Raw genomic sequence first — 49,427 nt, 5'->3', positions numbered from 1 at the left:
TTTCCTTTCATCTGCTGTTTGATGTAGCGGGCGATATCCGTGGTGGCCGCGATATTCCCGTCCAGTTCCTCGCGGACGTTCTTTCCCTCAAAGTTGAAGAGGTGCGAGGCATCGATGGCAAACGAGGTGTACCCGGCTTTCACCTGTGCATCGATCAACTCCCTGGTCCCGGCGATCTCGGCGGCATCGCCTTTCTTGATGGAAATATGGTCGGCGTGCAGCGCCCAGATGTCGCAGCCCGTCGCTGCTGCCGCTGCCCGCATCTTATCGCCAAAAACCTGCGGAGTCATGCCGGTGTAGCCCCCCTTAAGATCGGACTCGGACCGTGCGAGTTCCATGAAGACCGCCGAGTCGGTATCTTTTGCAGCCTTGAATATCCCCTCGGCAACCGTGGCGATACGGACGTTGGCCGCCATGACGATGGCTTTCTTTCCTGCTATCCCTGACAGGATCGTCGAGCCGGGGATCGGGCCATAACTGTGTGTATTCATACTGGTGCTCCCTTGTACTTATCCTTCCTTCATACAGGTTTCAATCTTTGCGATCTCCTTTCTGCCACCGATGTAGAGGGGCGTGACCTGGCCAATGGTTTTCGGTTTGATCTCCCGGTAATCTTTATGCCCGTCACTCACCGCACCGCCGGCTTCGCAGACGATCATGCCCATGGGGTTTGCCTCGTAGAGAAGGCGCAGTTTGCCTGCCTCTTTTCCCTTGGAGCCGGGATAGGTAAAAACCCCGCCCTTGTGGAGGATCTGGTGGACGTCGGCGACAAAACAGCCGGAAAACCGGAGTTTATACCCGTCGCCTTCAAGGCATTCGATCCAGCGGGCGTGGGGGGCGAGATAGTCCTTGCGCAGGGCGCCGGGGGAGTGGATCTTCCCTTCCGGGATCTTCAGGTTCTCATGGCGCAGGGCAAACTCCCCGTTCTCGCACCGGACAAACTCGTGCACACCGTGCCCGGTGGTAAAGACAAGAAGCGTCGTGGGGCCGAACAGGATGTAGAGGGCGGCGATCATCTTTTTTCCCTTTTCAAGGACATGGCCAGGGTAGATGCCGATGATGGAGCCCACGCAGAGGTTGACATCGAGAAGCGAAGAGCCGTCAAGCGGGTCGATGACCACGCCGAAATCGTTCTGTGCGCCGCTGATCTCGATCACCTGGTCCTGCTCCTCGGTTGCGATGTACCGGACAAGGCGCGACTCCTGGAGCGCATGGATAAACACCTCGTCGGCGTACTTGTCAAGGGGCTTCTGGTCTTCCCCGAACATGTTCCGGGTGCCGCAGGCCCCGGTGTTCATGCAGGTGGAAAAAAAACCCTTCTTTACCACGCCTGCCTGTTTGCTTAAGAAGAGGATAAGCCCGGCAAGTTTCTGCTCTGTCCCCTCTTTTGCGAGAAATTCAGAAAGCATCATGGTATGAATCCTGATGCTGCCATACACAACTCCATCTCTGATCACCGGGAGGGGTTATGCGACCGGCGGCATCCGTGGTTAGTCCTTTGATCCTGATCTTTATCAGGATTATTGTCCGGCAGTAACAGGGTTTCTGCCATAATACGCAGTATGGATTAAAAAACCCCAAAACAGCATTGTATACCGGGAGATAATCATACAAAAGGCAGTGTGTTTGTTCAAGGGTGACGGGTTCCACCATCCATAGTCATAAAAAAAGGGAATTTTTGTTCGTGCCGGGGTTTGAGTTGCACCTGGAACCTGTCCCCTTATTGCAAGGCAGGTACCGGAGCGTTTTAGCTCTATCATTCCCTCAGGCTCCCCCCGATTCTTAATCGATGAATATTTTTCCCCGTGGTTCTTTCGCGATCTTTTTCAGACGGACTTCCAGCACGCCGTCCCTGAACGTTGCAGATGATCCAGCATCAGTCACCGGTTTTGGGAGGGGGACTACCCGTGTCATCGACCTGGACATACGCTCACGCGGGCAATACCTCTCGTTCTCATCTGTTATCACCTCCTTTTGTTCGCAGGTGATTTCCAGCGCATGAGGATTGATCAGCTCGAGAAAAATGTCTTTTTTCGTGATACCGGCACTCATATCTGCGGTAATTACCACTTCGTCATCGTTCTCAAAAACATCCACACGGAGAGTTGTCGGTTGCAGAGGCAGCATCTTTCTCGCAGACCCTCCAAAAGCGGGTAATAACGCCGCAGGGGTGGTCCCGTATATCTGCCGGTTCAACACCTCCAGGTATTTCCTCATGTCTTCAAGTTCATCAAAGACAGACCGGTAATACCATTTTACCATGTGTTTTTCCCCACACCGGATTGGGAATCAACAGTATCTGAATCCCGTCCTGATCCTTTTTGCCGATCAAAACCTGCTGCCGGTTCTTTCTCTCTGGTTCCCCGTTTGGTCCGCGCCCCTGAAAAACAGGTGCGCCGGGACGAACGCGGGTAATGAACCTCAAGGTCAGCGGTCCCGATCATGGTTCATCCCGCCGGCCCGCCCACGAACGCTTCCTTCATCAGGTCCTCCTGCTTTTTTGTCAGGTCTGCAGGAATCTTCACGATAACCTTTACCATAAGATCCCCCCTGTTGTCGGAGTTTAATAACGGCATCCCCTGCCCCCGGAGCCGGAAGAGGGTGTGGCTCTGCGTGCCGCGGTGAATTTTTAAGGCCGCACTCCCGGTAATCGTCGGAACGGTGATCTCTCCCCCAAAAAGTGCGGTGGCGAGGCCGACAACTGCGGTGGAAGTCAGGTCCGCGCCCTGCCGCTCGAAGACCTCGTGTTTTTTTATGTGAACGACAACGTAGAGGTCGCCGGGAGGCCCCCGGTTCTCTCCCGGTTCTCCTTCCCCGGCAATGCGCAAAAACTGCCCGTCCTCTACGCCCCGCGGGATCGTCACCTCGATCCGCCGCGTTTTCTGGAGCGTCCCTGCCCCGTGGCAGGTCCTGCAGGGTTTTTCAATGATCTTGCCGCTCCCGCCGCACTCCGGGCACTGTGCGATGCTCATCATCTGGCGGTTACCCACTTTCTGCGGGGTCCTGATCTCGCCGGTTCCCCGGCAGGCAGGGCAGTCCCGGAAATAACCGGGCTCTGCACCCGTTCCATGGCAGGTACCGCATACGAAATCATGCGGGACCGCCACCGTATTTTTCGTGCCATAGAATGCATCGGCGAGCGTTACTTCAATGTCATAGCGGAGATCTGCCCCTGACCGTTGCCGTGCCGTCCGGGATCCCCCGGAAAAAGCATTGAAAATATCCCCGAGACCATAGTCCCGGAAGAGGTCATCGTAACTGGGTGGGCGGTACCCGGATGTGTCCCCGGGCCCGAACTCGATATGACCCCCCTGGTCGTACTGGGCTTTCTTCTGGGGGTCGCTTAATACCTGGTACGCCTCGTTGATCTCCTTGAATTTTTCTTCCGCGTCCTTGCTCCCTTTATTCAGGTCCGGGTGGTATTTTCGTGCGAGGTGCCTGAATGCCTTTTTCAGATCGTCTGCTGAAGCATCCCGTTTTACGCCAAGGACCTCGTAATAGTCGCGCGTCGCCATGAGTCGGGGAAAAATTATTTTTCATCCTTTACTTTGAAGTCGGCGTCAACGACATTCTCGCCGCCAGGTCCGCCGGCATTTTGCGAAGGTTGTCCGGTGTCCTGCGAAGCGGCCTGCTGTTGTGCCTGCCGCTGGGCGGCCTCCTGGTACGCGGCGGTACCTGCTTCGCCGAGGACTTTCTGGAGTTTTTCTGTTTCGGTCTTAATACGGGAAGTATCCTTACCCTCCAGTGCTGCCTTGACCGCGGTGATCGCGGCATTCAGCCGTTCAACCATGTCCGGGTTCAGTTTACCCTCAAGATCGGTTTTGGTTTTTTCCGCCGTGTAGACAAGAGAATCCGCGATGTTATGGGCCTCGACTTCTTCCTTTCTCTGCCGGTCCTGCTCTTCGAACTGTTTTGCCTCGTCGACCATCTTCCGTACATCGGTTTCTGCCAGTTTTGTCGAAGCGGTGATGGTCATCTTCTGCACTTTTCCGGAGCCGAGATCCTTTGCAGATACATTGAGGATACCCGATGCGTCGATATCAAAGGTGACCTCGACCTGCGGGATCCCCCGGGGCGCCGGGGGCAGGCCGACAAGGTTGAACTGGCCGAGGCTCACGTTATCGGATGCCATGGGACGCTCACCCTGGAGAACATGGATCGTGACCTCGGTCTGCATATCCGCCGCAGTTGAGAATATCTGGCTCTTCTTTGTCGGGATCGTGGTATTCCGGTCGATGAGGGCGGTGCGTACCCCCCCGAGGGTCTCAAGGCCGAGTGTTAAGGGGGTTACGTCCAAGAGCACCATGTCGCTGATCTCGCCGCCAAGGATCCCGCCCTGGATCGCCGCACCCATGGCCACGCATTCCATCGGGTCGATGCCCCGTTCCATCTTCTTTCCCACATTGTCCTCGATAAATTTCTGGACAACCGGCATCCGGGTGGGTCCCCCGACAAGGATCACTTTCTGGATATCGTTCTTGGTCAGTTTTGCATCCCTGAGTGCCTGCTCGAACGGGTTAATACACCTCCTGATGATCGGGTCGATCAGCTGCTCGAGTTTTGACCGCGACAGTTTGATGTTGAGATGCTTTGGACCTGACTGGGTTGCCGATACATAGGGAAGGTTGATCTCCGTCTCCATGACCGTCGAAAGTTCGATCTTGGCTTTTTCAGCGGCTTCTTTTACCCGGTTGATGGCCATCCTGTCATTCCTGAGATCGATGCCTTCCTGTTTTTTGAACTCGTCTGCGATCCATTCGTAGATGGCATTGTCCATGTCCGTACCGCCCAGCTGGGTATCGCCTGAGGTCGCAAGAACGGTAAACGTGCCCCCGCCGAATTCCATGATGGTGACATCGAGCGTGCCCCCGCCGAGATCAAAGACCAGGATCTTGAACTCGCCGCCCTTATCGAGGCCATAGGCCATGGACGCCGCGGTCGGTTCGTTCACCAGCCTGACCACGTCGAGGCCGGCGATCTTTCCTGCATCCTTCGTCGCAGTCCGCTGGTTGTCGTTGAAATAGGCAGGGACGGTGATGACGGCCTTGGTGATCTTTTCTCCCAGGAACGCTTCGGCATCGCGTTTGATTTTCTGGAGTATGAACGCTGAGATCTGCTGGGGGGTGTACTCCTTCCCGTAGATCTTATAGACGTGGTTTGTCCCCATCTTTCTCTTTGCCGCGGTAACGGTACCCTCCGGGTTGCTCACGGCCTGCCGCCGCGCCGGCTCCCCGACGAGGAGCTGGCCATCCGGGGTAAATGCCACATAGGAGGGAAACATTTTGCCGGCAACCGTTGCTCCTTCCGCGGACGGGACGATAGTCGGTTTACCGCCGACCATGACGGACGCTTCGCTATTCGATGTACCAAGGTCAATTCCGATAATTTTCTCATTAGCCATTGTTCTCACCAACGTTCTCTGTTACATGTTCTGCGATCTTTACCTTCGAGGGCCTGATGACTTTGGATTTCAACTGGTAGCCTTTCCCGAAATCTTCCAGGATCGTATTCTGCTCTTGTGGACATTTCTCTGTACATAATACCTCGTGAAAACGGGGATCGAATTTTTTTCCCACGCAGTCTATCGGTTGCAATCCGTAGTCGGACAGGATTTTTGCAAATTTTTTATAGATCATTTCCATTCCTTCCCGGTTCTTCTCCTGCTCTAAGGATGGCAGGGCCAGTTCGAAATCGTCCAGGATAACGAGGAGGTCGTGGATCAGTCTCTCGTTTGCAAGGGTGGTGATCGTGTCCTTTTCCTTTGCACTCCACTTGCGGAAATTGTCGAAATCTGCCTGGAGGTATTTCAGCTGATTGAGACGTTCCTCAGCGAGCCGGGTCTGTTCTGCGAGTTCTTTTTTCAACTCTTCGATGTCTTCCATTGTCGTACCCCCTCACCCTGATTTTTTTTAGCAGACCGGAGGTTCGGGATCAGGCATTCCCGAACACCAGTTTTCCTCCTTTCTCATCGACAACGATCTCCTTGTCCTTCTGGACTTTCCCCTCAAGGATCATTTTTGACAATTCATTCAGCAGGTTTTTCTGGATCACCCGTTTGATCGGGCGTGCACCGAACTGAGGGTCAAAGCCCAGGGTGGCGATAAACCGGATGGCTTTTTTTGTTGCCCTGATCCGGATTTCGCTTTTTGAAAGCATTTTCTGGATGCCCTCAATTTGAATCTCGACAATTTCCCGGATCTCATCCTCGGTGAGCGGTTTGAACATGATAACCTCATCGATCCGGTTATAGAATTCAGGAGGTATTTCATTCTTGACCTTTTCGATTACCTCTTGACGAGTGATTTCGAATACTTCTTCTGGACTTTTCTCGCCAAGATCCTGTACTTGCTGATGCGTTCCCGTTCGCAATAGGAATTCGGATTTCTCTTTCCGGTTCTTACCACCGGCATTCTCCAGATTTCGCTGGATAATATCAGAGCCGATATTCGAGGTCATGATCACGATAGTATTTTTGAAATCCACCGTGCGGCCCTTGTTGTCGGTCAGGCGACCGTCGTCAAGCACTTGTAGCAGGATGTTGAATACATCCTTGTGGGCTTTCTCGATCTCGTCCAGCAGGACCACGGAATAGGGCTTTCTCCGGACCGCTTCGGTCAGCTGCCCGCTCTCTTCGTACCCCACATAGCCCGGCGGTGCGCCGATCAGCCGTGAAACGGTATGCCGTTCCTGGTATTCCGACATATCGATCCGCACCATGCTGTTCTCGTTGTTGAACAGGAATTCGGCGAGCGCCTTTGCGAGTTCCGTCTTCCCGACACCGGTCGTCCCGAGGAAGACAAACGAGCCGATCGGACGTTTTGTGTCCTGCAGCCCGGCACGGCTCCGGCGGATTGCATCGGACACTGCCCCGATTGCCTCATTCTGGCCGACGACACGCTTGTGGAGTTCGGCTTCGAGGCTGAGCAGTTTTTCCCTCTCGCTCTGCAGCATCCTGCTCACGGGGATCCCGGTCCAGCGCGAAACCACTTCGGCAATTGCCTCTGCATCCACCTCCTCGTTCACCATTGCGGAATCCTTTTGCAGCACTTTTAGTTTTTCCTTCAGGCCATCGATAATCTTATTGATCTCCGGGATACGGCCATAGTCGATCTCTCCCACCTTTCCGAGGTCACCGCTGCGGATCGCACCTTCCCTCTCGAAATTCAGGTTTTCGATCTCATCCTTACGTGACTGTATCTGGTCTGCAAGATCTTTTTCCGACTGCCACTTTGCATTCAGCCGGTTTCGTTCCTCGGTCAGGTTCGCGATCTCTTCATTGAGGATCTGCAACTTTTCCCGGTCTTTTTCCCGTTTGATGCCTTCCGTCTCAATTTTCAGCTGCTGGATCTTGCGTTCGATCGTTTCCAGTTCTTCCGGTTTCGAGTTTCTTTCGAGGCGAAGTTTTGATGCAGCCTCGTCGATTAAGTCGATCGCCTTGTCGGGGAGGAACCGGTCGGAGATATAACGCTGCGAAAGTTCAACGGCGGCAATGATCGCCTCATCCTTTATTTGTACATGGTGATGGATTTCGTATTTCCCTTTAATGCCGCGAAGGATGGAGATGGCATCCTGTGAATCCGGTTCATTGACCATCACCGGCTGGAACCGCCGTTCGAGCGCTTTGTCCTTCTCGAAATACTTCTGGTATTCCTTCAAGGTCGTTGCGCCGATGACATGGAGTTCTCCCCGTGAAAGCGCGGGCTTGAGGATATTGGCCGCGTCCATGGCGCCCTCGCCACCGCCGGCCCCGACCAGGGTGTGAATCTCGTCGATGAAAAGGATGATCTCCCCTTCAGCGGATATCACTTCCTTAACCACGCTTTTCAACCGTTCCTCGAATTCTCCCTTGAACTTGGCCCCGGCGATTAGGGCTCCCATATCGAGGGAAAAGATCTGCTTGGACTTCAGGTTATCCGGTACATCCCCGTCAATGATCCGGTGGGCAAGACCTTCGGCAATGGCGGTTTTTCCCACGCCGGGCTCCCCGATGAGGATCGGGTTGTTCTTCGTTCTCCGTGAAAGGATCTGCAGCACCCTGCGGATCTCTTCGTCACGCCCGATCACCGGATCGAGTTTTCCCTTACGGGCAAGATCATTCAGGTTCCGGGCATATTTTTCGAGGGCGTTATAGGTCTCTTCGGCGTTCTGGCTGTTCACGGTCTCACCTTTCCGCAACTGGCTGATGGCAGTCTTTAAGTCTTTTTCCGTTACCCCGTTCTCCTTGAGGAGCCGTGAGGTGCTGTTCCCCACCGAAAGAATCCCAAGGAGGATCTGTTCGAGCGAGACAAATTCATCCCCGGACTCCTGGGAAAGAGCGGTGGCTTTCTGCAGGGCTTTTGTGGCATCACTGGAGAGGTTCTGATCCCCGCCGGTTACCTCGGGATACGCATCGATGATCTGGTCGAGTGCTGAAGTGAAACCATCGAGGTCCACATTCAGTTTCCTGAGGAGGTACGGGATGACGTTCTCGTCAACCAGGAGCATTCCTTTGAGGAGGTGCGACGTCTCGATAGCCGGGTTCTTTTTTGCCGTTGCTAATTCGATTGCCTTCGAAACGGCTTCCTGCGATTTGATGGTGAAATTGTTGAAATTCATGGTGCTGGTTGTTTTTTTCGTTGTTCGTGATCCGCTACCGGTAATTCGTAATAGCGCTTCTTCCTGTCAAATAGTTTGGCAATGAGGAAGCTGGTCCTGTAAACACCGGGGGTGAGCCCGAGCCCGTCAGGCGAAGCGGGCACCCTCGCCGGACAGGTTCACCTTGTCTATCACCTGCCAGGGCGGGATCGCAATGTTTCGCCCACCCTCCTCGTTGCTCATTGCTTTCCTGACGGTCAGTTTTACGCCTTTGAAATCTGTCATAATCGTGAATCTCCTTTGGAAGATTAACCATTAGTTAGTCTTGTCTAGTATATAAAAGGTCTGTTGGGGGGTTCTGTCAAGTCTGCGGGGGGTAAGGCATTACCCAAAGTGCTGTCAAAAGTCGGGGGTATAAACGGCTGAGGTACTATATACCTCTAAAAATAGATCCAAGAGTTAGTGATAAGAATGGCTAAAAATATTATGGGCGGTTTAATCGTTATCTTTGGACTTGTTGTATTATTGGCGGTGTTCCTTATACATTATCCCATAACTCCGTTTAGTTCTACTGCAAATAGCGGTCAATCAACTAATGCCCCAATTCAAACCTTCGCAACACCGCTCCAAAATATTACGGATATAACAGCATCTACTGAATCTGATAATAATTCGGGATATCTCATTATCGGCGCAATGTTGGCATTTATCGTTCTCATAGCCGCCCTAATTGGGTATAGTGTATATCGAGAGCGAGAAAATCAAGGCGGACGTCAATAAAGACCGAAAAATCGAGAGCCGGAAAAAAAGCCGATACAATAAGATACAATCCCCATTAAAAAATACAAAATGCAAAATTCCTTAAAAAGCCTTTTTTGGTATGCTATACACTCTTCAGCGCTTTTTGTAGGACATGGACAAAGAAAAATATGTTTAAATCTTTTAGCGAATGGCAACATGTCAAATCTTTAACTTAATTAAGCCTCTTTTTGCCAGATCTGTGATATTTGGGTTGGTTATGTTAGATTCAACCCAACGCAATGCCAAGTTTCGGATCACTTCCCCCTCAGAACTACCGAAATATGGCATAAACTGTTGGAACAACTCTTTATGGGTTTCTTCTAACCGAATTGAAACAACAGCATCTTTCATTACATATGTTTACTTATGTAAACAATTTATAACTTTCTGTGGGAAATTAGAGTTCTGTTAACTCGAAGAGGTGCGATAGGGGGGTAGTTATCAGAGGAGAATATCTAATTCTTTATGGTCTAAAACAAATAGAACGATTATCATGGATAATATTGACAAAGATATCGAATTAGCACGAATCGGAAAAAGGAGAGAGCCATTACATGATATTATCCTTCATAAGAAAAAGGCAGAAACCAATCTGCCCCCGCTTCCATTAAAACCAAAAAAAAGACCGTCGCAACCATAAGAAGTAAAACCCGTTTTCGATGACGGTCTGTGTTCAATGAGGGTTAGTATAACCGGCAAAGTAACAAGATGCAATAAGAATCCGACAAAGATTTGTCCTGACTGCGGCAAGAGAGTTTGTTACGATCACGAGAATTTTCATAATTGTACTAAAGGTAGGTTCGAGCAATTGCAAAAATAGAGGGTTATTTCGCCTGCGCTGCATTCTGGATCAATGTCATCCACTTGTTTTCCCCGTTAACCACAATCCCGCAGGCTTCCGCCGGGGTCTTACCCTGTAATCCTTCGTGCGGTTTAATGAAGTTATGATAGACCTGCATACCCTTTAAGATCGGCGTGCTCTTCTTTTTCAGGCCGCGCATGGTCTTTTCCCTGTCGCGGATCTCGCCGTTGATTCTTTCCATCTTGTTGTTGTTCTCATTCCACGCATTCCCCGTAAGTTTGATCGCGTTGATGTGTCGGGATTGGGGTTTTGTATTGCTGTAATACTCTTTGTTAAAGGCGGTGCGGTAAGATGGCAGGCCATCCGTAACCAGAACCGCCGGTACTTTGTCCATAAGTTGTTTGCCTTCGTGGAGTAATCCCGCCGCGTCGTGCATGTGCTTTGAATCCGCGACTTCCTGCGCGATCCAGTACCGGGTTTCGTCGTCAATCAGGGCAAAGAGATATTTTAGGTTGCCCTTGACTTTGATCCAGACTTCATCCGCTCTCCACACATCTCCGACATTCGGGCCGATCTTGTCAACGTACCCCTTCATCAGATTTGTGTACTTTTCGATCCAGTTTGCTATTGTCTGGTGGCTGACTTCCGCGCCGAGAAGTTTTAACGAGCGCTGTGTGTTCCGCAGGGATTCCCCGGAGAAGTAAAGCTGCATCGCTGCCGTGATTGCCTTCGGATTGTGTTTCATCTTTTCAAAGCCGATGTTGACGCTGAACTGCTTGCCGCAGTCAAGGCAGATGTACCGCTGAATGTCGGTGTTCTTGTTGTGCCTAATCCCAAACTTCTGAATGTTTGCCGTTCCGCAGGCGGGGCAGTTTGTCAGGACGACCGGATCAAGGGTTACGTTTGCCTTGACCTCTTCACGGAGAGCATATGAGAGTTTAACGGCGATGATGTGTTTGCATTCTACTCCACGGTTTACGTGGTCAGGGCAAGTGCATTTCCATCCAAGATCAGTTTTCTGTACCTGATACGAGCCGTGACCGGACTGCGACATGACACGGTACAGGCCGTTACTGTATCTCCAGATTTGGCCTTTCTTTTCAGTGATCGCCTTTCCGCGTTCCTCGCGGGTTGTGTTCAGTGGTGCAAAGGTTTGGGGCATTTTGTTCACCTTCCTATTTACTCTCTATTTACATATAGAACGGCGAACTATTTAAACCTATTTACATATACAAAGGCAATAGACTATAAATAGAATGGCGGCAGATGCATAACTATGCCAAGAAATGTACGGGCGGATGAATCTGTATTACATCCCGCGACGGCTCAAACCACGTCGTTACGTGTTACTGTTCCTGCGTTTGTTGTCGCCAAACTCGATCTTAAAAAAGGGCATCGGTTCCGATGGTGTATTGAGAGTGAAGGATTGAGGATTGAAGTGATAAAAGAAGACACTATCTAAAACTACCTCATTTATTAATTTAAAACTCCGTATATCCATTTTGATATGGATGGTATTATTGATGATTTGGGATATGGTATTCTCAAACCGATAAAAGATGCATGTGCCTCAATAGTATCAACCATCCTGATATCAACATTTACAGATTTTGCTTATAAATATACAAACCAAGTTTTCGGGCTTTCGTTCAATATGGTAACGTTCACTTTTCTTTTTGTTTTTATATCGTTTTTTGATGACATAATAGGGATAATTGTTTATGATTTTAAAAAGTTATATGAGCCATTCGATGAAGGATTACGATTATTTGGTATACTAATAGGGATGTTCGTTTTTAATGCACCGTTAACCCTCCTTTATTCTGCTGGAGGGGGATCTCTGGGAGTGGCGATAATCTCATGGATTATCTCTTTCGTTGTATTGGTAATCTCCGCCATAGTTCGTTATAGATCTAAGATGGGATGGTGAAATAAAATATAAGAATTGAAATGCCTTGAATTATCAGAAGAGGGAGAATCCCTTGAAATAAAAAATTGTAATATTTTCTTTTAATTACGTTGTTTTTTTTATGCCTAATATAAACACCAACAGCAACAAGCGCGGTTATAAAATCAGCATACCCAAAAATTAAAAGTATAGTTGTCCATCCTTCTACTGTTAAGATCATCTCAACCCCCCCATCAGGTGAGATGGGTGTGATCCCCCGACTTTTGACAGCCTATTTCTCATTTACATACCCCCCCGCAGACTTGACAGAACCTGTTGGGGGGTTCTGTTAACTTGGTGTGGGGTGAAAGCAAGTGTTAACCAGAGTGGGATTGTAGAATATCAATCGTAAATTATATTGGCAGATAAAGGAAAAAAGGTCGATTATGTATGATCCGACTGATGATATAGAAAAGGCAAAAGTCGGGAAAAAAAGAGAGTCGTTGCATGAGGTTATAATCCACAAGAAAAAAGCCGAGACAAATTTACCACCGTTAAAATCTGTTCGGAAAGGATCGCCAAAAAAGAAAAATATTCCGGGCGGTAGGTATTGCAACTATCCGGGGTGTTATTTTTGCAATCAATGCGGTATGAGATTCTGTCAAAAACATCGTCTTGGTGAGAATCACAACTGTACCCCAAATAACATGAAAAAGTGAGGATATACAACCACAATCCCGCACGCCTCAGTCGGGGTCTTGCCGTCAAGTGTTTCGTGTGGCCGTACATAGTTATGATAGATTTGCATCCCCGGCAGAACCTTTGTATTTTTCTTCTTTAATCATCTCCCCGTTTTTTCCTGTTTGTTATGCTGCGATAGAGACATTCTCGACAGTTATGTGATATGTATCGTGCGTTAACGTATACTCGGGTATCAGGAACGTAAATCCCGAAATGCCATAGGGAGAAACCATCACCGTGTCGTAGGCCGTGGCATTTGGTGTATCTGGAAGGGCGAAAGTACCATACAGGTCCACTCTCATAAGGACCTGCAAGGGATACCCTGAAGTTGACTGAATCACGCCTTGTATCGTTATGTTCCCTTTCGTGATCTTTTGACCGGCACTATCCCAGGAAAGCGGAAAAATCTGAACACCGGCACTTTCGATGTATATCGACGAGGTGGCAGGAGCAGGAAGTGGTTTTAACGTCGGTGTGGCAACCGGTTTTGACACGGGCACCACCGCAGGAGCCGTTGTTGGCAGTTGTGCCTGCGGGGTAACATTCCCTGTAACCGGGAGCGGTGCAGGGGTCGTGGGAAGAGCACCCGGGGAAACTGTTGGCTGCACCGTGGTATTTTCCGGGGGCTTTGGGCCAACGCACCCGGCCGCAAGGAGGACAAAGATGATGAGTATCCCCGGAAGGAGCTGGATTTTCTTCATATCAATCATATCCCTAGAGTTCCTTTATGAGGAAACCGATTTTGGCAGGGGCACGGTTCTGGTGCATTGCCGGGACTTTTTTAAGTAAATGTACCAGGAGCGGTGCGTGGCGGGATTTTTGAAAAATGGGATTATTTAGCCGGGGCCGCCATTTCCGGTTTCTTTTTCATTGCCAGTACAATTGCCAGTATAATTGTCAGGATACCGGCAATTATAAGACTGACACCGGTTATATAGAGCGTCATCATGCTCGTAATCCCGCCAATAAGCAGGAAGAGCCCGACCAAAAACCACAATGCAACCATTACCATTTTACTCATTTTCATACCTCCAACTAAACGTGTGGCAGCCCGGAACTTTCACGAGGGAGAAGTTCAAAGGATAAGCTACCAGACACGCATATGGGTAATTCTCCTGATAAAGATATGTTCGATTTTCTCTATTTGAAAAGTCGTGTAAAAGAAAACAACCGACGAGGGGCCCTGATGCGGTGAGTCCTCAATCCTGTTTTCTGAAACCCCGGTTTTCACTTTTCGGTGCGAACTCCCTCATATAAGATCAGTGGGCGGGACCCCCTCATGCACGATCCAGTGACCCCCCGGGGGGTCCCATCACTGCCAACAAAAAAGTGCCGCCCCATTCTTTTTTTTAAGGGGGTAACCCCCATCGCCTCGTCTGGATCGTTCGGCGTGAGATGCCGGATTTTTGTCACATGTACATGTGATAATTGGATATCCATGCGATTATTGCATGCACATGTGACAACTGCATTTCGCGCTTTTGATCCAAACGAACCGGGGGTGGGGGTACCCCTCCCGAAACAAGGACCACAAAATCATAAGAAATCTATATGAATGATCGGACGCACTACAGATGGTGGGAGGGTTCGTGCGCCTCAGGGCCCCTCTCGGGGCACGGCGGGGCAAGGAAGTTTTTAGTATTTTTTTAGTCACTGATCCGCCGCGGGGGCGTCCCTTCGGGGGCGGCGGAACTCCTCATTCATAGGGGTATGGGGGCATCAGCCCCCATTAACCTGTCCAAAACAGTAAAAAGTATAAAAAATTACGCTGCCGGGTTCTTCCGGATAAAGGCTTCAAGCGCCTGCCTGAGTTCGGCAGTGCGCTTCTGGATCGTATCGAAGGATTTTCTCTGCCAGTAGACCAGATCCCTCAGATCATCGGCCTTTTTCACAATTTTACCGTCGACTGCATATTTCCCTTTCAGGTACTCTGCCTGGTTGACAAGGTTGACGGCCTGGTACAGGATATCGCGCTTTCCTTTTGCATACAGGAGATCCCAGGACTTCTGCTCGAATCGCTCGAAATCCGTACCGTCGAGAGTACCTTTGACCTTCTCAAGCGCGGTGTCGAAATGCCGCCGGGTGATTTTTATCGTGTACTCCGGCGTTGTGCTGCATTCACCCGTGGTTTCGTCCCGGGTCAGTTCGTCGATAACGAGCGCCTTTACCTCGCGCACCAGCGCCTCAAGATCTGCCCCGACAAAGAACCGGGTTTTTGCAGCCAGTTCATCGAGGTGTACCTCTGGATCGAGAAGACCTTCCAGATCCTTGAGATAGGTGGCAAGGATCGCCTTCCGTGCCGCTTCGTCAGGCGGGGAGATGTAGAGGTGTTTTTCCAGCCGGCCGGGGCGGAGCAGGGCCGGATCGAGCAGGTCGGGACGGTTGGTCGCCCCGATGACAAACACCTCCTTGAGTTCCTCGACACCGTCCAGTTCGGTTAAAAACTGGGAAAGGACACTCTCCGTGACATGCGTGGAATCATTGACCGTCCCCCTTTTGGGGAAGAGCGCATCGATTTCGTCAAAGAATATGATGCAGGGCGCAGACTGCCGCGCCTTACGGAACGCCTCCCGCACATGCTTCTCGGAATCGCCCACCCCTTTTGAGAGTAGCTCGGGGCCTTTTACCGAGATAAAATTGAGATGGCGCTTGCTTGCGATCCCTTTTGCGAGCAGGGTCTTTCCGGTCCCCGGCGGGCCGAAGAGCAGGATGCCTTTGGGGGGTTTGTAATGTAACTGTTCGAAGATCCGGGGAAAACGCAGCCTCCCCTCGATAATCTTGATAAGGGTGTCCCTGGTCTCGTCAAGGCCCGCGATATCTTCCCACGACACATCCGGGACCTCGATAAGAACCTCCCGCAGGGCACTGGGCTGGACAATTTTTCGTGCAGCGTCAAAATCGGTTTTCGTGAGCTTGAGCTGGTCGATGACTTCGTTGGGGATCTCCTTGTCGATATCGATGAGGGGGATGATCTTCCGGATCGCGTTCATCGCGGCTTCTTTTACGAGGAGCGCGATATCCGCGCCGACAAACCCGAAGGTGGTCTCGGCAAGGGCGGCGATATCCACGTCCTTTGCAAGGGGGACACCCCGGGTATGCACCTGGAAAATTTCAAGCCGGCCTTTCTTGTCGGGAATGCCGATCTCGATCTCCCGGTCGAACCGCCCGCCGCGCCGGAGGGCCGGGTCGATGGAGTTGGGGAGGTTGGTGGCCGCGATCACGATAACCTGCCCCCGGCCGGCAAGGCCGTCCATGAGGGCGAGGAGCTGCGCGACGATTCGGCGTTCAACCTCGCCCTGCACATCTTCGCGTTTCGGGGCGATGGCATCGATCTCGTCAATGAAGACGATGGAGGGCGCGTTCTCTTCCGCATCGTGGAACTTGTCGCGCAGGGCCTTCTCGCTGTCCCCGTAAAACTTGCTCATGATCTCGGGGCCCGAGAGGGTGCTGAAATGGGCGTCGACCTCGTTTGCCACTGCTTTTGCTATCAGGGTCTTTCCCGTGCCCGGCGGGCCGTAGAACAGGACGCCTTTGGGGGGCTTGATCCCCAGTTTCTCGAAGATCTCCGGATGGCGCAGCGGGAGCTCGATCATCTCCCTTACGAGCTGGAGCTCGCGTTCGAGCCCGCCGATATCCTCGTACTGGATCGTGGAGATCTCCCGCTTTCCCTCCTCCGGGTTGAAGGGTTCGTCTTTGAGTTCGATCTCGGTGTCGTCGGAAACGATCGCGATGGCCCGGGGGGAGACCCGGACGATCACAAAGGTCACGGAGTTGCCGATGATATCGACCCGCAGCGTCTGGCCCTCGACCACCGACCGGCCCCGCAGGACCCTGGAGAGATACTGTTCTCCGCCGACCAGCCGTGTCTGCTGGACCGGCTGGACCACGATCTTTGTGGCATATACCGCCTCGGACTTGCGGATCTTCACCTTCTCATCGATGCCGGCATTTGCGTTCGCCCGGATGCTCCCGTCGATTCGCAGGATGGCAAACCCGATATCCTCGGCAAAACCCGGCCAGACAATTGCTGCCGCGTGCCGCTTTCCCACGATCTCGATAACGTCTCCGGAGACGAGGTTCAGTTTCTTCATCGCATCGACACTGAGCCGGGCTATGCCACGACTTGCATCGTTGTGCGCCGCCTCTTTGACTGTTACCTCAAAAAAATCCGTCTCTGCCATCGCGGCCCCGCAGTGCTTCCCACCCCTCTGGTTTGGCGTGGTGACCTATAAAAATACCAGTCTGGGCAGCAGGAGCCGGAAGGACAGGTCTGACCAGCTACCGCAACAACGACTAATTTTTCTAAAAACAACTTTACTTGTTTACATAACAAGCCAGATTTCACCCGTAAATGCAAAACCGAGCCTTTATTTTGTTCTTTTGCGGTACTGTTAAGGTATGAGTATTGTTGCTGATGCCAAGCGTGGCATCGTCACGGATGAGATGAAACTGGTTGCGGCACAGGAAGGAGTCACCGAGGACTTTGTCCGGCGCAGCGTTGCCGAAGGCCACATCGTGATCCCGGTCTCGCCCTACCGCAAGGTGAAGATCTGCGGTATCGGCGAGGGCCTCCGCACCAAGGTAAACGCCTCGATCGGGACCTCCACGGATATCGTCAATATTCCCGAGGAGATTGAGAAAGCACGGCAGGCCGAGCTTGCAGGCGCCGACACCCTCATGGAACTCTCGACCGGCGGGGACTTTACCGAGATCAGGAAACAGGTGATTGCCAATACCGCCCTCTCCGTAGGGAGCGTCCCGCTGTACCAGGCCTTCATCGAGGCGGTGAAAAAGGACGGCGCAGTCATCCACATGAAGGAGGACGACCTCTTCCGGATCACGGCCGAGCAGGCAAAACTCGGCACGAACTTCATGGCGATTCACACCGGCATCAACCGGGAGACCGTAAAGAGGCTCCGCAACCAGGGCCGGCATGCAGGACTTGTCTCAAGAGGCGGGGCATTCATGACCGCATGGATGCTCCATAACGAGAAGGAGAACCCGCTCTACTCCGAGTTCGATTATCTCCTGGAGATCATGAAGGAGCACGAGGTCACGCTCTCGATGGGAAACGGGATGAGAGCGGGAGCCATCCACGACGCAACCGACCGGGCCGGTATCCAGGAGCTGCTCATCAATGCGGAACTCGCGGACAAGGCGCACGCGCAGGACGTGCAGGTGATCGTCGAAGGGCCGGGCCATGTGCCAATTGACGAGATCGCAACAAACGTCCAGTTGATGAAGCGCGTCACCAACAACAAGCCGTTCTACATGCTCGGGCCGATCGTGACCGACATCGCACCGGGCTACGATGACCGGGTCGCGGCCATCGGTGCAGCGATCTCCTCGTCCCTTGGCGCTGATTTCATCTGCTACGTCACCCCTGCCGAACACCTCGCCCTCCCGACTCCCGCAGAAGTGTACGAGGGTGTCATCAGCTCACGCATCGCCGCCCATGTCGGCGACATGGTAAAACTCAAAAAGACACGGGCGGCAGACCTCGAGATGGGTCACGCCCGCCGCGATCTTGACTGGGACCGCCAGTTTGCCGTTGCCATGAACCCGGCCCGGGCAAAGCAGATCCGGGCGGAACGGATGCCAGCCGATACCGACGGCTGCACCATGTGCGGGGATTACTGCGCCCTCAAGATTGTGAGCCGGTATTTCAAGTTCTGATATACCCTGCAAATCTTTTTTTGATACTGTACCGGGGGGAATTCAGGGAGGGGTGCGTATCAGTCCCTCCTCCACCGGCTCTTTCTTCTTATGACCCGTGATCGCGAAATATTCCGGGTACGAAACGCAGGTGGCTGCCGTTTCCTTTCTTAGGGTGCGACAGACGCCGCCGCCCCCGAAAGGGCGTCCCCGCGGCGGATCGGAGACGTGGACCAAGAAAACCAACGGGCCCGGACAGATTCTTGCCCCGCCGGGCCCCGGAGGGGCCCTGATGCGGGATGCCATCGTAATCTGTCGCGGTATTTTTGCCGTTTTTCATAGTTCTGGCAGAAAGAATCGTTTCATGTACTATTTTCCCCGCATTTTCTCATCAGTACCGGGATCTGTCACTCTCCTGCAAGGATGCACCTGTCCTGCCCCCGGCTTTTTCTTTCTCCCACCAGAGGCGCAGGATTATGCATTCCGGTATCCAATAAACACCTGCACAAGCCGGTCGATACCATCATGAAAAAGACCAAGCAGGAGATCCGGGCGGAAGTAAAGCGGCGCCGGCAGGCACTCACCCCGGAAGAGAGGGAGGAGAAAAGCCGGCGTATCTGCGGTGCGCTCCTCGATCTTCTTGACGGTACCGGCCCGGTCATGGCGTACGTTGCAAAACCCCCGGAGGTGGACACGGCAGCGCTCATTGCCGGCCTCCTTGCCCGGGGCACCCGGGTGATCGTCCCCATCATCGAGCGCGAGACCGTCAGCCTCCGGCTCTCGTATCTCGAAGACCCTTCAGTTCTCGTCGAGAGCACCTTCCATGTCCCGGAACCGACAGGCCACGAGATCCCGGCCCGGCCCGATGAGGTGAAGGCAGCGATCATCCCCCTCCTCGCCTTTGACAGCGAGGGCAACCGGCTCGGCTACGGCGCGGGATACTACGACCGGTTCCTCGCCGCACACCCCGGCATGAAAACGATCGGTGTTGCTTTTGCCTGCCAGGAAATGCCGGACCTGCCCGGGGAATCAACCGATATCCAGATGGATATGATCGTGACCGAATCCGGGATCGTCCGTGTCCCCTCCCCCCCCTTTGAGACCACGCATGCTAAATAATCCTGTCTCACAATGATCCCTAACGGTGATGCTATCAGGCTGAACTATGGCGGTTTTATCCCGCTCTCGACCGTGGACTGGCGGGGCCGGTCGGTCTGTACGGTCTTTTTCAGGGGCTGCCCGCTCCGGTGCTCGTACTGCCAGAATGCCGCAATCCTTGCCGGGAAGGATGAGCGGGACACGGACGAAATTATTGCACTCATCGGAGGCACGAAACTGGCGGCAAGCGGCGTTGTATTTTCCGGGGGAGAGCCCACGATGCAGGAGGACGCGCTCCTTCTTCTCGCCCGGGCATCAAAAGGGCTCGGCCTTGCTGTCGGCCTCCAGACAAACGGCATCTTCCCCGATACGGTCGAAGCACTCGTAAAGGAACGGCTCGTGGATAAGATCGCGATAGATTACAAGACGCAGTGGGAGGGCTTCTCCTGCGTGGGGGACGACCGCGGGCCATCCTGTCCGGATTACCGGAAGAATGTCCGGCGATCGATAGAGATCGCGGCAGAAGCGTTCCGGAAAAAGACGCTGCCCGAATTTGAGATCGTAGTAACCGTATTTTATGAGAATGCAAAATACTTACAGGAGATTTCACGCATGTTTTGCGATATCCCGCTCGTCCTCCAGCAGGGGGAGCACAAGATCCCGATGGTCCCTGGCGGGGTCGCAAACGCTTCTGCCTATCTCGCCCGGAAGCAGGACAGCATCGGGCAGTACACTCCCCTCACGCTTGCAGAGATCCAAAAGATAGCCGACGGGCTGAAACGGGATGTCCGGATCCGGACCCGGGAGATCGGCGAGATAGCGTACGACCGGAGGTATCTCCTGTGAACGTGATCGGCGTTGTCGGGCTTCCTGCAAGCGGTAAGGGAGAATTTTCAAAGATAGCGGAGGGGCTGGGGATCCCGGTGGTTGTCATGGGCGATGTGATACGGCACGCCGTAAAAAAGGCCGGCCTTACCCCGACTGATGAGAACCTCGGTGCGATGGCCAACCGGCTCCGCGCCGAGCAGGGCATGGACGCGATCGCCATTCTCTGTGTCGATACCATACGGGAGCGCAATGCCCCGCTTGTCCTTGTCGATGGCATCCGGGGGGACGCGGAAGTCCGGGTCTTCCGGGAGCATTTCCCGGGTTTCCGGCTTATCGCCATCGAGACCTCGTTTGAAAAACGGCTTCTCCGCCTTCGCGAACGCAGGCGCAGCGACGACGTGGGATCTGCTGAAGGATTAGCGACCAGGGACGAGCGCGAGCTGGGCTGGGGTCTTGGAAACGCCCTGGCACTGGCGGATATCAGGATCAACAACGATGGAAGCCTCGAAGAATTTACCGCCCGCGTCACGGACCTGATAAGGAGCATGGAGCGTGAGGCATGACCCTCCGCCCGTACTTCTCCTCATCGGCAAAAGTCTGGGACGACATCCAGTGGGTATACGGTATCGAAGAGGCAGGATACGCGGGTTGGGAGATCGTAGCGGACGGGAACTACCGGCTGGAAAAACCGGACAATCTTGGAAAGATCAAAGAGGTGATCGCAAGTACCCGCCTCGGGATCACGGTGCATGCTCCCTACGGGGATCTCAATCTCGCCACCCTCAACGATCCTATCTGGCGCGAGTCCATCCGGCAGATCGAAGTCTGCATCGAACAGGCCGGGGATCTCACCGACCGGGTCACGATCCATCCCGGGTACCTCTCCCCCGCAGGAAAACTCCTGCCAAAGAAGGTCTGGGAACTCCAGAAAGAGGCCCTGCGCCGGATCGGGAAGTGTGCGGTCGAGCATGGCGTGCTTGCCTGCCTCGAAAACATGATCAGCCAGAAAGAATTTCTCTGCCGGGACGTCGGGGAGCTCATGGGTATGGCCGGGGGCATCGAAGGAATCGGCCTCACGTTCGATTTCGGACACGCACACACGCTTGCGAAAGTCCCCGAATTTCTTGCACAGGTCTCCTCGGCAAACCACATCCATATCCACGACAACCATGGCATTTCCGACGAACACCTTCCGCTCGGCGCCGGTACCATTGACTGGAAGACCGTGGGGAAAACCATTACCGCCCGGTACAGCGGTGTGATCGTTATCGAGGGGCGTTCGGTTGAGGAGGCAAAAAAGAGCCGGGCTGTCTTTTCGGAGTGTTTTGTATGAGCGGCGAGACGCTCCAGGTGTATTTTCTCGGGACGGCCGGGGCGCTCCCGACGCCGGTGCGCAACCCGCCCTGCATCATGATCCGGCGCGGTACGGATACCCTCCTTTTTGACTGCGGGGAAGGGGCACAGCAGCAGATGATGAGGGCACGGTGCGGGTTTACCGTCGACGCCATCTTCGTAACGCACTGGCACGCGGATCACTTCCTTGGGATCTTCGGCCTTGTCCAGACTATGTCGTTCAACGGGCGCACCGGGCCCCTCTCCATCTACGGCCCCGTATGGGTGCACGAGTTTGTCGAGACCATCAAAAAGATCAGCCGGTTCAACCTGAAATTTACCCTTGATTCTGTCGAGCTCTCGGATGGATCATGGGTGCGTTTTGACGGGTATACGGTGACCGGGTTTTCCGTAAGCCACGGCATGCCGGCACTCGGGTACGTGCTTGAAGAGGATCCGCGCCCGGGCCGGTTCGACCGTGAACGCGCAATTGAGCTTGGCGTGCCACCCGGGCCGCTCTTTGGACGGCTCCAGCGCGGCGAGACGATCCGGGTAACAAAAGACGGCCAGGAACGGGAGGTACAACCTTCGGACGTGATGGGAGCACCGCGCCCGGGCCGGAAAATTGTCTATACCGGGGATACGCGCCCGGTGATCCCGGTGCTCATCTCGTACGGAAAGGAACCGGATCTCCTCATCCACGATGCGACCTATGATGAGAGCGAGGCAAAGCGTGCCGCAGAATTCTACCATGCGACCGCCGCGCAGGCCGGGCAGGCAGCAGCAGCAGTCAATGCCCGGACCCTTGCCCTCACGCATATCAGTTCCCGGTATACGGATACCGCAAACCACGCAAACGAGGCAAAATCTGCGTTTGCCGGGACTGTTCTTGTGCCCGAGGATCTGTTCATGCTTGAAGTCACCTACCGGGACTGACCGGTCGTGTTTTCTGGCTCAAAAAAAACAGGTATGATACGATCTCCCCCGTTTCATATCTGAATTATGAACATTGGATGATGTTGAAAATTGTGGAGGGAGACTGCGATTTTATATATCATTGCGAAGACCACCGCCGCCCCCGAAAGGACGCCCCCGCGGCGGATCAGTAAATTATAACCAGGGATAACATCACCCCCTTGACCCGCCGTGCCCTGGAGGGGGGCTGGTGCAGGGGGCTTTCTCTCACCGGGTTTTGCCGAATTTTATCGTCCTGAAGTGAACCGGATCGGTTTATATGCGGTTCTCTGGAACAAAAACAGGGCCTATATCCGTATCTTCACGAGAAGTATGCGGCTTCTTCCGGAAATTAACCCGATGATCGTACGACCAGACATCGTAAAACATCACGGTTTTTATATGCAACACACCAGTAGTACGTGTGAACAAGGGGGATATTTACACACTGGTTGGCGGTTTCGTGGTCATCCTGCTCATTGCTGTGATTGCAAACCCTGGCGCATTTTCAAAAGTTCAGTTACATCCATTTTCCGGGAGCAACCAGACAGCACAGGTAACCAAAGTACCTGCGACCCCGGTTACCGTTGTGACCACGTCGTCACCCACACCCACGCCCACCCAGGTTCCTGAAGTGAACCAGACCCCCCAGCCCCCGGCGGCACCTTACCGCATCACGTATATGAGCAACCCGTTCACGTACCCGGTCATCCACCTGCCTGATCATATGGAGTCCTTTGGTGCCTCTGATGTCCCACTGGCCGGGCCGAGTGTACCGTTCGCGTATATTGAGGAATCGCGGGGAGGTATCACCAAGGTCTTTTCGGTGCCCTACGGGATATGGGCATTGAATATGAGCGTCACCGCGAACCGGCAGCCTCAGTATGCGATGTTCCGCATGGCGCTCTGCGATGCCAGGACCGGGAACATCCTCGAGGGTGCCGAAATACAGAATCCCGGTACGATGTATAAGGTCGTCCGGGTCTCAAGCACGGGGTTGTATATGATCATCAGCATCAATAATGTCGATTCGTTCCGTATCACGCTGGAGACACCACTACCGGTCTATGAAAAAGGCCGTTCCCCGACCTGACATCCACGATGCAATCCTGTCGGCTGGCTACTGCCACCGTCTTTAATCGATTTTTTCCACGGTTACCCGGACGCGGTCACCGGCTTTGAAAAGATGTCCTTTGGAGATGTCAATGTTGAACCAGAGAGCGCCGGGGTCATCCTGGGTCGGATCCTGCGACATCAGGCAATCCTTCTGTTCATTGATGTCAGCGACAAATTCAATGGATGATTCAAATTCGATTTTTGGCATAATAAAAGAAGGCGGGGATGATTAAAAAATTTACAGGGCACGGGGCGTGACCATCCACGTCGTGCTGTTCGAATAGCTCCACCTGATAATGGACAACTCCTTGCACATATCGGCAAGGATCGCCATGTTTGTTCCTACTTCTTTGGGGGATAGGCCCAGATCTTTTGCAATGTACTTGGACTTGAAGTAGTGTTTGCCTTTGGTTATCCCAGAATGGAGATAGGAAACGATTTTGTGCTGGGTTTCATTGTACTTATCACGTATCTTCTTACCTGTTGACATGTTTCGCCTCAGCATTAGGAATGCATATAGATCAGCACCTATATATAAATAACTGATGATACTGGTAAGATTTATGCTTTTTTTGACGATAGCGGCACAAATCTGACAAGAAACTATTTAAATCGGCTGAATTTCTGGCTGATTTTTATCCGGCTGAAATTTTCATTATTTTCCTGATTCCGGCAATGCGATTGCGTTCGACCGGAAAAAGGTATAGCCCCCCTCTCACTGCTGTACCGGTGCCTCGCCGATCTTTTTGATCAGGGCCTCAAGCACCACGTCCCGCATTCCCTCGACAAACTTGATGCTGCCGACTACCAGGTGCCCGCCGCCGGAAATGCCACCGCCGGGGATCTCGTTGTGCAGGTCACGGACCATGCGGGGGATATTCATATGCACCCCCCGCGAGCGCAGCACGGCAAAGTCCGGGCCAAAACCGATCGTGACAACCGGCTTCCCCACATTCTGTTTACAGAGCCGGTCGTGCACTTCACCTGATGTTTTACCGGGAGGCGGAAAGGTGAACTTGTGGGCGTGGATCTCCACATCGATCAAAAAGAGTCGTGCATCGTTTGAGAGTACCCGGGCGACGACATGGGGCATGCACGCGCTCATCTGGTCCTCGATCATGGTATTCGCACCTTCGACCAGCAGATTCACAAGTTTTGTGTGGCGCTCGTGGTTCCCGACCAGATCGAGTATGTCCTTGACAATCTCCCGCCCATCGTTGAACCGGAGCCAGAACTGTTCGTAGTCAAGAGCGAGCGCGATGTCCTTGCAGGCCTGCTCGGGGTACTGGTCGCGCACGAGGGCGAGATAGAGGGCACGCTCGGGCGCTTCGCTCCGGTCGCCGACACCGGCAACTGCCGGCAGGTGCCTGATGACGGGTTCGACCCGGGGGTTGATGAGCCGGGCCACTTCAGTCCCGAGCATCCCTGCTGTGACACCGAAGTCCCCGCCCACATGGTACGGGTTGACATGCCCGACAAGGTACTTGTCGATAGTCGCATCCGGGTGGTGGTGGTCGATAACAACAAACGGGATATCATAGACGCTTGCGATCTTGTAGGATGGTTCGTCTTCCTCGGTGGAGCCGTTGTCGGTAAGGATCACAAGAGGCAGTTTCTGGCCGAACCGGGCATGGTCCTTGAGTGCGAAGTCCAGGTCCCGGGTGATGTCCTCGATTTCGTAGAACGGTGCCTTTGACGGGGCGCGTTTGAAGAGGTAATAATCGGCGTCAAAATCACCACCGGATTCCCGGATGAGCGAGACGACTGCCTGCTCGATGGCGACCGCTGAGCAGATACCATCTGCATCCGCGTGGTGCCGGAGAATAATCGGCTGCGCGGTAAAAACCGCTTTTCTGATGATCTTTGCAACCTTGCGCATCTCGGGCATCAGGCTGTCGAGAACATCGCTTTTCACCAGCGGCTTTATGTTCTCCGGTTCGGCACGGGCCTCAAGTGCTTTTTCGATCCTCAAACGGACGGTTGTCTCCTCATCTCCGGTGAGAGCGGCAACTGCATCGGCTTCGATCTGGAGCTGGTTGTTGCGCATCATCACCTCGCCGATGACTTTCACGATCATATTGAGCTCGACTTCTGGATAGGCCCGGACACCCGCTTCTACGAATGCAGCGACATTCTGGGTGCCGGATTCATCGACGATGGTAAAAATCGTAGGCCCGCTTGTCTGCTTGATCTGGGCGACTTCCCCTTCGATGGCAACGGTCTTTCCCTGCCTGGTGGCGAGGTCGGCAATCCTGACTGTCGTTGAAGTGCGCTCGACCTGCTGGACCTGGTAGACCTGGATCAGTTGTTCTTCAAGATCGATGTTCCCGTTGGGGCGGATCTGCCTGACCCGCACGAGAACACTGTCTTTTTCCTTGTGATCGGCCTTCATGCTGGTCTTGTGCACCAGTCCCTTGATCCGGTCGTTGAGCTGGACAAACATCCCGAATGTTGCAAAACCCTGAACTTTTCCTTGATAGATTTTCCCTTCTTCGACATCGGACAGGTCACAGCCTGCGGCCAGCCGGTAGACGATGGTATCAGTATCTGTATGCATTTTCTTTTCTCCACACGCAAGCGAAACGGACGATATAGTTAGCGGCTTATTTTTGTATTTCGTATCGTTCAGCGTTGTCAAGCACGCGGCAGTGCTGCGTGTACCATGAATGGTTACCTGAAGGTTATGTTAGTTGTCATCTCTCTTATCCGCTGTTAGTAATTCAGCTACCGGTACGGAAAAATGACACAGGAAGGGCTCCGGGAAACAATGATGGACCGATCCGGTGAATACCTGAATTATATGCATTGGAAAAGACCCGCTGAGGGCAGTGAGGGTTCCCCGAGCCGGGGCCCCTCCAGGGCATGACAACGCAAAAAAAAAGTTTTTGTATCGCTTTACCGTCATCGATCCACCGCGGCGCGGGAATACTTTAGTATCTCCATGATGCATATGGATGGATATGGAAGTTCCCGGCCTGCGGATGTGGATAATTTTTTACCTGATCTCCTTTGTTGTTCTCCTCTGGGCGGCGTTTCTTACCGTAAATGGCACGATGCTCTGGGTGAGCCTGATGCTTGTCATAATCGTCGTCGGTGCCAACTTTGTCACGGTCTATAACCAGATAAAACTCCAGACTTCACGAAAAGCCCTCCAGAGCGAGCTGACAAAAGACATCGGAAAAGATTCTAAAAATGAGGCGGACGATCGCCCGGTGCATTAAACCCAAAAGAAAAATGGTTCAGTCTTTTTTCGTATAGATCTTCTGGATTGAATTAATCGGACTGAAAAGCCCTTCCACCTCACGGCCGAGGTATTCGGTTTTACCCATCACATAGATCCCGCCGGGCACGAGCGCCGAATGGAATGTCCGTGCAAGCTCGTCTTTCTGTTTCTCGGTAAAGTAAATGGTTACATTCCGGCAGCTGATCATATCAAGGAACCGGGATACCGGCTGGCCGCTCATGAGGTCGTGGGGGCGAAAACGGATCAGCTCCTGCAGGTGCGGCTTTACCTGGTAATTCCCATCGGGCAGTTTGGTAAAATGACGGTGGATCTGCGTATCGGTAAGTTTTCCCATCGATTTCTCCGGGTAGATCCCATCTTTTGCTTTTTTCAGCACGACCTCGTCGATATCAGTTGCAAAGATCTGGCCGGAGAGCGTCTTGTCGGCGGCCATTAAGTCCGAGAGGATCATGGCAAGGGAATACGGCTCTTCACCCGTTGAGCAGCCGGCGCACCAGATGCGGATGGTCTTTCTGCCGCGGAAAAGTGCGGGCAATACCTCTTTTCTGATAAGATCGTACACGTCTGCGTCACGGAAAAATTCAGTCACGTTGATGGTGAGCGCATTCCTCAGGTTTTCAAGCTCCGGCGGATGCTCATGGAGGTATTTGAGATACTCTTCATACGTGGTCGTGCTTGTCGAACGCATGCGTGAGAGCAGCCGCCGCTTGATATAGTCTTCCTTGTAATTGGAGCACTGGATCCTGAGGGTCTGCTCGATGAACCGTTTCAGGAGGGAAAAACCGTCGTCTTTTGTCGTCGTCATGGAATGCTTCAACTCCCCGCGGACGGTGACGACAGGGTAAAAACACAGGGAATTACCCCGCACCTTCCCTGTCTGCACGTCCCTAAAGGCCACACCCTCATCAGGTATGGAACTCCTCCATCATCCCACGGCAGCGCTCTGCCATGGTGGATAGTTCTGCAGATGCGCTTGCGATCTCCTCGGTAGATGCACTTGTCTCCTCTGCGAGCGCTGCCATGTCTTCCATACGCTGCTGGTTATCCTCGGTGGTTGCCCTGACCGATTCGATTCCTGACATCAGGCCGGTTGTGGCCTGGGCCTGGCTTTCGGTCGCCCTGGTAATTTCGGTGACACCCTGGGATACCACATTTGCCTCAGCAATAATCAGGCTGAGCGATTCAACGGTCATGTTCACGCTCTCGATACCGCCCTTGATCTCTTCAAATGAGTTCTGGATGGATGAGGCAGTTACCTCACTCTTTGCCTGGATGGATTTTATAAGGGTCTCGATCTGGCTGCTGGCTTTCTTGGATTCCCCGGCAAGGTTTTTCACTTCTCCTGCGACTACGGCAAACCCGCGCCCGTGCTCACCTGCCCGCGCCGCTTCGATGGCAGCGTTTAAGGCCAGCAGGTTGGTCTGGTTTGCGATGTCGGTGATCAGGTTAACGATCTTCGAAATCTGACGCATCTGCTCGTTTAAGGCCGTGATTTCATCGACACTCTGCTGGGAGATCTTCTCAACGGCCTGCATCTTGTCGGTCGCCGTCTTGCCGACACCGGCAGCACGGATACCCTCCTGTGCCGCTTTCTCCGCATGCGTCATGACCTCGTGGGATGTGCTTGCGATCTCCTCGATCGAAGCCGAGATGTCGGATATGACCTCTGATATTTTCCCGACACCGGTAAGCTGGGTCTTTGCATTATCTGTTGCTTTCTGGGAGGAGATGGCCACCTGCTCGGTCGCCTTGGCGATCTCGCCGGTACTACGGATTGTATCCTGTATGGTCGTGTCCAGTTTCCGGATGGCCTCCATCAGTTCGACAATAACGGTCCGGATCGCCACGACCGAAGTGTTGTAATCTTTCTTAAGCCGTACAAGAGGATCCGCATCGTCGATACTGAGCTGGAATGTGAGGTCTCCGCCGGCGATCTTCGAAAGGCCGGTCTGGAGTTCTGCCGCACTCGCGGATAACAGCTCCGCGCTTGCCTTTGCCTCATCCATCATCGCCTGGATCTTCTTTTCCTGTTCGCGCCGTGCGGTTACATCCACGTAGACGCACAGGATAGTGGAGAGATTCTGCTGTGCATCCAGCATGGGGATACCGTATTGATCGAGAATGCGGACACCGGTCGGGAACTCGATAGTAATTTCCCCAAAACTCCGCTTTTTCTCGGCGAGAACTTTTTTGAGCCCTTCACCGGTCTGTGAAAGGATTTTAAACTCGCGGGCGTTCATGCCATGAAGTTTTTCCTTCGAAAGGCCGGTAAGGGCAAGATACGCCTCGTTTGCCATGATGATCTTGAAGGCAGGGTCCATGAGCATGATGGGGATCGGGTTCTGCATGACGATAGTATCGGAGCGCTTTTTTAAGGTTGCGGCCTCTTCCATCTTCTTTGCAAGGTTCTGCTGGCTGGCGCGCTGTTCGGTTACATCGTTATATACCAGGAGAATGTGCTCGATCTCGTTTTTATTATCGAGAAGCGGCATCACGTACTGTTCAAGGATATGGGTACCGCTGGGAAGATTCACCGTAACCTCGCCGAACGCCCGGCGCTTGTTCTGGATCGCGACCTTGGCACCTTCGCCTTTCTGTTCGACGATCTTTATGTCACGCAGGTTCATGCCCACAACCTGATCCTGCGCATATCCGCTCATCTGCGCATAGGCCGCGTTGGCCTGAACGACGGTAAAGGAGCGATCCGCCATCAGGATGGGAATCGGATTCTGCTGGACGATCGTCTCGGACATCCGCCGGGCTGCAAGGGTCTCGTCCATCTCCTTCTTCTCATCGGTGATGTCGTTGTAGACAACAAGGATACTCTCGATCGCGCCCTTCTGGCCGGGAATAGGAATGCCGTACTGCCGGAGCCGGCGGGCCCCTTTCGGGAACTCCACGACGACTTCCCCGGTGGAGCGTGTGCCGGTCTCAAGGACCTGTTTTAACCCCGCCCCGGTCTTTTCGAGTATCTTGAAATCCGCAAGCGACATGGTAAGCAGCCGGCTTTTTTCGATACCGCTGAGCGCGATGTACGCATCGTTTACCACACGGATTTTAAAGCCGGTGTCAACGAGCACGATCGGCATCGGGTTCTGCTGGACAATCGTCTCCGATCTGGCCTTGAGCCTTTCAATCTCCTCGTTCTTTTTGTGTCTGGTGGTAAGATCGTCATAGAGCAGGACAAGAGACGTGACCTCTCCGGCGCTGTCAAGCACCGGGAGGCAGTACTGTTCCAACGTATGCACGCCCGAGGGAAACGTCACGGTGAGTTCCCCGACGGCACGCCGCTTTTTGTCGAGAGCGACTTTGGCACCTTCCCCGGAACGCCCGGTGATGGCAAAATTATTATGGATATTGGTCTTGAGGATTTCACTTTCGGGGATCCCGCTCATCGCAAGAAACGCGGCATTGGCTTCAACAATGTCGAACGAAGGCGTGACAATGAGCATGGGCACCGGGTTGTTCTTCTCCATGAACTCGAGGCGTCGTTCGAGCACGTCTATTTTTTTCTCGTATTCATCTGTGCCTGCTGCCGGCGTTCCCGAAGGCGCCGGGACACCGGACGCCACTGCCTCCATCCGGGCAAGAGCGGTATTCACAGCGTCTACAAGAGTGGAGTACTCGCTCCCGAAATGCGATATTTCAAGAGGCTTTACCGCTTTTTTTGCAGCGGCGCCCTTGAGCGCAAGGGCAATCTCTTCATTCAACTGCCGCACATGCTGCGCGATCTCATCGGGAGAACTCCGTCCTGCCGGAGCCGGTGCTCCAACAAATAATGCTTTCCGTCCCGGTCGTTGTTCTGTCATTCGAATCCCTCGCTTTGTTCCTCGCTCCGGACCTCTTTATTCTGCCTCACGTACGCCACCCGCGCCCGGGTTGCCTTTTGACCAGTTGCCAAGATCCGCAAGCACTTTCTCCATGTCAAGCCAGATGATGAGATCTTTTCTCTTCTTCTCTGCATCATCTCCGGAAATCTTGATAATGCCTTTGACAAACTGGGAGAACTCCGACGAGATCCCGGTGCCGATGTTCTCAATATCCGTCTCGGGCACCTGGCGGACACTGGAGACATCATCGACAATAATCCCGATATTGTTTCCTTTTGCCGCCTCGGGTACAAGGACAATGATCTTCTGGTTCTCCCGCACTTCCTTCCCGGGAAGCCCGAGAAGCGTGTTGAGGTTCATGATGTTGGTGATCTCCCCCCTGAGGTTGATGACGCCGGAGATAAAGGGTGGTGCACGGGGAATGGGAGTGATCGGTATCATCTCCACGATCTCGCGGGCGAGGTTGATATCCAGTGCATACCGCTCCCCGCCAAGCTCAAATTCCACCACCTCAATTGTTGCAGCCATAGCTCACCTCACTCTGAACTTTTCTGTAGCGGCCTTTAATCGTTCTGCCATATGCGAGAGCTCCGCTGAAGCACTTGCGATTTCCTCAGTCGATGCGCTCGTCTCCTCGGCAAGCGCTGCCATGTCTTCCATGCGCTGCCGGGTTTCCCGGGAGAGAGTGTTGGTCTGGTCCATACCCTGCATCACCCGGTTTGTAGCTTCGGCCTGCGCCTCGGTTGCCTTCGTGATCTCGGTTACACCCTGGGCGACGACGTTTGCCTCGGCGATGATCCGGTTGAGCACATCGATAGTCTGGTTCACGCTTTCGATGCCGGTCTGGATCTCCTGGTAGGAATTCCTGATAGCCGCTGCGGTCTTGTCGCTGTTGTTCTGGATAGAGCTAATCAGGGCCTCGATATTGTTGGTGGCGCTCTTTGATTCTCCGGCAAGGCTGCGCACTTCGCCTGCGACAACGGCAAACCCGCGCCCGTGCTCTCCTGCCCGCGCCGCCTCGATCGCCGCGTTTAAGGCGAGCAGGTTGGTCTGGCTGGAGATGTCGGCGATCAGCTTGACAATATTTGAGATCTCTTTCATGCGCTCGTTTAATGCGGTAATCTCAGCGACACTCTCTCCCGAGATCTTCTCCACGGTCTTCATCTTTGCTGTCGCGATCTTGCCGAGGTCTGCGGCCTGGTTACCCTCGCTTGCCGCTTTCTGGGCATGGACCATGAGATCGTGAGTGGTGCTCGCGATCTCCTCGACAGATGCGGAGAGATCCGAAACTTCACTGCTGACTTTTTCGATCTCTGCAAGCTGTTTTTTCGCTCCTTCCGCAGATTCCTGTGTTGAGATCGCCACCTGCTCGGTGGATTTGGAGATTTCCTGCGTGCTCCTGCCAGTTTCGGCAGTGGTGAGATCAAGCTGGCGTGCTGCTGTGGAGATCTCCTCGATTACGGATTTTATCGAGAGTGTTGCCTTGTTGTAGTTTTTCTTTAAGATTACGAGCGGATCGTTTTCCACAATATCCGCGGTGAAGGTGAGGTCCCCCTCAGCCAAACGGGAAAGCCCGATCTCGAGCACACCGGCACTCTCGGAAAGTGCCTGCGCTTTCTTCTGGGAGTCCTCCATGAGAGTTTTAATTTCCTGCTCCTGACGGCGCCGTTCGGTGATATCGTTGTATACGACGAGCAGGCTCTCGACTGCACCGGTTTCATCGAGAAGCGGGATATAATACCAGTCCAGCGTGAGCGTACCTGAGGGGAACTCGATCACCGATTCGCCATGCCCGCGCTGCTTTGAGGTGATCGTCGCTTCGACACTGGCACCTTTATTCTTTTTATACCGGAAATCCTTCATCGAGAGACGTGCGACTTCGTCGCGGGAATACCCGGTCAGTTTCAGGAATGCGCCATTTGCGGATCGCAGGGCCAGGCTGGTATCGATGGTGAACAATGCATACGGGTTTTCCTCGATGATACGATCCGCCCGCAGTTTTACTTTTTCAGCTTCTGCTATTTTATCATGAAGGTCTGTCGTATCCACCCAGAAATAGAAGGCCCCGTCAACCTCACCGGCCGTATCCAGCATCGGCATCGCCTGCAGGGTGAGATACTTCTGGGTGCCGTCAGGCCATTTCACCAGGCATGCACTCACCGCGAGTTTTTTTGTCTCAAAGCAGGCATAGATGTGCTCACCGGAGAGAACGGTGATATCAAAATCGTACAGCCGCTTCCGCATCAGCTCCTCGCGGGTTCCACGCCAGAGCGATTCGTATTTTTTGTTGATATTGACGATCGCACGGTCTTTTTTAAGGATGGCGATGGCAAGCGGGTTGTACTTGATCATCGTATCCGCACGGTGCTTTTTCTCGGCCGTATCTGCGGCCCTTGCAATGAGCCGGTTAACCTGCTGTACCAGCGGACGGATTTCAGTATCTGCACGACTCTCATCGAAGCGGACGGTCAGATCGCCGTCTGCAGCTTTTTTTATAATCTGTTCAATACCTGTTACGTCCATTTCATCACTTCTTCTGCAATTGTCTTATATACGCGCCCGGCGCTGCTCTCCGGAGCGACATGCGAGATCGGCATGCCCCTTTTCTGGGCTTCATAAATCTCAGGAGAATAGGGCACCGTATGTACTTCGGGAAACTTTTTCCCAATCTCGGCAAGCATACCTGCAAGGCGTTCATGCTCCTTTTCATGCTCTTCTTCTGCCTTCTTTTCTTCTGCGGTAGGGACATGCGGCGGGACAAGGAACGACCTGAGCCAGCTCACCAGATCGCTCTTCCTGTTTTCGTCCGGTACCGGGCATTCCATCTCCCCGCCCTCGCCCCAGCGCGAGATGATCGCCATATCCACGCGGAGCGCTTTTCCCAGATCCTGTTTCATATCCTCAAAAATAGTAAAGAGCGGCCCCACTCCGTTGAGGGCAAACGACCCGGAATCGAGCGTGATAATAATATGATCTGCGGCAAAAAGCCCGTTGATCACGAACTGCCCCATGCTCGGGGGCGTGTCGATGAGGATAAAATCGTACGTCTGCCGGAGGGGTAACAGCGCATCGCGCAGCACTTCCGCCCGCGAAGCAATCCCGTACAGATAGGGTTCTGCCCCGACAAGGTCCAGGCTCGCCGGGGCAAGATCGATCCCGGATTCCGTTGACATGACGATTTCGGCCATTTTTACCTGGGGAAAGCCATCCACCCGGCTCATGAATACGTCATACATGTTTTTCTGGGCTGATTCCGGGCTGATACCCAGGCCGGCCGTTGCGTTGGCCTGGGGATCGCAGTCAACGACCAGCACTTTTTTTCCCGCCAGAACGCAGAATCCGGCAATATTCAGGCAGGATGTGGTCTTACCGGTTCCGCCTTTATGGTGGGAGAATGTGATGGTTGTAATAATATCACCTTACTGAATTCTATGAAGTGTTCCTTTATTAGGTTTGCTTTTCCGTAAGCACGGATAAATTTCGGATTTATTGTTTTATCTTCTGCAATAAGGATTTTTTTTGCGTGTTTTCCAACAGGTACTGTACTGGTTGTCCCGGGCGCACGCTTCGGAGGGGAGGAGGGTGTGGTTTTGAATAAATGCAATAAAAATTCCGATCGGTTCAATATACAAAAAATCACCGATGACGCAGGAAGAATAGATGTGCCGTTGACTGCTATCCGGAAGGCTTTTCCTGATATACAAAAAATTTTCTTTTGAAATCCTGGAAGAGAATTGTACGAACGCTCTTTTAGGTCTCCGGCACACCTTCGCCCCCGCCGCGTGGGCATCCCCCGCTTCGCGATAGTGTTGTATTACCTGTACTCATATCCGCATCCCGACACAGGTACTACGGAAACATCGCATACGCCCCCGCCCCCCATGCGGGCAGGGCTGGCGTAAGGGGGGCGATTATTTCTCAAAACTGGATTTCTACAGAGCACAAAAAATTTTCTTTTGAACCAAAAACCAGATTCCCGTACCGGTAGACCGATTCCTGACCGAAAGGACAGTCCGGGTTATCCAGGACAAACAGGGAAACGGCATTTCAATGGTATAGGTTTTTATGGATGCAGTCTGACAACAGAAGTATGACCGGACGTTCATGCCTGCTTATTATTTTTTTGCTGGTCCTGCTCCTCGCAGCAGCAGGCTGTGCTACTCTTTCAGTCGGGAACGTCTCGTACAGCACCGGCAATCTTTCCGTTACGATCGCGGGTTCCGGAACTCCGGTCGATACCGGGGTCCAGGTACGGGTCTACGAACTGGATGAATTCGGGCAGCACGAACTTCTCACCACCGGGATCACCACCACACTTACCGGCACAGAGAACACTGTTGAGATTCCGTTGCACCTCGATCCGGGCAGGTACAAAATCTATGTGTACCTTACGACTGACGGACAGCGCGAGGCCGCCGTAATCCGCGATATTGCTGTGTGACGTCAATGACGCTGTCATATGCCGACCTGATCCCGGCAGCACGCGGCATGGAGCCGGCGGACGTTGTGTTCCGGAATGCAGAGATCTTCGATGCTTTTTCCTGTACATGGGAGAAGAGCGATCTCGCAATAAAATCCGGTATTATTATCGGTATCGGCCGCTCGTACCGTGGCATACGCGAGCGGGATCTTCGCGGGGCGCACCTGGTCCCGGGCCTGATCGACGCCCACGTCCATATCGAAAGTTCGCTGCTTGTCCCGCCGGAATATGCCCGGCTTGTCGCATCCCACGGGACAACAACCGTGATTGCCGATCCCCACGAGATTGCAAATGTCGCCGGTATAAGGGGGATCGAATACATGCTTGCCGGCCGTACCAACGCCCCGGTGGACATCCTGTACATGCTGCCATCCTGCGTCCCGGCAACTCCCTTGGACATTGGCGGTGCGTCACTCGATGCTGAAGCGCTTGCCGCATTTGCAGGGTGCGAAGGTATCATCGGTCTGGGCGAGATGATGAATGTCCCGGGGGTGCTCGCGGGAACCCCGGCAATCCTGCGAAAACTTGCGCTCTCGCATATCCGCGACGGCCATGCACCACTCCTTTCCGGGATGGACCTGAACGCGTATATCCTTGCCGGGCTCCAGAGCGACCACGAATGCACGACGCGGGCAGAGGCAGAAGAAAAACTCCGGCGCGGAATGTATATTTTTATCCGGGAGGGATCGACTGAGAAGAACATCGCGGCGCTCATCCCTATGGTCACACCGGAAAATGTGTCCCGGTGCAGTTTTTCGACCGACGACTGCCATGCCGATCTGCTCGCCCGGGAAGGACACATTGACCGGTGTATCCGGACTGCCGTGAATTGCGGGCTTGAACCGGAACTTGCGATCCGGATGGCGACACTTTCGGCCGCTGAACGTTTCGGGCTTTCTGATCGCGGGGCGCTCGCACCGGGCCGGCGGGCGGATCTCTGCATTATCGATGACCCCGTCTCGTTTACGGTTAAAGAGACGCTTCGTTGCGGAAAACCGGCGGCTGCCTATCCCGCCCCGGCTGCCACGGTTTCCTTTCCTTTAACGATCCGATGCACCACGCCAACCCGGGACCAGATCCGGCTGGACGGGAACGGCCCGGCGCGGGTCATCGGGCTTGTGCCCGGCCAGATCATCACCGACTCGCTTCACTTTACCCTGGACGCGGCCGCACTTCCCGACCGTGAACGGGACCTCCTCAAGGTCGTTGTCTGCAACCGGTACGGCAAACGCCGGATCGGTGCCGGGATCGTGCACGGCTTTGGGTTTAAAGGTGGTGCGATTGCTGCAAGCATCTCCCACGATGCACATAACATTATCGCTACCGGTGCGGAGGATGCAGAGATCCTTGCCGCCATCGATGCGGTGATCCGGGCGCAGGGAGGGATGGCGGCAGTAAACGGGCCGGAAGTGATCGTGCTCCCGCTGGATTGTGCGGGGCTCATGTCCACGCTTCCCGCCCGCGAAGTTGTCGCACGACTGGATGCCCTGCGGGAAGCGACCGGAAAAATGGGGGGCATCGCAGAACCGTTCATGTACCTTTCGTTTTTGGCACTCACCGTGATCCCGGCGCTGCGGATCACGGATCGCGGGCTCTTTGACGGTGTTGCGTTCCGCGACGTGCCGGTGTTTGGGGATGAGGAGAATTCTGACTGATGAAGGGTAATGGGATCATCAGCCCGGACCGCACGGGAAGATGCTTAAACCTGTCCCATTTCACATTACCCCCATGACCCCCAATCCGGGCTCAATTTGAGCCCGGATTACCCCGGGCCCCACCCAAAAGAAGCCCGTATCGGGCTCCGTTTAAGAAAGTCCTCAAATTGGGCTTCTTTTTGGAAACGGACGAATTAAAACGGACTCGATAACGGCCCTTTTTCGGCCGATCGCAGGTCAAATTGACAATTGCACGATCCGGAAAAAAGAGGCCGCCAGAACGCGAATACGGGGCTGTAAAAGGCATTATATGGGGCTCAATTTGGGGTCATTTTGACGAATAGAGGATTATTTGGCCCCTGAATTTCTGAAGAGGGAATCGGACGGTTTTGCGGGCGTTTTTCGGAGGCCTTACAGATAGGACAACGATCCTATCTAGTCCATCCCCATCATCTGTTTCGGGGTGAGCAGCCACTGGAGATCTCCGGACGGCCGTTTGTTAAAGGAATAATTCCGGATTTTTGCAAGACCACCTTTGGCAAGAACAAGAGATGCAGAATCCCCACCGCTAATGATCCGGCCGATCAGCATGGATAATGCCGGCTCGTGCCCGATGATAAGGACTGCAGCATCACCGCCGTACTGTGCAGCGTGATAGCAAATCGTATCCGGATCGCCACCGGGCGAAAGTTCTTCCCAGATTTCGAGCCGGTCTTTCTCGCCAAGCGATCGGGCAACAATTTCCGCAGTCTGACAGGCACGAGTCAGCGGGCTCGTGGCAATGACATCGAACCGGATTTTTTTCGACCGCATCCACCGTGCCACTCTTCGTATCTCGTTTTTGCCCCCGGCCGTAAGCGCCCGGGTACTATCATCGGGACCCTCATAAGACTGTCCCGCCTTGCCGTGCCGGAGAACGAAAAGATCCATAGAGAACCACACCCTTCCATAATGTCAATATCTGTTCTTCATATTAATTCTCTTATTGAAAATCCCTCTCAGCGTATCAAACCAAATACTCGATCCGGTTGCGTTTGGTCTGAAAATTTCAAAACGGTAAAATGCCGATCAACGATCCTGGCTATAACAGCACCTCGCAGGGTATCACTGGCACCCGGACTTATTGGTCAAATGTCAGTTTATCAGAACTCCACTGGCGCAGGTGTTCGATAAGTTCCGTGGGATTCTCCACCACCACGGGGACGATCCCTGCATATATCTTCCCGCTCCGGCCATCGAGAGTGATGTAATCACCCTCAAAAAGTTCGCGACCAGGGAATATGCATGCCCGCCGGGCAGGATCGATCTTCAGTTCCCCGCAGCTGACGATACATACCTTGCCCATCTGTCGTGCGACGACGGCTGCATGGGAGGTTCTCGCCCCTCTTACGGTGAGGATACCCCCTGAGGCCCCGATACCCTGGATATCATCCGGGGTTGCGGTTTCCCGGACCAGGATGACCGGTGAATTTTTGGCAAATTCAATTGCATGTTCCGTGGTGAGTGCTACTTTTCCGGATGCGACACCCATGGAGGCGGAAATCCCTGTGGCCAGCGGAAGTTCAGAGGTCATAACAGTCTGGACGGTAATGGCTCCCGTATCGATATCCCGGAGCCGGCCGAGTGCTTCGTCCTGCGTTATCTTTTTTTCTTGCACAAGATCAACGGCAATCTTCAGGGCAGCGAGAGGGGCCCTCTTCCCGGACCTGCCCTGGAGGATGAACAGTTTCCCCTCCTGGACCGTGAATTCGATATCCTGCATATCATGGTACAGGGATTCAAGCCTCTTTGCCGCATCAGACAGTTCACGCGCAGCAAGAGGGATCCGGGCGGCGAATTCCTCTTGCGATACGACACCCATGAGTCCTGATACGATATCTTCGCCCTGCGCACCGAACTTGAAATCGACCAGAAGTTCGTTTGCCCCGGTCCATGGGTTCCGGGAGAATGCAACACCCGCCCCGGAGAGAGAACCCAGGTTCCCAAAGACCATCGCCTGTACGGTCACGCCGGTGCCGCGTGCACCTGAAATGAGATTCATCTTCCTGAACATCTTCGCACGTGGATTGTTCCACGACTCGAGGATTGCAGTTGCCGCGAGTTCAAGCTGTGAAAAAACATCATCCGGCAATCGCTTCCCGTTGGTCCGCGGGTACAATTGTTCATACTGCTCGGCGATGGTTCTCAGGGCGGCAAAATCGAGACCCGCATCATCCGGTACCTGCTCATTTTTCATGGCACTGCGTTCAATTTTCCGGTATAACTCCGGATCATGGGAGAAGACCACGGTCCCGAAATTTTCAAGGAACCTCCGGTATGAGTCCCAGGCAAATTTCGGGTTCCCGGTCTGTGCGACCAGTCCCCGCAGCGTCTTCCGGTTGAGCCCGATATTGAGAATAGTCTCCATGGCCCCGGGCATACTCACCGGTGCACCGGATCGGGCCGAGACAAGGAGGGGCCTGCGGTCTGCGCCGTACCGTGACCCGGTGGAGCGTTCGATAAATGCAAGTCCCTGGCGGAGCAACTCAGGAACGTCATCGGGAAGAACCTGATCGTTCTGGAAATATTCCTCGCATATATCTACCGAGAGGGCAAATCCCGGCGGGACCGGAATGCCCAGGGCCGACATCCGTGTAAGCACCGATGCCTTATTCCCGAAATCATCCGATGCCGCCTCTGTCTTGATATCAGGTCCGAAAAATACAATCCGGGGTGGTTTATCTGGCATTTGCGAGTCCCTCCTAACGGTTCATGCTTTCAATCATGTTGTCCCGGACGTGGAAGGCGACTTTCAACAGGGTATTGGTGGCCTCCTCCAGTGTCCGTGCAATCTCCAGGTACAACTGGAACTCCTTAAAATCGGCACACTGCTCAAAGATCACCCTTTCCGTCCTTCTCAAGGATTCATCGCTGAGACGTTCGACAGAAAAGACCTCATCAACGGCAGTCAGCAGGTCTTTTAAGTCCTCGCGTTCGCTTGTGCGGTGGAATTCCTGGAAAGCGATCAGGATCTTCAGGTACCCCCGGCATCCCTTCAGGACCAGCTCCGAGAGGTTCCTTAGCTCAAAGAAAATATCTTTCGAGTCGCTGTGATCGGGTATCAGCGTAATAAAGAAACCGGACTCTTCGAGATAATCGGCAATGTCATCTGCGGTTGCGATAAGGTCAATAAAGAATTCAGGGTTCTGGATCCTCTGGGAGATATTCCTCATCCGGTTCACAAGATCGTCTGCTTTATGCTCCCATTCCTTGCTCCGGGATGCGTTGCGGGAGACTGCCGTGGAATCGTGCTGGTCTGAGGCGATCCATAATGATTCAAGAACGATTGACGCGATCTCGATGGTATATGAGGCATGTTCCTCGCAAAGGTCCATCATCCCTTCGTGCGCAGTCCGGAAATACCGGAGCAGCTCGGCGCGGATCTCGTTTGTGAGGAGGAAGCGGGACGTACCTGCCAGAAGCCCTTTCGATGCAGTCCTGATAACAAACTGGAGATATTCCATTGTCTGCTCCCTCCCGAGAATTTCATGCAGCGGCTCGCCATACCGCAGTGGGATACTCGATGCGAGTTCCAGCGCCTCGTAGATCAGCCGTTCACCCCCGAGCTCTAAAAAGGCCATATGCCCGGTCTCCTCATCTGCTGCGCGGGAGAGGATATCGATTGCATCTGCGTTTGGCACAAAATTACGCAGCTTTTTCCTTGCCCGGTTCCAGTCGATCAGAAAAACGATCCTTGAGCCGGCATGAGTAAGGAAATCCCGGGCATCCGTTTCATCGCGGGCAGCAAAGGTTCCGACAGAGAGATGGTATACCGGGGTCTCGAATTTTTTTTCGGGTGTACGGGAGATTGTATCGCTCCATTGTACCGGGAACGATGAAAAGAGGCTCTGGAAGAAATGGAGCCGCGGGAGGTGAATATCCGTATACGTAATGGTAATCGTCTGATCTTTCACTGTCACCACGAGCACGTGCGCATCGGTAAGACCGATATCGTTCTGGATGACCAGTTTGTCCCCGCTCCGGGTTGCGATTGTTGCAAGGCCCAAGTGACCGAATTTGAGGGGGGCCGTGCGGTTGATCCCGGCCATGAAGGCACGCACCATCCCGCGGTCGGGGTCGGTGAGGAGGTACCCGAGTGCACCATCGATATCCTCGTTTGCGAGCTGTGCCTGCAGGGCGTTGATGGCTTTGTGGAGGTCCATTACCAGCTGGTGGAGACTGTCGGTACCATCTCCCCGGTCCGCGATCGTGATGGCGTTGATGAGACTGCCGGGGACTGGTTCTTCCCCGGATGAGGCCAGGGAGGTGCGAAGACGGGCGAAACGGTCTTCAAACGTTTTTGCGCCGGCGGGATCCTGTGAGGCAAGGGGGGCGATCATCTCTTCTACGGCAGTTGATATCTCCTTAAAGACAGAGGCGGCGAGCGGGATTGCATACCCCGTTTGTCCGGCTCTCGTCGCCCCCCCGACAACCGTGTCGAAATCGGGATCGGTAATCCCGACTGACTCACGCTCTGCCCTGAGATTCGAATGGCTTTGGCCCGGGTTATCTGCATGGCTCCTTGCAGCCTGGAGGAGGGTAAAAAAATATTTGATCCTGTCGTTTGCCCTCAGCGCAGCATTGACGAGGGCAGGAAGGAGCAGTTCCTCTTCACCGAGCTCATGAAGGATCTCGCGTTTTTCAGTCATTGATTTACTCCATATACCAATAGATGTTTTTAGAACACAATACAGACCAGATGCCGGATCCGTATTCTTCATCGACTAAAAAGGTTTCCATGAAAAGCATCCGGTGATTTATACCGGTTTCCGGAACCGGGTCTTAACTGCTGATTCAACAGAGCGACATTTTTCACAAAAACCGGTACATATCATGCGGGAATTACGAAAAAAGCACGAGGAGGTCCCAGTCCAAAATAGTGGGAAGCACCCCCTCACTTCCTCACCACATATCCACTTTTCGTAAACACCCGGATCACCAACTCGTCCCACCGGTCGTCGTCCGGCTCCTTTACCGGGTCGATGCACTCTGCAAAAATCCGAAGCACCATCGGATCCTCCGAGCAGAGGTATCGCGAGAACATGATCCGGCCCACCCGCCGGCCCAAGCGGTTGACAATCAGCATCCGCCAGCAGCTGTAGTCCCGGCAGATATCGGGCCGGGTCAGGTGCACCGTGCAGAACGCTTTTTCCGAACCCGGCTGGTGACGGAAGAACGGGCAGGCCTCGGGGAGGCTGGTAAAGATGCTCTTATCGTCAAAGAGCGCGTGCTTTTCAGCATCCACGGTCACGACATTCGACTCGTTCGTGTACCGGTTGAAGACCACGAACTCGTAATTCCCCCGATCTTCAGTGATGCTGTGTACCAGCCCAAGATGGCTGCAGCACTCCCCGCATTGCTGGCAGTCAAAGACCATGCGTAACCGGCCCTTTTCGTACTCCGGAGTGTGCCGTCCGCCATTTTAATAGCACCGGTGCCGGCCAGCCCGTCCGTGCGGGAGACAAACGGGATTTCGGAAAAACCAAAAAGATGCGCAACGTGCACCAGCTACAGGGAAACGGTGCTGTTGTTTTTTGGCGTTTACGGTCGATATCCACTATTTTACCCCGGTTCCCATGTTCAAAACCAGATGCTGACCCGAACACAGCTCTAAAAAGGGAGATTTTTAAAATAAATTTGTTCTGACAAAATATGACGGTGTTCAAAGGGAAGCCGCTTTATTTCACGCGCGGGATAGAATATCTGTTATTGTACCATCATGCGATGGTATCGGGGGCAGTCCGGGTGAGCTGCCCCGATACTATCCCTTCGTAAAAAATCACCGGGGATTCTTTCCTGTCACCACAGGGTTGTCCTTATGGGCCACCCACTCCGTGAACGAACCCTCGAAGATTCGGACGTTGGGGTATCCGAGGTACCACCTGAAGAGAATAAATTCGTTTGTCGCTTCGCGACCGGTACCGCAGGAGCAGATGATGGTCTTTTCCGGAGTAACACCTGCTGCCGCGATCATTGCCTGGATCTGGTCATCCGGTTTTAAAAGTTTCCTGTTCTTGTCATCCATCAGGCTCTTCCACGGAAGATTTACCGCACCCGGGATATGCCCGGGTTTCAGCCATGGGCCCTGCCCCTCGTAAAACGCCGGTGGGCGGGCATCGAGAAGGATCACGCCAGGATCATCCTTGACCTTTTTGAATTCATCATACCCGATAAAGAAGTCCTTTTTCAGCTGGACCGGGAATGCGGACGGTCTTGTCATGCCATATTCGCGGGTCAGCGGCCTTTTTTCGTCTTTCCATTTCTCAAAACCGCCATCCAGGACGTACACCTTCCTGTGACCGTACCGGACGAGGGTATAGGCAACCATCGTCTGCTCCAGCCCGTCTCCGATAAACGTGCCACACGAACTGAGTGGACCGCTGCTCGAATAAACTACAATGGGTTTGTCAGGTTCGAGCCCGAGTGTGCCGAAAAGAATCCGGGCAGCTTCAGGAGGTATCCATCGCGTAGGGATACTCCCCTCATGAATGCGAAATAATCCCTCGTGCCAGTACACAGATCCGGGAATGTGGTCCTGGATGTACTCGTGGATGTTAGGCTGGCAATCGAGGATCATCAGATTTTTATCATTCAGATGGCCGGACAGCCAGTCGGTGGAGACCCACTGCACAGTCCCGTCACCTTTGGCATAAGGGTAGATTTTTTCCATGAATGTCACATCTCCTTCCCCCCATAGGGAGCATGAATAACTGCACTTCACGGTTTACAATATTTATATATTGTGGCAGAAGGTTCTGTCAGGTTGCCGGCAGGCAGCCTATTGCAGAAGTCTCTGTCAAAAATCGGTAGCTACAATTTGCTAAAAAATAAGGATTGGGCAGGTATTATCGGTTTGCTTTGCGGCATATCCGATTATCCCAAAAATTATCAGGTGATGAGTTAATTATTCTGGTTCAAGGGCCCTGATTGAGACCGAAAATTTAGTTCTGCCATCTTTTTTTCGGTTTTCGATGAATCGCAAAAATTCCTCTCTTTCCATTTATCTTTGTTTCATGTTTCAGTTATCTCACTAAAACTACCCCATTGTCTCCTTCATATCGACAATATGTTTTAAATGGCACCCATTTTTCTTCGATCCAAAACTTAGCAACGATCCTCCAGCTCAAAAATCATGGAATTTTTGGCTCCTGTTAATCCTCAAATCCGGGGCCCGTATAGTACTGCCTTTCCTGGAAATCAACCGCAAATACTACGATTGGGGGGGAAATGATTTTACCGGAGCCGATTTTAAAATAAGGTGAATACGGACAAGAAAAAATGATAAAACTCCAACGATACTTTGAAACTTTTTATCCGTCAATTCTTTTCCGGTTTTTTAGGTTAAACTTTGCCGCTTGATTTATCCGAAAAGATGAATAAAAGATGATGTCTCGTGGGCCAAGACACATGAATGCGTGAACAATTTTCTAAAGATATCTGATTTCCTGTTTTAACCCGTCTTTGACTGCTCGCAATCAAAAATCCAATAAATTGGCCAAATCCGGTTCTGGTATTAAAGGGATTATAACTTTGTTAAAAATTTTGAAGAGGTTGTAATATATCGTTTCCCTTTTTATTTCACTCATAACCGGTGAAGATTGTATCTTCTGGAATAATCCGGGAAACTTCACTACACAAAATCGGAATGTTTCCCACAGGATGAAACTGCATTAAAGACCGGCGGACAAACAGGAGGTAATGAGAAAAACCATGTCTCACAGAACTACCTTGCTCATCAACCCGTATACCGGAGAACTAAAGTGTAAAATCTGCGGAAACACCTTTTATTCTTCAGTGAAGCCGATCGTTGGTGAAATCTACTACAACACCGAGTTCAGCTGCCCGAACGGATGCAACGTTAATCCGGCCCTCACGCACGAGTTTAAATAGCGATATCCGCAAAGGGGGGAGCAGGGCAGCCATTATCTGCCCATTCCCTCTGTCCCACGACAGGCATCTGCCAAAGCCTGACATACCTGATCCTTTCCGGATGCGAGTAAGGCTGCTTGTTACAAAGGCCGGACGAAATGCACCAACCAGGGCATCCGTGACATGTTTCGGCATGGACGATTCATCAGCGGTTTGCCTGAAAAGAGATGATTGAATAACTCTCTTGGCAAGGGGAAAGGAGCGCGTGATTGTTGATTGAGATTGAGAAAAGCCCAATCCTTGCGGCATCCCGGCGTTGAACATCTGGATCAGTCCAATGGCCGGGCGGAATAGAGGTATTGTGTTTATCTTCCGTTTAAAAAACACCGGGGATTAAACGTGACCGGGGAAATAATTCAGATCGTAGAAGATGAGGGGCTGATCGCCCTCCATCTAACCGAAATACTGGAAAAGGCGGGATACCGGGTACTCGACCCGGCTTACTCCGGAGAGATGGCACTCCGGGTGCTCGAACTGTTCCCGATTCCCGGTCTCATCCTGATGGATATCGGACTTGGAGGATCACTCGACGGCATTGAGACTGCCCGGCAAATCCAGAAGCGTTTTACCGTCCCCCTGATCTTTATCACCGCCTATACCTCGGAAAACCTGCTTGTGCGAATGCTGGAAGTCGCACCAGAGGGGGTTATTACCAAACCATTCGTCGATACAGATCTCCTCGATCTTGTCGGAAAAGCCCTGAGTCACGCAGCAACGTAAACACGCCCGGGAAACGGCAACGGTGATCCTCCCGTATCAGCTCTTTTTCCTGAACCGCAGGGATCCATTGTGCGTCGATGACTGATATTTCGATTCTGGAGAAAAACTCAAAACCTCTTTCTCTTAATGTTCCTGAGAGTTATGGCAATTATTACCCCGTTTCCCTGCCGCATGATACCTCTCCCGGGGGATACAGGTCCTGAAAAGGGGTTACCATGAACCTGTATTGAGCCGGGATTTTCCCAAAGCGCCGGTTTTGCCAAGTTTAATACCGGTCCGGCACCAACATAATTCCGTTCCATGGATATCCTCTCCATCCTCCTGATCATTGCCGGGCTCTGCCTGTTCGAGACCATAACAAGCATTGACAATGCCATTATCAATGCCGAAGTCCTCTCGACGATGTCAGAGAAGGCCCGGCGCTGGTTCCTTGTCTGGGGCCTCCTGTTTGCCGTTTTTGCGATCCGGGGCGTGCTGCCGTGGCTGATAGTCTGGATATCTGCGCCATCCCTTGGACCGGTCGGGGCGCTCACCGCGACATTCTCAGGCGACCCGGTCGTTCTCGCAGCAATCAGTAAGTCCGCTCCTGTCCTTTTAATCGGAGGAGGCACATTTCTCGTCTTCCTCTTCTTCCACTGGCTTTTTCTGGAGAAGAAAGAGTTCGGGATCCGGGGCGAACGCTACATCTCGACAAAAGGCGTCTGGTTCTTTGCCGTGGTCTCGATCCTCCTTGCCGCCATCGTCTGGCTGGCTCTCGGGAAAAATCCGATGATGGCATTCGGGGCGGTAATAGGGTCGACTGCATTTTTCATCGTCCACGGTTTCCGGCAGAATGCCGAGGAACAGGAGAGAAAGATGCTCTCGGGCGAGCTTTCTGATGTGAGCAAGATATTCTATCTCGAGATCATCGACGCCACGTTCTCTGTCGACGGGGTACTGGGTGCCTTTGCCTTTACGATGGCAGTCCCGCTTATCATTATCGGCAACGGCATCGGGGCATTGATCGTCCGGGAGATCACGGTGAAGAACGTGGACTCGATCAGGAACTACCGGTTCTTAAAGAACGGTGCGATGTACTCGATCTTCTGCCTCGGCATCATCATGATCCTCGATAGTTTCGGCTTTGAGATCCCCGGTTTTGTCTCTCCCGTTATTACCTTCGGCGTCGTCGGGTACTTCCTGTACAAATCCATCCGGGCCGGACAACCGGCAGGTACCGCCTGAGGACGGGAGACACTGCCACCCTTTGCCGGGGATGCCAAACGTTCACTGCGATCCATAGGACCGGATATGATCGGAGGCGCGGCGGTACGGATCGGAGACTGGGCTTTTTTCATCGTACATCCTCATATCTTCCCGGCCGTACTGCTTCCGGTCTTTTCCGACCGGGCAGACCTTGATGCAGCACCCGCACGGGGAAAGAAACCGCCGGTGCAATTCCTCTGAACGCGTAGCGCAGGCAAGCTTGTCGGTAGATTCCTGCGGATAGCCCCCTTCAGGAATGGCGAGCACCGGGCAGACGCGGACGCACCGCCGGCACTGAGTGCAGAGAGGTTCCCCGAGAACCGGGTCTGAGGGGAGTTCGGCAGCAGTCAGGATCGAGGCAAACCTGACCCGTGGGCCGTATTGCGGGGAGAGAAGCATATTGTTGAGACCGAAGTTCCCGAGGCCGGCGCAGTACGCCGCATGCCGGTGCGAGAAGAACGCAACCGGGTTCTCCTTAAGAATACCGATAGACCCGTACCCGTCACGGGGCACCCAGACTGAAGGGTAGCCCTTCTCAGTAAGGAACGTGGCGATACGATAACCGCAGGAGTCCAGGAGGGCATTGACCGTCCGGTAAAGCTCATGGTACCAGATGGATGGTGCAGTATCTACGATCGGCAGGCTGACCGGAAACCCGATCACGATCACGGTTTTTGCCCCGGGAAAAAGGGATGCGGGCCGGAATGCCTCCGGCACCCACGGTTCAAAGGGGGGATCGTTCCAGCGATCTGCCGGGGCAAATCCCACGAGCGGGATATCCATGCCGTTGCATTTCCTGATGATCTGACGCCGGAGGATCGTGCTCATGGATCAACGGTTGCATGGATAAAGATAAGAGGGTTTGTCCGCACGCCGGAGATTATCGATCTCCGGCTCCCACAGTTCAGGAGTATGTTTGTTTTACCCTGAGCACCATCGTGAAGATCCGGGTAAGAGAGGTTTAACGCGAACAGTGAGGGGTCGTGCAGAAAACGCGATCTTCTGCCGGAGGGCGTATCAATGCACTATTCACCAGTCACGGTACAGATCACCGAGCGTTCCCGGCCCGCATTCGCATCCAGTTCGAGAAGGACGATCTGCTGCCATGTCCCGCAGCATAGTTCGCCACCCGCGACAGGGACCGTGAGGGACGGGCCTACGAGTGCCGCTTTGACATGCGAACGCCCGTTGCCGTCCCCCCATTTCGTATTGTGTGCATATTCGGCATCATCGGGCGCGAGCACCGAGAGCGCCCGCACGAGATCCGCGAGCGCCCCTGGCTCATACTCGATCGTGGTAAGCGCAGCGGTCGAATGCTGCACGAAGAGATGGACCTGTCCCTCCCGGACGGTACTCTCGCGGACCGCTGCCACTACCCGGGGTGTCAGGTCGATAATCTCTCCTTCGCGCCGGGTTGACAGGTGAATAATCTTCCGGAACATCGGCATCACAATTCCCCGTTTCCTCTTGTATGCAGATAGTTCTTTTGCGATCCTCCCCCTCAGCGGGTTCACACTGATAATTGATCTCCAATCGAAGATTGGGAGTTTGCAGGTTGCCATCGGCACTTCCATGGTCGCACCGGTTCCATTTTTTACAGGGGGTTAGGGCATGACTCATGGAAAACGGGAGACGCATCAATCGTCCAGTGAGCAGGCACTCACCCGGGTACGGATCCTTAAATGGGAAGTTTATCGGGCAATCCGGGAAGGAAAAAAAGAGAAGTTACGGTGCGGCCGGGACGTCAGGCTCGGGTTCAGAACCCACCCCGACGTCAGACTCCGGGTTCACAATCGCGACACCAACAACCTTATCGTTTTCGTCAAGGCGCATGATCTTGACCCCCTTGGCGCCACGGCCGGTGATCCGGATAGAGTTGACCGATGTCCGGATGACGACTCCCGATGCGGTCATGACAAAGATCTCATCGGTATCCGAGACCGCACGCGAGTGTATCACGACATCCCGTTCGACCTGCATGTTCTTGACACCCATCGTTGCCCTGCCATGACCGCGGAAGTCGTCGAACTCGGTTCTCTTGCCAAACCCGGCATCGGAGATGGTCAGGAGGTGGTCTTTCTCCACGAGCGTCAGCGCGACAATAGTATCGTTACCCCGCAGCCGCATGCCGATAACACCGGAGGCCCCACGCCCGACGACCCTCACGGATTCCTCGTGGAACCGGAGGCCGTACCCGAACCGGGTCGAAAGCACGACTTCTCTGGTGTTGTCGGTCGTGATAACATCGACAAGCTTGTCGTTGTCTTTCAGCCGGATCGCGTTGGTCCCGGTCGAACGAGGGTACGAGAACTCGTCCTGCGGGATCTTGATGACCTGACCGAGCTGGGTTGCAAACAACAGATAACGGTCCTTCCGGAACTCCCGGATCGGGATGACGGTCGTAACGACCTCGTCCTTTAAGTTGAGGAGGTTGACGATCGGCTTGCCCTTCGCGATGCGGGAGCTCTCGGGGATCTGGTAGACCTTGAGCCAGTA

Annotated in this window: 45 protein-coding genes; 15 read left to right on the top strand and 30 right to left on the bottom strand. The window is 53.5% G+C overall.

Translation table 11 applies throughout. The annotated features are described in order from the left end of the window. The 8 genes from ACLQMU_RS10350 to ACLQMU_RS10315 all read right to left on the bottom strand — a co-directional run. A partial coding sequence (locus ACLQMU_RS10350; protein ID WP_443673694.1) for a class II fructose-bisphosphate aldolase occupies window positions 1–491 on the bottom strand: 491 nt, incomplete at its 3' end. A gap of 18 nt (window positions 492–509) precedes the next feature. Next, window positions 510–1,412, bottom strand: a complete 903-nt coding sequence (locus tag ACLQMU_RS10345) for a class 1 fructose-bisphosphatase (RefSeq protein ID WP_422149432.1) — start codon at window positions 1,410–1,412, stop codon at window positions 510–512. Window positions 1,413–1,782: 370 nt separating this feature from the next. Next, on the bottom strand, window positions 1,783–2,262 hold the full coding sequence (locus ACLQMU_RS10340) for an Hsp20/alpha crystallin family protein (protein WP_424039265.1): 480 nt from the start codon (window positions 2,260–2,262) through the stop codon (window positions 1,783–1,785). A 185-nt stretch (window positions 2,263–2,447) separates the two neighbouring features. After that, entirely contained in the window at window positions 2,448–3,515 is a 1,068-nt protein-coding gene (gene dnaJ / locus ACLQMU_RS10335; protein ID WP_424039263.1) for a molecular chaperone DnaJ, read from the bottom strand. Window positions 3,516–3,529: 14 nt separating this feature from the next. Next, complete coding sequence (gene dnaK, locus ACLQMU_RS10330) at window positions 3,530–5,401, bottom strand: molecular chaperone DnaK (RefSeq protein ID WP_424039261.1); 1,872 nt, start codon at window positions 5,399–5,401, stop codon at window positions 3,530–3,532. Then, window positions 5,394–5,882: a nucleotide exchange factor GrpE gene (locus tag ACLQMU_RS10325; RefSeq protein WP_422149428.1), complete on the bottom strand. Its 489-nt coding sequence runs from the start codon at window positions 5,880–5,882 to the stop codon at window positions 5,394–5,396. Before ACLQMU_RS10325 ends, dnaK begins: the two co-directional genes overlap by 8 nt. A 49-nt stretch (window positions 5,883–5,931) precedes the next feature. Continuing rightward, a complete protein-coding gene (locus ACLQMU_RS10320) occupies window positions 5,932–8,595 on the bottom strand; it encodes an ATP-dependent Clp protease ATP-binding subunit (protein WP_424039259.1) in 2,664 nt (887 codons plus the stop codon). Between the two features lie 126 nt (window positions 8,596–8,721). Continuing rightward, complete coding sequence (locus tag ACLQMU_RS10315) at window positions 8,722–8,859, bottom strand: hypothetical protein (protein WP_422148625.1); 138 nt, start codon at window positions 8,857–8,859, stop codon at window positions 8,722–8,724. Between the two features lie 186 nt (window positions 8,860–9,045). Between ACLQMU_RS10315 and ACLQMU_RS10310 the strand changes: the two genes are divergently transcribed. Beyond that, complete coding sequence (locus ACLQMU_RS10310; protein WP_422148628.1) at window positions 9,046–9,354, top strand: hypothetical protein; 309 nt, start codon at window positions 9,046–9,048, stop codon at window positions 9,352–9,354. A 180-nt stretch (window positions 9,355–9,534) separates the two neighbouring features. Here ACLQMU_RS10310 and ACLQMU_RS10305 read toward each other — a convergent pair whose 3' ends face one another. Continuing rightward, a complete protein-coding gene (locus ACLQMU_RS10305; RefSeq protein WP_422148624.1) occupies window positions 9,535–9,726 on the bottom strand; it encodes a hypothetical protein in 192 nt (63 codons plus the stop codon). A 142-nt stretch (window positions 9,727–9,868) separates the two neighbouring features. Between ACLQMU_RS10305 and ACLQMU_RS10300 the strand changes: the two genes are divergently transcribed. Then, window positions 9,869–10,015, top strand: a complete 147-nt coding sequence (locus ACLQMU_RS10300; RefSeq protein ID WP_422148623.1) for a hypothetical protein — start codon at window positions 9,869–9,871, stop codon at window positions 10,013–10,015. Window positions 10,016–10,199: 184 nt separating this feature from the next. Here the strand turns inward: ACLQMU_RS10300 and ACLQMU_RS10295 are convergent, their stop codons facing one another. Further along, window positions 10,200–11,339 carry a DDE-type integrase/transposase/recombinase gene (locus ACLQMU_RS10295; protein ID WP_422148622.1) on the bottom strand — a complete coding sequence of 380 codons (1,140 nt, stop codon included), beginning with the start codon at window positions 11,337–11,339 and terminating at the stop codon, window positions 10,200–10,202. Window positions 11,340–11,684: 345 nt separating this feature from the next. On the opposite strand from ACLQMU_RS10295, the gene ACLQMU_RS10290 reads away from it, so the two are divergent. Next, window positions 11,685–12,107, top strand: coding sequence for a hypothetical protein (locus ACLQMU_RS10290; RefSeq protein WP_422148621.1), 423 nt, complete (start codon window positions 11,685–11,687; stop codon window positions 12,105–12,107). 824 nt (window positions 12,108–12,931) lie between these two features. On the opposite strand, the gene ACLQMU_RS10285 is transcribed toward ACLQMU_RS10290, so the two are convergent. The 3 genes from ACLQMU_RS10285 to ACLQMU_RS10275 form a co-directional block, all read right to left on the bottom strand. Further along, window positions 12,932–13,507, bottom strand: a complete 576-nt coding sequence (locus tag ACLQMU_RS10285; RefSeq protein ID WP_424039631.1) for a hypothetical protein — start codon at window positions 13,505–13,507, stop codon at window positions 12,932–12,934. Between the two features lie 131 nt (window positions 13,508–13,638). Then, complete coding sequence (locus ACLQMU_RS10280; protein WP_422148618.1) at window positions 13,639–13,827, bottom strand: hypothetical protein; 189 nt, start codon at window positions 13,825–13,827, stop codon at window positions 13,639–13,641. 742 nt (window positions 13,828–14,569) lie between these two features. After that, window positions 14,570–16,987 (bottom strand): CDC48 family AAA ATPase, encoded by a 2,418-nt coding sequence (locus ACLQMU_RS10275; protein WP_424039629.1) that lies wholly within the window; start codon window positions 16,985–16,987, stop codon window positions 14,570–14,572. A gap of 217 nt (window positions 16,988–17,204) precedes the next feature. On the opposite strand from ACLQMU_RS10275, the gene thiC reads away from it, so the two are divergent. From thiC to ACLQMU_RS10240, 7 genes are all read left to right on the top strand, one after another. Further along, window positions 17,205–18,482: a phosphomethylpyrimidine synthase ThiC gene (thiC, locus tag ACLQMU_RS10270; RefSeq protein ID WP_422148616.1), complete on the top strand. Its 1,278-nt coding sequence runs from the start codon at window positions 17,205–17,207 to the stop codon at window positions 18,480–18,482. A gap of 504 nt (window positions 18,483–18,986) precedes the next feature. Then, window positions 18,987–19,580: a 5-formyltetrahydrofolate cyclo-ligase gene (locus ACLQMU_RS10265; protein WP_424039085.1), complete on the top strand. Its 594-nt coding sequence runs from the start codon at window positions 18,987–18,989 to the stop codon at window positions 19,578–19,580. 12 nt (window positions 19,581–19,592) lie between these two features. Further along, entirely contained in the window at window positions 19,593–20,405 is an 813-nt protein-coding gene (locus ACLQMU_RS10260) for an anaerobic ribonucleoside-triphosphate reductase activating protein (RefSeq protein WP_422148614.1), read from the top strand. Beyond that, the gene (locus ACLQMU_RS10255) at window positions 20,402–20,950 is read left to right on the top strand and encodes a dephospho-CoA kinase (RefSeq protein WP_422148613.1); all 549 of its coding nucleotides are present in this window, start codon (window positions 20,402–20,404) and stop codon (window positions 20,948–20,950) included. The genes ACLQMU_RS10260 and ACLQMU_RS10255 overlap by 4 nt, the downstream gene beginning before the upstream one ends. Then, window positions 20,947–21,720 (top strand): sugar phosphate isomerase/epimerase family protein, encoded by a 774-nt coding sequence (locus ACLQMU_RS10250; protein WP_422148612.1) that lies wholly within the window; start codon window positions 20,947–20,949, stop codon window positions 21,718–21,720. The genes ACLQMU_RS10255 and ACLQMU_RS10250 overlap by 4 nt, the downstream gene beginning before the upstream one ends. Then, window positions 21,717–22,655, top strand: a complete 939-nt coding sequence (gene rnz / locus ACLQMU_RS10245; protein WP_422148611.1) for a ribonuclease Z — start codon at window positions 21,717–21,719, stop codon at window positions 22,653–22,655. The genes ACLQMU_RS10250 and rnz overlap by 4 nt, the downstream gene beginning before the upstream one ends. Window positions 22,656–23,097: 442 nt before the next feature. Continuing rightward, window positions 23,098–23,766 carry a hypothetical protein gene (locus ACLQMU_RS10240; RefSeq protein WP_422148610.1) on the top strand — a complete coding sequence of 223 codons (669 nt, stop codon included), beginning with the start codon at window positions 23,098–23,100 and terminating at the stop codon, window positions 23,764–23,766. 42 nt (window positions 23,767–23,808) lie between these two features. On the opposite strand, the gene ACLQMU_RS10235 is transcribed toward ACLQMU_RS10240, so the two are convergent. From ACLQMU_RS10235 to ACLQMU_RS10225, 3 genes are all read right to left on the bottom strand, one after another. Then, window positions 23,809–23,997, bottom strand: a complete 189-nt coding sequence (locus ACLQMU_RS10235) for a hypothetical protein (protein ID WP_422148609.1) — start codon at window positions 23,995–23,997, stop codon at window positions 23,809–23,811. Window positions 23,998–24,027: 30 nt separating this feature from the next. Beyond that, complete coding sequence (locus tag ACLQMU_RS10230; RefSeq protein WP_422148608.1) at window positions 24,028–24,279, bottom strand: DUF7123 family protein; 252 nt, start codon at window positions 24,277–24,279, stop codon at window positions 24,028–24,030. 225 nt (window positions 24,280–24,504) lie between these two features. Then, a complete protein-coding gene (locus tag ACLQMU_RS10225; protein ID WP_422148607.1) occupies window positions 24,505–26,346 on the bottom strand; it encodes a DHH family phosphoesterase in 1,842 nt (613 codons plus the stop codon). Window positions 26,347–26,743: 397 nt separating this feature from the next. Between ACLQMU_RS10225 and ACLQMU_RS10220 the strand changes: the two genes are divergently transcribed. After that, window positions 26,744–27,010 carry a hypothetical protein gene (locus ACLQMU_RS10220; RefSeq protein WP_443673693.1) on the top strand — a complete coding sequence of 89 codons (267 nt, stop codon included), beginning with the start codon at window positions 26,744–26,746 and terminating at the stop codon, window positions 27,008–27,010. Window positions 27,011–27,028: 18 nt separating this feature from the next. Here the strand turns inward: ACLQMU_RS10220 and ACLQMU_RS10215 are convergent, their stop codons facing one another. The 5 genes from ACLQMU_RS10215 to ACLQMU_RS10195 all read right to left on the bottom strand — a co-directional run bounded on the left by ACLQMU_RS10215 (window position 27,029) and on the right by ACLQMU_RS10195 (window position 34,264). Beyond that, window positions 27,029–27,838 (bottom strand): CheR family methyltransferase, encoded by an 810-nt coding sequence (locus ACLQMU_RS10215; RefSeq protein ID WP_443673692.1) that lies wholly within the window; start codon window positions 27,836–27,838, stop codon window positions 27,029–27,031. Window positions 27,839–27,938: 100 nt separating this feature from the next. Beyond that, window positions 27,939–30,842, bottom strand: a complete 2,904-nt coding sequence (locus ACLQMU_RS10210) for a methyl-accepting chemotaxis protein (protein WP_424039680.1) — start codon at window positions 30,840–30,842, stop codon at window positions 27,939–27,941. A gap of 36 nt (window positions 30,843–30,878) precedes the next feature. After that, entirely contained in the window at window positions 30,879–31,391 is a 513-nt protein-coding gene (locus ACLQMU_RS10205; RefSeq protein WP_422148603.1) for a chemotaxis protein CheW, read from the bottom strand. A 3-nt stretch (window positions 31,392–31,394) separates the two neighbouring features. Continuing rightward, the gene (locus tag ACLQMU_RS10200; RefSeq protein WP_422148602.1) at window positions 31,395–33,386 is read right to left on the bottom strand and encodes a methyl-accepting chemotaxis protein; all 1,992 of its coding nucleotides are present in this window, start codon (window positions 33,384–33,386) and stop codon (window positions 31,395–31,397) included. After that, window positions 33,377–34,264, bottom strand: coding sequence for a ParA family protein (locus ACLQMU_RS10195; protein ID WP_422148627.1), 888 nt, complete (start codon window positions 34,262–34,264; stop codon window positions 33,377–33,379). Before ACLQMU_RS10195 ends, ACLQMU_RS10200 begins: the two co-directional genes overlap by 10 nt. A gap of 689 nt (window positions 34,265–34,953) precedes the next feature. On the opposite strand from ACLQMU_RS10195, the gene ACLQMU_RS10190 reads away from it, so the two are divergent. Together ACLQMU_RS10190 and ade are read left to right on the top strand one after the other, a co-directional pair. Continuing rightward, window positions 34,954–35,304 carry a hypothetical protein gene (locus tag ACLQMU_RS10190; protein WP_424039678.1) on the top strand — a complete coding sequence of 117 codons (351 nt, stop codon included), beginning with the start codon at window positions 34,954–34,956 and terminating at the stop codon, window positions 35,302–35,304. A gap of 5 nt (window positions 35,305–35,309) precedes the next feature. Continuing rightward, complete coding sequence (gene ade / locus ACLQMU_RS10185) at window positions 35,310–36,998, top strand: adenine deaminase (RefSeq protein ID WP_422148600.1); 1,689 nt, start codon at window positions 35,310–35,312, stop codon at window positions 36,996–36,998. A 435-nt stretch (window positions 36,999–37,433) separates the two neighbouring features. Here the strand turns inward: ade and sixA are convergent, their stop codons facing one another. The 5 genes from sixA to ACLQMU_RS10160 form a co-directional block, all read right to left on the bottom strand. Continuing rightward, window positions 37,434–37,928, bottom strand: coding sequence for a phosphohistidine phosphatase SixA (sixA, locus tag ACLQMU_RS10180; RefSeq protein ID WP_422148599.1), 495 nt, complete (start codon window positions 37,926–37,928; stop codon window positions 37,434–37,436). A gap of 190 nt (window positions 37,929–38,118) precedes the next feature. Continuing rightward, window positions 38,119–39,726, bottom strand: coding sequence for a PEP/pyruvate-binding domain-containing protein (locus tag ACLQMU_RS10175; protein ID WP_424039676.1), 1,608 nt, complete (start codon window positions 39,724–39,726; stop codon window positions 38,119–38,121). 13 nt (window positions 39,727–39,739) lie between these two features. Then, on the bottom strand, window positions 39,740–41,686 hold the full coding sequence (locus tag ACLQMU_RS10170) for a DUF47 domain-containing protein (RefSeq protein ID WP_424039674.1): 1,947 nt from the start codon (window positions 41,684–41,686) through the stop codon (window positions 39,740–39,742). Between the two features lie 245 nt (window positions 41,687–41,931). Beyond that, window positions 41,932–42,414, bottom strand: a complete 483-nt coding sequence (locus ACLQMU_RS10165; protein ID WP_422148596.1) for a YkgJ family cysteine cluster protein — start codon at window positions 42,412–42,414, stop codon at window positions 41,932–41,934. A gap of 402 nt (window positions 42,415–42,816) precedes the next feature. Continuing rightward, window positions 42,817–43,707, bottom strand: coding sequence for a sulfurtransferase (locus ACLQMU_RS10160; RefSeq protein WP_422148595.1), 891 nt, complete (start codon window positions 43,705–43,707; stop codon window positions 42,817–42,819). Between the two features lie 1,598 nt (window positions 43,708–45,305). On the opposite strand from ACLQMU_RS10160, the gene ACLQMU_RS10155 reads away from it, so the two are divergent. Continuing rightward, entirely contained in the window at window positions 45,306–45,686 is a 381-nt protein-coding gene (locus tag ACLQMU_RS10155; protein WP_424039672.1) for a response regulator, read from the top strand. Between the two features lie 107 nt (window positions 45,687–45,793). Here ACLQMU_RS10155 and ACLQMU_RS10150 read toward each other — a convergent pair whose 3' ends face one another. Then, window positions 45,794–45,988, bottom strand: coding sequence for a hypothetical protein (locus ACLQMU_RS10150; RefSeq protein ID WP_422148593.1), 195 nt, complete (start codon window positions 45,986–45,988; stop codon window positions 45,794–45,796). Between ACLQMU_RS10150 and ACLQMU_RS10145 the strand changes: the two genes are divergently transcribed. Continuing rightward, window positions 45,987–46,910 (top strand): DUF475 domain-containing protein, encoded by a 924-nt coding sequence (locus tag ACLQMU_RS10145; RefSeq protein ID WP_422148592.1) that lies wholly within the window; start codon window positions 45,987–45,989, stop codon window positions 46,908–46,910. The genes ACLQMU_RS10150 and ACLQMU_RS10145 overlap by 2 nt on opposite strands. A gap of 42 nt (window positions 46,911–46,952) precedes the next feature. On the opposite strand, the gene ACLQMU_RS10140 is transcribed toward ACLQMU_RS10145, so the two are convergent. The 3 genes from ACLQMU_RS10140 to ACLQMU_RS10130 form a co-directional block, all read right to left on the bottom strand. Further along, complete coding sequence (locus ACLQMU_RS10140; RefSeq protein WP_424039670.1) at window positions 46,953–47,759, bottom strand: 4Fe-4S binding protein; 807 nt, start codon at window positions 47,757–47,759, stop codon at window positions 46,953–46,955. Window positions 47,760–47,956: 197 nt separating this feature from the next. After that, window positions 47,957–48,373: a secondary thiamine-phosphate synthase enzyme YjbQ gene (locus tag ACLQMU_RS10135; RefSeq protein ID WP_422149749.1), complete on the bottom strand. Its 417-nt coding sequence runs from the start codon at window positions 48,371–48,373 to the stop codon at window positions 47,957–47,959. Between the two features lie 283 nt (window positions 48,374–48,656). Next, window positions 48,657–49,427, bottom strand: a 771-nt coding sequence (locus tag ACLQMU_RS10130; protein WP_443673691.1) for a DNA gyrase C-terminal beta-propeller domain-containing protein, incomplete at its 5' end; no start/stop codon positions are given.

The sequence above is a fragment of the Methanoregula sp. genome, assembly GCF_052325125.1.
Classification (GTDB): Archaea; Halobacteriota; Methanomicrobia; order Methanomicrobiales; family Methanospirillaceae; genus Methanoregula.
Note: the sequence above shows the minus strand (reverse complement) of the source record. Positions and strands in the feature narration are given on the sequence as shown.

Bases quoted from the DNA above. Each gene is read 5' to 3' on its own strand.
- ACLQMU_RS10295 (WP_422148622.1), bottom strand. From the start codon at position 11,339: ATGCCCCAAACCTTTGCACCACTGAACACAACCCGCGAGGAACGCGGA.
- dnaJ (WP_424039263.1), bottom strand. From the start codon at position 3,515: ATGGCGACGCGCGACTATTACGAGGTCCTTGGCGTAAAACGGGATGCT.
- sixA (WP_422148599.1), bottom strand. From the start codon at position 37,928: ATGGATCTTTTCGTTCTCCGGCACGGCAAGGCGGGACAGTCTTATGAG.
- ACLQMU_RS10165 (WP_422148596.1), bottom strand. From the start codon at position 42,414: ATGGTCTTTGACTGCCAGCAATGCGGGGAGTGCTGCAGCCATCTTGGG.
- ACLQMU_RS10205 (WP_422148603.1), bottom strand. From the start codon at position 31,391: ATGGCTGCAACAATTGAGGTGGTGGAATTTGAGCTTGGCGGGGAGCGG.
- ACLQMU_RS10200 (WP_422148602.1), bottom strand. From the start codon at position 33,386: ATGGACGTAACAGGTATTGAACAGATTATAAAAAAAGCTGCAGACGGC.
- ACLQMU_RS10190 (WP_424039678.1), top strand. From the start codon at position 34,954: ATGACCGGACGTTCATGCCTGCTTATTATTTTTTTGCTGGTCCTGCTC.
- ACLQMU_RS10215 (WP_443673692.1), bottom strand. From the start codon at position 27,838: ATGACGACGACAAAAGACGACGGTTTTTCCCTCCTGAAACGGTTCATC.
- ACLQMU_RS10150 (WP_422148593.1), bottom strand. From the start codon at position 45,988: ATGGAACGGAATTATGTTGGTGCCGGACCGGTATTAAACTTGGCAAAA.
- ACLQMU_RS10275 (WP_424039629.1), bottom strand. From the start codon at position 16,987: ATGGCAGAGACGGATTTTTTTGAGGTAACAGTCAAAGAGGCGGCGCAC.
- dnaK (WP_424039261.1), bottom strand. From the start codon at position 5,401: ATGGCTAATGAGAAAATTATCGGAATTGACCTTGGTACATCGAATAGC.
- ACLQMU_RS10305 (WP_422148624.1), bottom strand. From the start codon at position 9,726: ATGAAAGATGCTGTTGTTTCAATTCGGTTAGAAGAAACCCATAAAGAG.
- ACLQMU_RS10265 (WP_424039085.1), top strand. From the start codon at position 18,987: ATGAAAAAGACCAAGCAGGAGATCCGGGCGGAAGTAAAGCGGCGCCGG.
- ACLQMU_RS10290 (WP_422148621.1), top strand. From the start codon at position 11,685: ATGGATGGTATTATTGATGATTTGGGATATGGTATTCTCAAACCGATA.
- ACLQMU_RS10345 (WP_422149432.1), bottom strand. From the start codon at position 1,412: ATGATGCTTTCTGAATTTCTCGCAAAAGAGGGGACAGAGCAGAAACTT.
- ACLQMU_RS10310 (WP_422148628.1), top strand. From the start codon at position 9,046: ATGGCTAAAAATATTATGGGCGGTTTAATCGTTATCTTTGGACTTGTT.
- ACLQMU_RS10225 (WP_422148607.1), bottom strand. From the start codon at position 26,346: ATGCATACAGATACTGATACCATCGTCTACCGGCTGGCCGCAGGCTGT.
- ACLQMU_RS10340 (WP_424039265.1), bottom strand. From the start codon at position 2,262: ATGGTAAAATGGTATTACCGGTCTGTCTTTGATGAACTTGAAGACATG.
- ade (WP_422148600.1), top strand. From the start codon at position 35,310: ATGACGCTGTCATATGCCGACCTGATCCCGGCAGCACGCGGCATGGAG.
- ACLQMU_RS10260 (WP_422148614.1), top strand. From the start codon at position 19,593: ATGATCCCTAACGGTGATGCTATCAGGCTGAACTATGGCGGTTTTATC.
- ACLQMU_RS10220 (WP_443673693.1), top strand. From the start codon at position 26,744: ATGGATATGGAAGTTCCCGGCCTGCGGATGTGGATAATTTTTTACCTG.
- ACLQMU_RS10325 (WP_422149428.1), bottom strand. From the start codon at position 5,882: ATGGAAGACATCGAAGAGTTGAAAAAAGAACTCGCAGAACAGACCCGG.
- ACLQMU_RS10145 (WP_422148592.1), top strand. From the start codon at position 45,987: ATGGATATCCTCTCCATCCTCCTGATCATTGCCGGGCTCTGCCTGTTC.
- ACLQMU_RS10320 (WP_424039259.1), bottom strand. From the start codon at position 8,595: ATGAATTTCAACAATTTCACCATCAAATCGCAGGAAGCCGTTTCGAAG.
- ACLQMU_RS10210 (WP_424039680.1), bottom strand. From the start codon at position 30,842: ATGACAGAACAACGACCGGGACGGAAAGCATTATTTGTTGGAGCACCG.
- ACLQMU_RS10160 (WP_422148595.1), bottom strand. From the start codon at position 43,707: ATGGAAAAAATCTACCCTTATGCCAAAGGTGACGGGACTGTGCAGTGG.
- ACLQMU_RS10175 (WP_424039676.1), bottom strand. From the start codon at position 39,726: ATGCCAGATAAACCACCCCGGATTGTATTTTTCGGACCTGATATCAAG.
- ACLQMU_RS10300 (WP_422148623.1), top strand. From the start codon at position 9,869: ATGGATAATATTGACAAAGATATCGAATTAGCACGAATCGGAAAAAGG.
- ACLQMU_RS10235 (WP_422148609.1), bottom strand. From the start codon at position 23,997: ATGCCAAAAATCGAATTTGAATCATCCATTGAATTTGTCGCTGACATC.
- ACLQMU_RS10285 (WP_424039631.1), bottom strand. From the start codon at position 13,507: ATGAAGAAAATCCAGCTCCTTCCGGGGATACTCATCATCTTTGTCCTC.
- ACLQMU_RS10140 (WP_424039670.1), bottom strand. From the start codon at position 47,759: ATGAGCACGATCCTCCGGCGTCAGATCATCAGGAAATGCAACGGCATG.
- ACLQMU_RS10250 (WP_422148612.1), top strand. From the start codon at position 20,947: ATGACCCTCCGCCCGTACTTCTCCTCATCGGCAAAAGTCTGGGACGAC.
- ACLQMU_RS10135 (WP_422149749.1), bottom strand. From the start codon at position 48,373: ATGTTCCGGAAGATTATTCACCTGTCAACCCGGCGCGAAGGAGAGATT.
- ACLQMU_RS10315 (WP_422148625.1), bottom strand. From the start codon at position 8,859: ATGACAGATTTCAAAGGCGTAAAACTGACCGTCAGGAAAGCAATGAGC.
- rnz (WP_422148611.1), top strand. From the start codon at position 21,717: ATGAGCGGCGAGACGCTCCAGGTGTATTTTCTCGGGACGGCCGGGGCG.
- ACLQMU_RS10230 (WP_422148608.1), bottom strand. From the start codon at position 24,279: ATGTCAACAGGTAAGAAGATACGTGATAAGTACAATGAAACCCAGCAC.
- ACLQMU_RS10280 (WP_422148618.1), bottom strand. From the start codon at position 13,827: ATGAGTAAAATGGTAATGGTTGCATTGTGGTTTTTGGTCGGGCTCTTC.
- thiC (WP_422148616.1), top strand. From the start codon at position 17,205: ATGAGTATTGTTGCTGATGCCAAGCGTGGCATCGTCACGGATGAGATG.
- ACLQMU_RS10170 (WP_424039674.1), bottom strand. From the start codon at position 41,686: ATGACTGAAAAACGCGAGATCCTTCATGAGCTCGGTGAAGAGGAACTG.